The organism is Streptomyces sp. yr375 (genome assembly GCF_900110755.1).
Lineage (GTDB): Bacteria > Actinomycetota > Actinomycetes > Streptomycetales > Streptomycetaceae > Streptomyces.
Window position 1 is genome coordinate 1 of record NZ_FOFF01000030.1, and the last position, 57,671, is coordinate 57,671.

Here is a 57,671-nt window from a genome sequence, read left to right on the forward strand (position 1 = left end):
CATGGGAACTGTCCGGCGCGAAAGACGCCGTCGGTCACACCACGGTCATCGCCGACGGCGGTTACCGGGGCACCGGCCTGGTCATCCCGCACCGCCGCGAACCCGGCCAGACCGAACTCCCGGCCTGGAAAGAGGAACACAACACCTCCCACCGCAAAGTTCGCGCCCGCGTCGAGCACGCCTTCGCCCGGATGAAGACCTGGAAAATCCTCCGTGACTGCCGTCTCAAGGGCGACGGCGTCCACCACGCGATGCTCGGCATCGCCCGCCTGCACAACCTCACCCTCGCCGGCTGACGAAGAAACAGGCAGGCCAACGAACACGTCGAAGATCATTTACGGGACAACGCTTAGGCATCCCCCTCGGGCGGCCCCCGCCCCCGTCCCCCCAGGCAGCCTCCGACCACCACTCATGCCCCGCTCAAGGCCCGGCTCAGGCAACCCGTTCCTCCCACCGCCGTCCGCCGGACGCCCCGCGCTATGCCCCCGTGCCAGACGCCCCGCGTGCCAGGCCCCCGTATCGGATGCCCCGCGCCGGATGCCCCGCGCCAGGCCCCCGCACCAGAACCCCCCTCAGCCCACCCCCGTCCTCAACCGCTCCCGTGCCTCCATCAGTGCGAAGCCCAGCAAGTTCGCGCCCCGCCAGCGCTCCGGGTTCATTGCCGCCTCGTCGTCCGCCGCCAGGCCGATGCCCCAGACGCGGTCCGTCGGGCTTGCCTCCACCAGGACGCGTTGGCCCGTGGCCAGCAGGAACGCTCGTAGGGCGGGGTCCGAGGCGAATTTGTGGGTGCTGCCCTCGACCACGATCCGCAGCCGCTCCCGCTCCCAGGTCGCCTCGTCGAAGTCGCGGACGAGGCGGCCCTCCTTCTTCGCCTGGGCGGGGGTCCGGGCGGCCAGCGCCCGGCGCTCCGCCTCCGGGTCGGCGAAGAGCCGCGCCTTGGCGGCCATCATCCAGTGCTCGGCCGTCGCGTAGGCGACCCCGTCGACCACGAACGGTGACGGCCACCACTGGCTCAGACAGCTCGCGCCCACTTGGCCGTCAGCCCGCGGCCGGTGTCCCCAGAAGTGCAGATACTTGATCCGCGCCCCCGCCCGAACCTCCCTGACCAGGGCCTCCAGCCCGTCGATCTTCTCCATGCCCGCCAGCATGGCAGGCACCACCGACATTGCGTCCCGCCTTTTTCGCCCCGCCCCGCCACCCGGCCACCCCTCGCCGACAGATTCCGTCGCGTAACCAAAAGGCAACAACGGAATCACTTGTTGGAGTGCCCTTGCTCTGTCAGCATCGTCAATCACATCAGCCTGGAGCTACGTCACCCGCCCCCGCGCACAGCGGGGCGAAGGCGGAGGAGAGCGACATGCAGGACCGGTACCCCGCACAGGAACGTTTCGCCGACGGCGCGCAGTACATCGCGGGCCGCCTCGGCCACGGCACCTCGGGCGCTGCCCACACCGTCGTCGACCCGGCCACCGGCGACGAGGTCCTCACCTACGCCCTGGCCTCCGCCGCCGACGTCGCCGCGGCCGTCGCCGCCGCCCGCGCCGCCTTCCCGGGCTGGTCGGGCGCGACCCCGGGCGAGCGCTCGGACGCCCTGCACCGCCTCGCCGCCGTCCTCGCCGACCGCGCCGAGGAATTCGCCCGCGCCGAGTCCCTCCAGTGCGGCAAGCCCCTGAAGCTGACCCGCGAGTTCGACGTGCCCGGGACCATCGACAACACCGCGTTCTTCGCCGGCGCGGCCCGCCACCTCGCCGGGCAGTCCGCGGGCGAGTACTCCGGCGACCACACCTCCTACGTCCGCCGCGAACCCATCGGCGTCGTCGGCTCCGTGGCGCCCTGGAACTACCCGCTCCAGATGGCCGCCTGGAAGATCCTCCCGGCGATCGCCGCGGGCAACACCGTCGTGCTCAAGCCCGCCGAGCTCACCCCGCTCACCGCCCTCCTCTTCGCCCGCGCGGCGACCGACGCCGGCCTCCCCGACGGTGTCGTCAACATCGTCAACGGGACCGGGAAGGAAGCGGGCGAGCACCTCGTGGGGCATCCCGACGTCGCCATGGTGTCGTTCACCGGCTCCACCGCCGTCGGCCGGCGCGTCGCCGAGCTCGCCACCGCGACCGTCAAGCGGCTCCACCTGGAGCTCGGCGGCAAGGCCCCCTTCGTCGTCTTCGACGACGCCGACCTGGAGGCGGCCGCCCACGGCGCGGTCGCGGGCGCGCTCATCAACACCGGGCAGGACTGCACGGCGGCCACGCGCGCGTACGTGCAGCGGCCCCTCTACAGGGCGTTCGTCGAGCGCACGGCCGCCCTCATGGAGACCGTCCGGCTCGGCGATCCCTTCGCCCCCGGCACCGACCTCGGCCCGCTGGTCTCGCACGTCCACCGCGACCGCGTGGCCGCCTTCGTCGACCGGGCGCGTGCCCACGCGCGCGTGGTGACCGGCGGCGCGGCCCCGCAGGGCGAGCTGAAGAACGGCGCGTACTATCTCCCCACCCTGATCACGGACGCGGCCCAGGGCAGCGAGATCGTCCAGTCCGAGATCTTCGGGCCGGTGCTGGTCGTCCTGCCCTTCGACGGCGACGACGAGGGCCTCGCGCTCGCCGACGACACCCCCTACGGGCTCGCGGCCTCCGCGTGGACCCGGGACGTCTACCGCGCGAACCGGGCGACCCGCGAGATCAGGGCCGGGTGTGTATGGATCAACGACCACATCCCGATCGTCAGCGAGATGCCCCACGGCGGCTACCGGGCCTCCGGCTTCGGCAAGGACATGTCAGCGTATTCGTTCGAGGAGTACACCCAGGTAAAGCACGTTATGTTCGATAACACGGCGGTGGCTCGAAAGCCCTGGCACCGCACCATTTTCGGAGACGCGTAAGCGACGACCCAGCAGCGACGACACCATCGGCCGCCGGCCACGGCCGGACCTCCCGAAAGGGCACCACGCGCATGAAGCAGTACGAGCCCGACCGTCTGAGCCCGGCCCAAGTGGCCGCCATACGGCGCAGCTTCCGCAACGGCAGGGCGGCCCTCACCCGCCGCTCGCTGCTGCGTGCCTCCGCCGGCGGCGCGGTCACCCTGGGCGGCCTCGGCGCACTGAGCGGCTGCGGGATCCCCGCGGCCGGCAAGACCACCGGCGGCACGTCCGCCGAGGACCACTCGGCGAAGGAGAAGACCGTCAACTTCTCCAACTGGACCGAGTACATGGACGTCGACGACAGCGGCAAGCACCACCCCACCCTCGACGCCTTCACCAAACGCACCGGCATCAGCGTCAAGTACACCGAGGACATCAACGACAACAACGAGTTCTTCGGCAAGATCAAGCCGCAGCTCGCCGCCGGCCAGGACACCGGCCGCGACCTCATCGTCCTCACCGACTGGCTGGCCGGCCGCCTCATCCGCCTGGGCTGGGTCCAGCAACTGGACGCGGCCAACCTCCCGCACGCCTACGCCAACCTGTCGCAGCAGTTCCGCAGCCCCGACTGGGACCCGGGCCGCGCCTACTCGTACCCCTGGCAGGGCATCTCCACCGTCATCGCCTACAACAAGAAGGCGCTGAACGGCGTGGAGGTGAAGTCGGTCTCCGACCTGCTCGACAACCCCAAGCTCAAGGGCCGCGTCGGCTTCCTCACCGAGATGCGCGACACCATGGGCATGACCCTGCTGGACATGGGCAAGGACCCGGCGAAGTTCACCGACGACGACTACGACGCGGCCGTCGCCCGCCTCCAGAAGGCCGTCGACGGCGGCCAGATCCGCCGCTTCACCGGCAACGACTACACCTCCGACCTCACCAGCGGCGACTTCGCGGCCTGCCTCGCCTGGGCCGGTGACGTCGTCCAGCTCAAGGCGGACAGCCCCGACGTCGACTTCGTCATCCCCGACAGCGGCTATCTGACGTCCAGCGACAACATGCTGATCCCCAACAAGGCGCGCCACAAGACGAACGCGGAGCGGCTCATGGACTACTACTACGAGCCGCAGCCGGCCGCCCAGCTCGCCGCCTACATCAACTACGTCTGTCCCGTCGACGGCGTGAAGGACGCCCTTGCGAAGATCGACAAGGAGGCGGCGGACAACCCGCTGATCATCCCCGACAAGGCCATGCAGGCGAAGTCGCACTCCTTCCGCTCCCTGAGCGCCGAGGAAGAGACCGCCTACGAGGCGAAGTTCGCGAAGCTCACTGGGGCGTGACGACGATGACGACGACCGACAGCGGCAACGGCGGCGGCGACGTCCGCCTCGCCGGCATCAGCAAGACCTACGGCTCCTTCACCGCCGTCCACCCGATGGACCTGACCGTCCCGCACGGCTCCTTCTTCGCCCTCCTCGGCGCGTCCGGCTGCGGCAAGACCACCACCCTGCGCATGATCGCCGGCCTGGAGGAACTCTCCTCCGGCACCGTCCACCTCGGCGACCAGGACGTCACGGCCCTCCCGCCGTACAAGCGCCCGGTGAACACCGTCTTCCAGTCGTACGCCCTCTTCCCGCACCTCGACATCTTCGAGAACGTCGCCTTCGGCCTGCGCCGCCGCGGCATCAAGAGCGTCAAGAAGCAGGTGGACGACATGCTGGAGCTCGTCCAGCTCGGCGAGCAGGCCCGCAAGAAACCGCACCAGCTCTCCGGCGGCCAGCAACAGCGCGTCGCGGTCGCCCGCGCCCTCATCAACCAGCCCAAGGTGCTCCTCCTCGACGAGCCCCTCGGCGCCCTCGACCTCAAGCTGCGCCGCCAGATGCAACTGGAGCTCAAGCGCATCCAGACCGAGGTCGGCATCACCTTCGTGCACGTCACGCACGACCAGGAGGAGGCCATGACGATGGCCGACACGGTCGCCGTGATGAACGCGGGCCGAGTCGAACAGCTCGGCTCGCCGACCGACCTCTACGAGAACCCGCACACCACGTTCGTCGCCAACTTCCTCGGCACGTCCAACCTGATCGAGGCCGAGGTCGACGCCAAGAGCGGCGACGACATCGTCCTGAAGGCGGGCGGCGGCAAGCTCGTCCTGCCCGAGGCCCGCTGCTCGGCGCCCACCAGGACCGGCGGCACGGTGCTGGTCGGCGTCCGCCCCGAGAAGATCACCCTCACCCACGCCGACGACGCGGGCGAGATCCCCGAGGGCCGCAACCGCATCACCGGGCGGATCGCCCACTCGTCGTTCATCGGCGTCTCCACCCAGTACGTCATCGACAGCGCGGTCTGCCCCGAGTTCGAGGTCTACGCCCAGAACATCGACCGCGACGCCCGGCTGGTGCCCGGCGCCGACGTCGTCCTGCACTGGAACCCGGCCCACACCTTCGGCCTGGACGCGGCTCAGGACATCGACGCCGGCATCCAGGAAGAGGCGGCGGTCTGAGATGGCGACGCTCACCGAAGCACCTCCGCCGCTCTCCCCGACGGCCCCCGCGAAGGCCCCGCCGCGCAGACGGGGGCGCTGGACGCCGTACTGGCTGCTGCTGCCCGGGCTGCTCTGGCTGATCGTGTTCTTCGCGCTGCCGATGCTCTACCAGGCCTCCACGTCCGTGCAGACGGGCTCCCTGGAGGACGGCTACAAGGTCACCTGGCACTTCGCGACCTACTGGGACGCGCTCACCGAGTACTGGCCGCAGTTCCTGCGCTCGGTCGTCTACGCCGGCGCCGCCACCGTCCTGTGCCTGGTCCTGGGCTATCCGCTGGCCTACCTGATCGCCTTCCGCGCGGGCCGCTGGCGCAACCTGATCATGATCCTTGTGATCGCGCCGTTCTTCACCAGCTTCCTGATCCGCACCCTCGCCTGGAAGACGATCCTCGCGGACGGCGGCCCGGTCGTCGGCGCCCTCAACACGCTGCACATCCTGGACGTCACCAGTTGGCTCGGCTGGACCTCCGGCGACCGGGTCCTCGCGACGCCGCTCGCCGTGGTGTGCGGACTGACGTACAACTTCCTGCCGTTCATGGTGCTGCCGCTGTACTCCTCGCTCGAACGCATCGACGTACGGCTGCACGAGGCGGCCGGCGACCTGTACGCGCGGCCCAGCACCACCTTCCGCAAGGTCACCTTCCCGCTGTCGATGCCCGGCGTGGTCTCCGGCACGCTCCTCACCTTCATCCCGGCGGCCGGCGACTACGTCAACGCCGAACTCCTCGGCAGCACCAAGACCCGCATGATCGGCAACGTGATCCAGACGCAGTTCCTGAACGTCCTGGACTATCCGACGGCCGCCGCCCTCTCCTTCATTCTCATGGCCGCGATCCTGCTCATGGTCACCTTCTACATCCGCAGGTCCGGGACGGAGGATCTGGTCTAAATGTCCTTCGCCAACGCATTCCTCACCTGGCTCAAGCGCTATTTCGTGGTCATCGCGGGACTTCTCACGCTGGCCTATCTCCTGCTGCCGAACATCGTCGTCACGGTGTTCTCCTTCAACAAACCGAAGGGCCGCTTCAATTACCAGTGGCAGCAGTTCTCCACGGACGCCTGGAAAGACCCGTGCGGGGTCTCCGGACTGTGCGGATCGCTCTCGCTCAGCCTCCAGATCGCCATCTGGGCGACGATCGGCGCGACCCTCCTCGGCGTGATGATCGCCTTCGCGCTGGTCCGCTACCGCTTCCGCGCGCGGGGCGCCGTCAACTCGCTGATCTTCCTGCCGATGGCGATGCCCGAAGTCGTCATGGCGGCCTCCCTGCTCACCCTGTTCCTCAATCTGGGTGCACAGTTGGGATTCTGGACGATCCTCATCGCGCACATCATGTTCTGCCTCAGCTTCGTCGTGACGGCCGTCAAGGCACGCGTCATGTCGATGGACCCACGCCTGGAACAGGCCGCCCAGGACCTCTACGCCGGACCGGTGCAGACCTTCCTGCGCGTCACCCTGCCCATCGCCGCCCCCGGAATCGCCGCCGGCGCGCTGCTCGCCTTCGCGCTCTCCTTCGACGATTTCATCATCACCAATTTCAACGCCGGCTCGACCGTCACCTTCCCCATGTTCGTCTGGGGTTCGGCGCAGCGCGGCACGCCCGTCCAGATCAATGTCATCGGCACCGCCATGTTCCTGGTCGCCGTACTGCTGGTCCTGACCTCGATGCTCATCGGAAACCGCCGTCGTAAATACTAGGCGTGAGGCATAACGTGCCATGAACCAGTGGATCACTTCCCTTTCCGACGCCCAGCCGGTCCCCTACTGGCTGGAAGACCCCGACAAACCGGACCCCGAGCCCGCGCTCACCGGCGCCGAGACCTGCGACCTGCTGGTCGTCGGGGGCGGCTACAGCGGGCTGTGGACGGCGCTCGTCGCCAAGGAGCGCGAGCCGCAGCGGGACGTGGTGCTGGTGGAGGGCCGCGAGGTGGGCTGGGCCGCCTCGGGCCGCAACGGCGGCTTCTGCTCCGCCTCCCTCACCCACGGGCTGCCCAACGGACTGACCCGCTGGCCGGACGAGATCCACCGCCTCCAGGAGCTGGGCGCGCGCAACCTCGACGCGATCGAGGCGGCGATCGCCCGGCACGGCATCGCCTGCGACTTCGAGCGCACCGGCGGGATCGACGTCGCCACCGAGACCTACCAGGCGTGGGAACTGCGCGACTGGTACGAGGAGCTCGACCGCCGGGGCCTCGCCGACGGCCTGGAGTTCCTCGACGCCGACGCGGTCCGCGCGCAGGTCGCCTCACCCACCTTCGAGGCGGGACTGCACGACCGCCGGGGCGTGGCCATGCTGCACCCCGCCAAGCTGGCCTGGGGCCTGAAACAGGCGTGCGTACGGCTCGGCGTCCGCGTCCACGAGCACACGCCCGCCCTCGACCTGAAGCCGTACGGCGCGGGGATGGCCGTCCGCACCCCCTACGGGCAGGTCCGGGCCCGGCAGGTCGCGCTCGGCACGAACATCTTCCCCAGCCTGGTCCGGCGGGTGCGGCCGTACACCGTCCCGGTCTACGACTACGCGCTGATGACCGAACCGCTGACCGCCGCCCAGCTCGACTCGGTCGGCTGGCACAACCGGCAGGGCCTCGGCGACTCCGCGAACCAGTTCCACTACTTCCGGCTCTCCGCCGACCAGCGGATCCTGTGGGGCGGCTACGACGCCGTCTACCCTTACGGGGGCCGGGTGCGCGCCGAGTACGACGACCGGCCGCAGACGTACGCCAAGCTCGCCCGGCACTTCTTCGGCTGCTTCCCGCAGTTGGAGGGCCTCCGCTTCACGCACGCGTGGGGCGGCGCGATCGACACCTGCTCGCGCTTCTCGGCGTTCTTCGGCACCGCCCACCACGGGAAGGTGGCCTACGCGGCCGGGTACACCGGCCTCGGTGTCGGGGCCACCCGGTTCGGCGCCGAGGTGATGCTGGACCTGCTCGCGGGGGAGGCCACCGAGCGGACGGCGCTGGAGATGGTCCGCAAGAAGCCGCTGCCCTTCCCGCCAGAGCCGTTCGCCTGGACCGGCATCGCCCTCACCAAGTGGTCGCTGGCCCGCGCCGACGCGCACGGCGGGCGGCGCAACCTGTGGCTGAAGACGATGGACCGGCTGGGGCTTGGCTTCGACAGCTAGCGGCTTCAGCCGAGTCCTTCCGAGTCCTTCCGGGTCCTTGCGAGTCCTTCCGAGTCTTGGGCCGGGGTGTGACCTGGTTCACCCCTACGGGTCGTCGGAACCCGCGTAATGCTCGCCGTGCACGGCCCTCTCCCCCTCGTGACGCGACCGCGTCCACGAGTGAAAGGGAGGACCACACATGGCTGGGGCCAAGACGGCAGTCGAATGGCTGGCATCCGTCGCACCGGATCCCGAGGCATGCCGCTGGGAATGGGAGCGCAACCCCCTAGGGGTCGCGCTGCTGCCCGCGGGCAAGGCCTGGGACGTACTCATCCTGCCGGGCGAACTCGGCTATCCCACCCTCGATGTACTGACCCGGTTCCTCGACCGGCCTGGCCCCGTGCTCGTCGACTTCGGAGACAGCCGCATGGGTTTCTTCGTCGCGCCGGGCACCGCCGCCCGCTGGCTCGGCACCGGCATCCGCACGGCCGGGGCCGGCACCTGGATCGTCGTGCCGTATCCGGGCCGCTCGACCAGGGGCGTGCGCTGGCTGGTCCCGCCGGACGGCTCCGGAACCCTGACCGACCCGGCACTCCTCGAACTGGCGATGCACGAGGCGGCGGCGGGCCTCGCCGGGGGAGGAAACGGCTGACGGAGACCGGAACAGCCTTCTGTAGGTAGGTCCCTCAGGTAGGTCCCTTAGGCAGGTCCATTTTCACGTCGGCCGTCCGTGCGGCCGACGCGGACACCTGCGGCCCCTTCGCCCTGCCGTCGGTCAGCCCGCCGGCCCGTCAGTCCGTCGACGTAGCCTTCAACGCGAGCCACAGCTCCATGCGGACGTCCGGGTCGTCCAGTGAACGCCCGAGGATCTCCTCGACCCGCCGCATCCGGTAGCGCAGGGTGTGCCGGTGGACGCGCAGGTCGGCCGCCGCCGCGTCCCACTGCCCGTGCCGGGAGAGCCAGGCCCGCAGGGAGGCCACCAGGTCGCCGCGGCCGGTCGCGTCGTGCTCGTGCAGGGCGCGCAGCAGGCCGTCCGCGAACGCCTTCACCGCGTCGTCCGCGAGCAGCGGCAGCACCGAGCCCGCCGCGAGCCGCTCGTGCTCCACGAGGACCCGGCCCCGCCGCCGCGCCACCGACAGCGCCTGCTCGGCCTGCTTGTACGCCGTTGCCGCCGCGATCGGCCCGGCCGGCGCCGACAGACCGACGACCAGGCCGCCGTCGTCGTCCGCCGCTTCACCGTCCGCGCGCGCCGCCTCCAGCGTCGCCGCGTACCGCGTGCCCGCCGCCACCGTCGCACCCCCGTCCGTGGCCAGCACCACCAGCCGCTCGCCCTGGGGCACCACGAGCACGTCCTCCCCGGCGCGGGCAGCCGCCGACTCGACGACCTCGACGAGAGCGCCGAAGGGGTCACCGGACGCGTCGAGCGGAGCCGATGCCGACGTCGACTCGGCGACGATCACCCGGAACGGGGCGTCGAGCAGCTCGCCGTACAGGTCCCCGGCGACGGCGCGCGCGTGGTCCGGTTCGCCCGCCAGCAGCATGCGCAGCACCGCCGCGCCGATCCGCTGCTGGGCCTCCTGGAGGGGGCGGGAGCGTTCGGTGGCGAGGGTGAGCAGGGCGATCGCCGAGTGGACGGCGTACCGCTCGGCGGTGCCGAGCGCCGCCGCCGTGCCGACGGCGAGCGCGGCGCGTGGCCGCCGTCCGTTGCCCAGGGAGTGCAGTTCGACGCGGTCGCCATGGTGGCCGTCGTCGGCCCCGGAGGGCTCGCCGCCGTCGCCGTCGCCGCCCCCGACGACCGCCGAGGCCGGGGCCGGCCGCTCCCGCAGCCGCTCCACGTCCGCCGTGAGCCGCGCGGCCCGCCGGCCCGCCCACTCCGGCGCGGCTGCCACGACGGCGCCCGACGCGTCGTACAGCGCCGCCCACCCGTCGACCTGAGCGGCGAGCGCCCCGAGCAGCCCCTCGGGACCGTCCGTCAGCGCCTGCTTCGTCAGCTCGCGCTGGGCCGCGAACCCGGCCGTCACCGCCCGGTACTGGTCGGCCGCGATCGCCGCAGACACCGCCTTGCTGATCGCCAGGAACGGCGTACGGCGCGGCACCTCCAGCAGCGGCAGGCCCTCCTCCTCGGCCGCGTCCACCAACGCCGTCGGGGTCTCCTCGTAGGCGACCCCGACGGCGAAGCCCAGCCCCACCACGCCCGCCTTGACCAGCCGCTTCACATAGCGCCGCATGGCCTGCGGATCCTCCGCGTCCAGCTTCAGCGCGGTGATCAGCAGCAGCTCCCCGCCCTCCATGTACGGCACGGGGTCCGCGAGCTCGCTGACATGCGCCCAGCGCACCGGCACGTCCAGAGCGTCCCCGCCCGCCCGCACGGTCAGCTTCAGCGCGGAGTGATGGACGAGCGAGGCGAGCGTGGGAGGCATACGGCCTTCAGGTCGAAGAGAGACGATCAGCGATCGTGATCTTTTGGCCGCTTCGTATGAACGGCCTGTGTCGATTCTGCCTCACTGTAAGGGACCTCGGAGGTGCCTCTGAGGTGCCTCGGAGGGACCTCGGAGGTGCCGGACGTCCCGTCAGCCCCGCAGGTCCACCAGCAGCGGCGGCGCGTGCTCGCCCCGCACGCTCGTCAGGGACAGCACCGCGTGCCCGGGCGGCACCTCGTGCGCCAACCGGGACGCCGACCACCGCTCCCGTTCGACCTGGCGCACGGTCACCGCGTCGGTGGTCACCGCCTTGCCGGTGACCAGCTTGCGCAGGGCGTGGATGGCGCGGGTCATCGGCTGGTCGGCGAAGACGGTGTGCTTGGCGACCTCCGTGGTCTCCACCCACTCGGTGCCCCAGGTCTGCGCGAACCGGCTGCCGTCCCAGGTGGTGATGCCGGCGAAGGCCATCCGGCAGCCGACCGCCCCGTACAGCGGCCCGTGCAGCGCCTCGGGGACGTCGCCGACCGTGCGCAGGGCGAGCACCACGCCCGCGTTCTGCGAGCGCAGCCGCTGGAGCCGGCGCACCGACCCGTCGGTGACCGTGCTCGTAGCGTCGTCCAGGACCAGGCAGGCGAAGTGGCCGCGCGGCTCCCGTACGACGGTGTGGAACTGGGCGAGGACCAGCCGGGTGATCAGCCGGGCGGCCTCCTCGTGGCCCCGCTCGGGCAGGTCGATGCGGACCCGCAGCGGGTGGTGGGCGACGGCGCGCAGCGAGAACGCCCGGTGCGTGTCGCCGCCACCGCCGAAGAAGTCCGCGAACACCGGGCGGGCGAGCAGCGCCAGCCGGTCGGCGAGGGCCCGCCCCGGGTCGCCCGGCGTCCCCGTCTGCCGGACGCGCGCCTCCAGCTCGCGCCGCATCACCTCGTCACCGGCCACCGCCTCCCGCAGCGCGGCCACCGCCGTCGGCTCGCCCTCCAGCAGTTCGCGCAGCTCGGGCAGGGTGGGGAAGCGGCCGTGGACGGTCCGGTGGGGGCCGAGCAGTTGGGCGAGCGCGGTGGCCGCGCCCTGGGCGCTCACCGTGTCGAGGTCGCCGACCAGCGCCTCGGCGAGGATCGCGGCGGCCTCGTCCGGGTCGTCGGACTCGGCGTACGGGTCGAGGTCGTGCACGGACGACGGGTCGCCGATCCGGACGATCACGTCGAACGCGGAGTCCGCGCCGAGCGGCCCGCTGCCCGGCGCGGACACCGCGACGACCGCGCACGCCCCGGTGAGCGCCTGGAGCGCCAGCGCCTCGGTCAGCGGTTCGAGCAGCGTGCGCGTCTTGCCCGAGCCGGACGGCCCGACCGCCAGCAGCGAGGTGCCCAGCACGTCCGGGCCGAGCGCGGCGCCCGCGTCGTGATAGGTCACCGGCGTGCGCTCGGCGGCCACCCAGCGGCCGATGCGCACCTGCCCGGCGAGCAGGTCGTGCCGGGCGGTGCGGCGGGGCAGGTCGCGGGCGCCGGAGGGGTGGGTCCAGGCCGCCCCGCCCTGCCGCAGCACGGTGTCCCGGAAGTCGGGCAGCCCCGCCGTCCACGCCCGTCGCACCCGCGCGCAGTCCACGTCGTTCATCCGCCCGCCGGCCACCTCACCGGTGAGCAGCTCGGCCGCCTCGTACTGCCCGGCGTCCCGCAGCTCGGGCCACTGGGCGAGGGGCCGCGCGGCGGCGGGGCCGGCGACGGCCGGGTCACGCCGGGAGGCGAGTCGTTCCTTCACGTACGGCCACCAGTCGCCGACCTTCGCGAACGGCCACACCACGAGCAGCGTCATGACCACGTACAGGGCGTTCACGAACAGGGGGGAGCGGAAGAGGTCGTAGCCGCCGGAGAGCAGGGCGACGAGGGCGAAGACGGGCTGCTCGACCGGCAGCGCGTCCCAGCCGAGCCCGAGGGCCTCGGGGAAGACGAGGCTCAGGGCGGCGACCGCGCACAGCAGGGCGAGTCCGGCGCGGGCGGGCTGCGCCCGGCGGCCGACGAAGTGCCGCACGGTGTCCGGCCAACTGCCCAGCCGGCCCATGGCGCAGACGAGGAGACCGAAGAAGACGCCGTCGTAGAGGATCCGGGCCTCCTCGCCCTGCCAGCTCTTCGCGGACGCGATCGTGCCGCCCCACCACCAGTCGCCCGGCGTGAACAGCCGCAGCAGCGTGAACTGGTACGGCACCGCGCCCTGCCGCCACAGCGACCACAGCACGAGCGCCACCACCAGCGGCACCAGCATGCCCACCACGGTGACGGGCGCCAGCCGCTCCGCCGCGCGCCCGCGCTTCGGCAGCCGGTACCCGAACCGCCAGATCCCGGGCTTCGCGGCGGGCCGCTCCTCGTTCAGCCACTCGGCGGCGGCGGAGGAGAAGGGCTTCGCGGCCGGTGCATGCGCAGGCCGGGGCGGCACCTGGGCAGGCCCCGCCGGGCGCGGCACCGGATTCGCCTGCGTGCCCCGGACGTCCCGCGTCCCGTCGCTGTCCATCGCCCCTGCCCCCTTGAGCAGCCGTTCCGTCCACCATCAGCGAGTCAATCTAACGCGCCCACAAGGGGAGTTCACCGCTTACGCGGCCGGGCCCGCGAGGAGTGCCGTCCGGCCGGCACTGTCCACGGCGGACAACCGGCGTCGCCGACACCGCCCACATGGAGCATGCCCAGCTTCCGTCGCCGGTCCTAGCCTGCGACAAAAGAGGTAAGAGTCCGCACGGCCGTACACCCCCAGGAGCCCCTCATGACCGCCCTTCCGCAGGAGCGCCGCGTCGTCACCGCCATCCCCGGCCCGAAGTCGCAGGAGCTGCAGGCCCGCCGTCTCGCCGCGGTCGCCGCCGGCGTCGGCTCGGTGCTCCCCGTCTTCACCACGCGCGCGGGCGGCGGCATCATCGAGGACGTCGACGGCAACCGCCTGATCGACTTCGGCTCCGGCATCGCGGTGACCTCCGTCGGCGCGTCCGCCGAGGCCGTCGTCCGCCGGGCCACCGCCCAGCTCGCCGACTTCACCCACACCTGTTTCATGGTCACGCCGTACGAGGGCTACGTCGAGGTCGCCGAGGCGCTCGCCGAACTCACCCCGGGCGACCACGCCAAGAAGTCCGCGCTGTTCAACAGCGGCGCCGAGGCCGTCGAGAACGCCGTCAAGATCGCCCGTTCGTACACCAAGCGGCAGGCGGTCGTCGTCTTCGACCACGGCTACCACGGCCGGACGAACCTCACGATGGCCCTGACGGCGAAGAACATGCCGTACAAGCAGGGCTTCGGCCCGTTCGCCCCCGAGGTCTACCGCGTCCCGCTCGCCTACGGCTATCGCTGGCCGACCGGCCCCGACAACGCCGGCGCCGAGGCCTCCGCCCAGGCGATCGACATGATCAACAAGCAGATCGGCGCCGGCAACGTCGCCGCGATCATCGTCGAGCCCCTGCTCGGCGAGGGCGGCTTCATCGAGCCCGCCAAGGGCTTCCTGCCGGCGATCGCCAAGTTCGCGTCCGACAACGGCATCGTCTTCGTCGCGGACGAGATCCAGTCGGGCTTCTGCCGCACCGGCCAGTGGTTCGCCTGCGAGGACGAGGGCATCGTCCCGGACCTGATCACGACGGCCAAGGGCATCGCGGGCGGCCTGCCGCTCGCCGCGGTGACCGGCCGCGCCGAGATCATGGACGCCGCGCACGCGGGCGGCCTCGGCGGCACCTACGGCGGCAACCCGGTGGCCTGCGCGGGCGCGCTCGGCGCGATCGAGACGATGAAGGAGCTCGACCTCAACGCCCGCGCGAAGGCGATCGAGACGACGATGAAGTCCCGCCTCGCGGCCATGGCCGAGAAGTTCGAGGTCATCGGCGACATCCGGGGCCGCGGCGCGATGATCGCCATCGAACTGGTCAAGGACCGTACGACGAAGGAGCCGGACACCGAGACGACGGCCGCCCTCGCCAAGGCCTGCCACCAGGAAGGCCTGCTGGTCCTGACCTGCGGCACCTACGGCAACGTACTGCGCTTCCTGCCGCCGCTGGTCATCGGCGAGGACCTCCTGAACGAGGGCCTCGACATCATCGAGCAGGCCTTCACCCGCATCTGAGCCGTGACGGCGGCCGTGTGAAGAAGGTGTGCGGGGTGGATGGGGGGACGGGATTCCATCTGTCGCACCGCCTGTCACTGCCGTACGTTCTACCCAGATGAGAGATACACCCCGCCCACGGGAAACCGTGGACGGACCCAGGCCGGGGCCTCCCCAGCTTCGACCTGGTCGTGCCCTCGCGCACACAACCGGAGCTCCGGCTCCGGATCTCCACCGATCGGACGGTCGCCCGCCCCAAACCCCCCGGGGCGGCCGACGTTTTCCGGTCTGTACGGCCACCCCGGAATCACCCCCCCTGTTCCGGGGTGGCCGACTTCCTCCTCGGGCACAGCCCACGGAAACCAGACCTCGGATCCATTCCGGGGTCTTTTTTCCACCCCGCATACAATACGATACGTCTCGTCTCGCATCGCAAAACTCATCGCGCGCCCGCCTCCCGTCCCCTCCCCGCCCCCGGAGACCCCATGGAACGCTTCGTCGACGCAGCCCCCGGCATCCGCCTCTGGGCCCAGGCCGAGGGCCCCGCCACCGCACCCCCACTCCTCCTGATCATGGGCGCACAGGCCCCCGGCCTCGGCTGGCCGGACGAGTTCGTGACCCTCCTGGCCGCCCGCCACCGAGTGATCCGCTACGACCACCGCGACACCGGCCGCTCCACGTGGGCGTACGACGAGCACCCGTACCCCATCGCCGAACTGGCCGAGGACGCCGTCAAGGTCCTGGACGCCTTCGGGGCCGACCGCGCGCATGTCGTCGGCATGTCACTGGGCGGGCTGCTCACCCAACTCCTCCTGGCCGACCACCCCGACCGCCTCCGCACCGCCACCCTGATCGGCACCGGCGCCCTCAGTGACACCCCCTACCGAGCGCCGGACGGCACCGAAGTCCCCGCATCGGACCTCCCCGGCCCCACACCGGAACTACTACAACTGTGGGCCCGCCAGGAGCCACCGGACACCCCGAACCTGGAACTGGAACTGGACCGCCGGGTCGAGCACTGGCGGCTCCTGGCCGGCGACGCGATCCCCTTCGACGCCGAGTACACCCGCGCCCAGGAACGCCGGATCATCGCCCACACAGGCCACCACCGCACCAGCACCGCACACGTCCTGGCGGACACCTCGGGCCTGCTCCGCACCGAGCGCCTGGCCCGCAACGACGTCCCGACCCTGGTCGTCCACGCCCCGGCCGAGCCCGTCTACCCGCCACCGCACGCCCAGCACCTCGCCCAGGTGATCGGGAACGCCCGTACGGTCGAGATCCCCGGCATGGGCCACGCCCTGCCAAACCCGATCCACCCCCCACTGGCCGCCGCGATCCTCGACCACACGGTTCGCGAGGACAACGGCTGCTGACAAGCTGGACCCCATGCCGCCCCGCCCCACCCGCGCCTTCCTCTTCCCCCTGCTGGCCCTGCCCGCTCTCCTCTTCGTCCTGATCACCTGGCAGGTCGCGGTCGACGGCCCCCTGCTGCGCATGGACCAGCGCCTCAGCAGCGCCCTCGTCCACCCCGACCGCGCCTCCGAACTCCTGGCGGACCTGGGCGATGTGCAGGTGGCGGTGCCCGTCCTGCTACTGGTCGCGGGGTATGCGGCCTGGCGGGGGAGGGCGGCGGGCGGGACGCGGTGGTGGGTGCCGTCCGCAGCCGCGCTGGGACTCATGATCCTGGTGCCGCTGATCGTCGTACCCCTGAAGGAGTGGACGGACCGTCCAGGTACGCCCGCAGTGCCACCGGCGACCGGCTACTACCCCTCGGGACACACGGCGACGGCAGCCGTGGCCTACGGCTCGGCGGTGCTGATCCTGCTGCCATGGCTGCGCACGGCGTACGCCCGCCGGACGGCCGTAGCCACCGCCGCACTCCTGGTCCTGGCGGTCTCGTACGGACTGGTCCGGCGCGGCTACCACTGGCCGCTGGACGTAATGGCTAGCTGGTGCCTGTGCACAGTGCTGCTGGGTGCGCTACGACTCTCCCTGAACCGCCTGCGTACGGACGCGGGCCGACCGCGCCAAACCGGCGCACCCCCGCCGCCCACCCGTACGACTCGGACAAGCGACCCATCGGCCTCCCGCCCCTACCGTGGAGCACGGAAACCTCAGGACACCCCCTAAGCGGAAGGGCCGGGACTCGCACATGCCCCAGGAAAAGAACGTGGGGGGCGCCCACGCCTTCTGGCTCGCCGGCCGCCAGGTCACCGGCGAGGACAGCTTCGACGTCACGTCCCCGTGGGACGGCCGGCTCGTCGGCAAGGTGAGCGTGCCGACGGACGCGCAGGTCGAGGAGGCGGTGGCCGCCGCGTACGCCGTACGGGACGAGTTCGCCGCCACCCCCGCCCACGTCCGCGCCGCCGCCCTCGACCATGTGAGCCGTCGCCTCGTCGAGCGCACCGAGGAGATCGCGCAGCTCATCTCCGCCGAGAACGGCAAGCCGATCAAGTGGGCGCGCGGCGAGGTCGGGCGCGCGGTCTCGGTGTTCCGGTTCGCCGCCGAGGAGGCCCGGCGGTTCAACGGCGGCGAGGCGCAGCGCCTCGACACCGACCTCGGAGGTCAGGGCAGGCTCGCGCTCACCCGGCGCTTCCCCAAGGGTGTCGTGCTCGGCATCGCGCCCTTCAACTTCCCCCTGAACCTGTGCGCCCACAAGATCGCCCCGGCGATCGCGGCCGGCGCGCCGATCATCCTGAAGCCCGCCCCGGCGACCCCGCTCTCCGGCCTGGTCATCGGTGACCTGCTCGCCGAGACCGAGCTGCCCGCCGGTTCCTGGAGCATCCTGCCGGTGGCGAACGACCGCATGCCCGCCCTCGTCCAGGACGAGCGGCTGCCGGTCATCTCCTTCACGGGCTCCGAGCAGGTCGGCTACGCGATCATGGACTCGGTGCCGCGCAAGCACTGCACCCTGGAGCTGGGCGGCAACGGCGCGGCCGTCGTCCTCGGCGACTGGGCGAGCGACGCCGACCTGGACTGGGCCGCGACCCGCATCGCGACCTTCTCCAACTACCAGGGCGGCCAGTCCTGCATCTCGGTGCAGCGGGTCATCGCGGACGCCGCCGTGTACGACCGCCTGCTGCCGCGCATCGTCGCCGCAGTCGAGGCCCAGGTCACCGGCGACCCCGCCGACGGCGCGACCGACGTCGGCCCGCTGGTCAGCGAGGACGCGGCCAAGCGCGTCGAGACATGGGTGGACGAGGCCGTAACGGCCGGCGCCACCCTCCTCGCGGGCGGCAAGCGCGACGGCGCTTCGTACGCGCCGACCGTCCTCACCGACGTACCGGCGGACACCAAGGTCGCCCGCGAGGAGGTCTTCGGCCCGGTCCTCACCGTGACGAAGGTGAACGGCGAGGCCGAGGCCTTCGCGGCCGTCAACTCCTCCAAGTACGGCCTCCAGGCAGGCGTGTTCACGCACGACGTCCAGGTAGCCTTCCGTGCCCACCGCGCGCTGGAGGTCGGCGGGGTAGTCGTCGGGGACGTCCCCTCCTACCGCGCCGACCAGATGCCGTACGGCGGTGCGAAGCAGTCGGGCGTGGGCCGCGAGGGCGTGAAGTTCGCGATGGAGGACTACACGTACGAACGCGTACTGGTCCTGACAGGCCTCGCACTCTAACGGGCCGAGCCCCCTAGTAAATGGTAACCATTTTCATATAAGCTCCTCGGAAGAGGCCCGGCACCGATGCCTTCCGGTGCCGGGCCTCAACCGGAGAACCCGACCCGCGCGAGCCGCAGCGCCCCGCGCAACCTGACACGCAGGTCATGGACGCCCTCGGCGCCGAAGGCCGAGTGGACGTCGACATAGTCGTACGCTCCTCCGCCGCCCGAGGCGACGGCCAAGGTGGCCAGGACCGTCCCACCACCAAGCGACAACTCAACGCTGCCGGACCCGGCAACGGTCACAGTGACACCAGCCACCCCCGCCCCCACTCCCGTACCGAAATCGCAGGCACGATAGACGAGTTCACCCGTCCCGTCCGCCGCCCCCTGCACCGGTGTCACCGCGTCGCCGGACACCTTCGTACGGTCGACGATCTCCGTACCGCTCTGCTCGTCGAAGTCGGCGGCCTCCAGACCGCGCAGGCGGACCGGGCGCGGGAGGGACGGCTCACCCTCCAGCGTGAGGGTCCTGCGCAGCCGGACATCCGTACTGGACGCGCCGACGAGCAGGTCATAGGGGCCGGACTCCAGACGCCACCGACCGTGCGCCACGTCCCAGAACGCGAAGTCGGACAACGGGACCTCAAAAGAAATCTCCCCCCGCGCGCCGGGGGCGAGCCGCACCCGGCGATGGCCGAGCAGCTCACGGCGCGGCCGGGTGACCGACGGATCCACCGCGCGGGTGTAGAGCTGGGCGACCTCGTCGGCCGTCACGTCCCCGGTGTTGGTGACGGTGAAGGAGACGTGCACCGCGCCACCCTCGACGCGCGCCGCCAGATCGGCGTAGGAGAACGACGCGTACGACAGGCCGTGCCCGAACGGGAACAGCGGGGTGCCCTCGAAGTAGAGGTACGTCTGACGGGCGCCGATCACGTCGTAGTCGAGGAGATCGGGCAGATCGGCGTCGTCGGCGTACCAGGTCTGGGGGAGACGGCCGGCGGGCGAGACGTCACCGGCGAGTACCCGGGCGAGGGCGGTGCCCGCGGCCTGCCCGCCGTGCGCCGTCCACAGCACCGCGGACAGCCCACCCGGCTCGATCGCGTAGGGGTACGCCGACACGAGCGCCAGCACGGTGTGCGGGTTGGCCGCCCGGGCCGCGGCGAGCAGCCGCTCCTGCTGGGACGGCAGCCGCAGTGTCGTACGGTCCTCGGTCTCCCGGCCGTTGAGGTGCGGGTCGTTGCCCGCGACGACCACCACCACGTCGGCCTCGGCGGCAACCCTGGCCACGGCATCCTCACCGCGCTCGGCGACGACGACCTCAAAAACCTCGGGAACCTCTTCACCCTCCGCGGCAACCCGCACACCGTCGGCGGCGACACGGACATGACGACCGGTCCCCAAGTGCCGCAGGAGGTACCCGTGTTCACGGGGCTCGAGACGGAACGTCTCCTGGACGATCCAGCCCCCCGGCTGGTCGGCGGAGGCACGCAGAAAGCCGTCCTCGGCAACGGACACATACCGCCCGTCGGGCGCGCGCAGCGTCACCACCCCCTCCCCCCAGTCGACGAGCGCGAACTCGGTGCCGCCGACATCGTCGGTGGTGAGCGGAGGAAGATCCGTACGACCGGCGAGCAGAGCGGGATCCAGAGCCCCTTCGGCCCCACGCACCCCGCCCTCCCCCTCCTCCTCGGGCCCGGCAAGGACCTTCAGGAACGCCCCTGTGGAGGTCTTCACCACCACCCGGTCCACGCCTTCCGCGAAGGCGACGCGCTCGGCGCCGAACCGCTCGTACAGCCCTTCCAGCGGCGTGGAGCGGTGGATCAGCGTGCCGCTGTACCAGTCGAGCTTGCACTCGTCGGCGAGCAGCCCGACCACCGCGATCCGGGTGTCCGAGGCCAGCGGCAGCACACCGTCGTTGCGCAGCAGCACGATCGCCTGCTCGGCGGCCTCCCCGGCGAGGGCGCGGTGGGCAGGGGTGTCGAACTCGCCGGTGCTCGCGTGCGGGTCGTCACGCGGATCGAACTCGCCCAGCCGAAACCGCACCGAAAGCTGACGGCGCACCGCCAAGTCGACGTCGGCCTCGGTCAACAGCCCCTGCGCCAGGGCGCCCCGTATCCGGGCGACGATCTTCGAACCGTCGGTGCCGTGGTCGGTGAAGCTGTCCACACCGGCGATCAGCGAGGCGGCCGTCGCCTCCTCGTGGGTGTCGAAGTAGTGCTCGGAGTCGGCCAGATTGGAGGGCGCGCCCGCGTCGGAGCAGACGAACAGATCCTCGTCCGTCCAGGTTCGCAGATGCTCGCGCAGATACGGCGAGACATGGTTGGGACGGCCGTTGACCAGGTTGTAGGCAGGCATCACCCCGGCCACCGCGCCCCCCTCGACCGCGCCGCGGAAGGCGCGCAGGTCGTACTCGTGCAGCACGCGCGGGCGGACCGAGGACGAGGTGACGTCCCGGCCGGTCTCGTTGTTGTGGGCCAGCCAGTGCTTGAGGACCGGGGCCGTGCGCCAGTACGTCGGGTGATCACCGCGCAGCCCGTGCGTGTAGGCGGTGGCGATGGCGGAGGTCAGCCGGGGGTCCTCCGAGTAGCCCTCCTCGTTACGGCCCCACAGCGGGTGGCGCAGCAGGTTGACCGTGGGGGACCAGACGTTGAGGCCGACGCGGTCGTCGTGGGCGCGCATCGCCCGGACCTCCTTGGACACCGCCTCGCCGACCCGGCGCACCAGCTCGGTGTTCCAGGTCGCGCCCAACCCCACGGCCTGCGGGAACACCGTGGCGGGACCCATCCAGGCGACGCCGTGCAGCGCCTCCTGGCCGGTACGGAACGCGGCGATGCCGAGCCGCTCCACGCCGGGTGCGAACTGGTGCAGGAAGGAGACCTTCTCGTCCGGGGTCAGCCGCGACAGCAGATCGTCGATGCGCTTCGCGAAGGGCAGTTGCGGATCGCGGAAAGGCGGCGGGGGCGTCGTGTGTGCGGTCACTTGGAGAATCCCTTTGCGATGGAGCGGGAAGGTCCTTTCGAAGCGCTTCGATGCTCATTCGACACATGGGCGAGTGTCAAGAGGACGTCACCGCCAATCCATTCAGCACAAGCAAACGCGTAACCCCCACCTCCTCGCAGGAATCTCGTAACCGACCCTTGTGCACCCCAGGTCATTCACTTAACCTCGCAGCAACATCGAAGCGCTTCGACAGAAAAGGGGCGTGGCCTTCCGGGTCGGCAGGGCACCCCGACGCGCCCGCGGGTGCCAGTCCACGGGAGTGGGTCGTGGCGGTGTGGCGCAGTCCGTCGCTTAGTTCGTCACCGTCTCGTCGGACTGTGGCAGCGGGCAGCCGTATGCCCGACACGCGACGGACTCGCCGCACCGACACGACCCCGACCCACCCACCAACCGCAGCCGCAGCGCGCGTATCCGGCCGAGGCATCCCGTACGGAGAAACAGCCTGATGCCAAACGAGCACCAGCCCCCGACCCTGGCCGACGCCACCCGCGGCCGCATCCTCTTCGGCGGCGACTACAACCCCGAGCAGTGGCCCGAAGAGACCTGGCAAGAGGACGTCCGCCTCATGAAGGACGCCGGCGTCAACTCCGTCACCCTGGGCGTCTTCTCGTGGGCGAAGCTCGAACCCGAGCCGGGCGCAAGGGAGTTCGGCTGGCTGGACCGGCTGATGGACCTGATGCACGACCACGGCATCGGCGCGGTCCTGGCCACCCCCACCTCCGCCCCACCCCCGTGGCTGGGCCGACTGCACCCGGACACCCTGCCCCGCGACGAGAACGGCGACGTCGAGTGGTGGGGCGGCCGTCAGCACTTCTCGCACTCCAGCGCCACCTACCGCCGCTATGCCGCCGCCATCACCGAGGACCTGGCCGCCCGCTACGGCGGCCACCCCGCGCTCACGATGTGGCACATCAACAACGAGTACTGCACCGCCGATCACGGCGACGAGGCGGCCGCCGCCTTCCGTCGCTGGCTGCGCGCGAAGTACGGCACCCTCGACGCCCTCAACACCGCCTGGGGCGCGGCGTTCTGGAGCCAGGGCTACGACACCTGGGACGGCATCCTGCCCGCCCGCCGGCCCCACTACCTGAAGAATCCCACCCAGGTGCTCGACTTCCGGCGCTTCACCTCCGACGCGCTCCTGGAGTGCTACGTCGCCGAACGCGACATCGTCGCCCGGCACACCCCGCACATCCCGGTCACCACCAACTTCATGCCGCTCTTCATCGGCCAGGACGCCTGGCGCTGGGCCGAGGAAGAGGACGTGGTCTCGGTCGACCTCTACCCCGACCCGCGCGACCCCCTCGGTGCCCAACACGGCGCCCTGGTCCAGGACATGACCCGCTCCCAGGCCCGTGGCGGCCCCTGGATGCTGATGGAACAGGCGGCCGGCGCGGTCAACTGGCGCGGGGTGAACCACCCCAAGCCGCGCGGCCTCAACCGCCTCTGGTCCCTCCAGGCGGTGGCGCGCGGCGCGGACGCGGTCTGCTACTTCCAGTGGCGCCAGTCCCGGCAGGGAGCGGAGAAGTTCCACTCCGGGATGGTCGGCCACGCGGGCGAACAGGGCCGCAGCTACCAGGAGATAAAACAACTGGGAGCAGAACTGTCCCGAATCAGCAAGGAGATGACGAATCATCAGAAGTCGACAACCACCACCGCAGACATAGCGATCCTGCACGACTGGCACGCGTGGTGGGCCGGGGCCCAGGAGGCCCGCCCCTCCACCCACGTAGACCACGCGACCGTCCTGCACGCCTGGCACCGCGCGCTGTGGGAGGCCCACCACACCACCGACTTCGCCCACCCTGAGCACGACCTCACTGGCTACAAGCTGGTCGTGGTCCCCCAGTTGTACGCGATGACGGACGCGGCGATCGACAACCTCCTCGCCTACGTCCACGGCGGCGGCACCCTCGTGGCCGGCTTCCTGACCGGGGTGGCCGACGAGGACGACCGGGTCCGCCCCGGCGGCATGGACGCCCGGCTGCGCGACCTGTTCGGCATCCGCACCCTGCACGAATGGTGGCCACTGGAGGCGGGAGAGAGCATCGAGACCGACGGCTTCCGCGCGACCCTGTGGTCGGAGGAACTGGAAGCGGCCGAAGCGGACACGGTGGACACCGTCCACGTCTACAAGGGCGGCGAACTAGACGGACTGCCCGCGGTTCTGCGCAACGGCCGTGCCTGGTACGTCTCCACGCTCCCCGAGCCCGACGCCTTCCGCGCCCTGCTCGCCCGCGTCGCCGCCGACGCGGACGCCCACCCCGTCCTCGAAGGCCTCCCACCCGGCGTCGAGGCTGTCCGCAGGGGCGACCTGCTGTTCCTGCTGCACCACGGCCGGGACCCGGTCACCGTCCAACTCCCGGGCACCCACCACGACTTGCTGACCGGCACGACGATCACGGACGAAGTCACGCTAGGCCGCCACGCCGTGGTGGTGTTGTGCCCATGACCAACCCCGCACCCCCCGCCCACCCCCTGCACGGCACCTTCGAGTACGAGCCCGCCGCCCGCTGGGAGGACGCCTTCCTCAGCGGCAACGGCCACCACGGCACCCTCACGTTCGGAGACCCGTACGACGACCGGGTCATCGTCACCCACCACTCCCTGGTCCGCCCCAACGGCGCAGAACACGCTCGCCCGCCGGAACTGGCAGCCGAACTCCCCGCGCTTCAGGACAAGTTGCTGGCCGGAGAGTGGGAGGCGGCAGAGAGCTTCACCGACCACCGCCCCCTCCAGTGGGTCCAGCCCTTCCACCCGGCCTTCCAGATCAGACTGACCCAAGCCCCCTCGAACGACCCGCGCCGATACCGCTCCTACCGCCGCTCCGTCGACTTCACCACCGGCGAAACAAGGGCCGCCTGCGCGGACATCACCAGCCGCCTCTTCGTCTCCCGAGCCGACGACGTGATCGTCCATCAGATCACCGGCCTGGACCTGGACATCTCCCTGGACCACCGACTCCCGGGCGCACCCGCCGACCTGGCCGTCGGCCAGAGCTCGGCCCGCACCCCGGACGGCGCCCTGCTCACCCTGCACGCCCGCTACCCCGACAACGACAGCGACCGCGCCTACACAGGCGTGACCCTGGTCGTCACCACCGGCGGCCGCACCGAGCTGATCCAGTCGGGCGTGCGCGTCACCGGCGCGGACTCCGTACTGCTGCTCACCCGGGTACGCCGCCACACCGGCGACCTCGACATCACGGCGGAACACCGTGCCCTGGACGGCAACCTGCCGCACTCCTACGACGACCTGCTGGACCGCCACCTCCCCCTCCACCGCCCCGCCTACGAACGCGTCACGCTCGACCTGCAAGCCGACCCGGGCGAGCGCGCCCTGCCCGGCTCCGAACTACTGGAACGCCCCCGCAGCACGGCCCTCCTGGAGCGCCTGTTCGCCGCCGGCCGCTACCACCTCCTGTCCTCCTCCGGCCTGAACCCGCCCCGCCTGCCCGGCCTGTGGACCGGCGACTGGAACACCGCCTGGGCCGGGGCGTTCACCCACGACGCGAACCTCAACCTCCAGACCGCCTCGGCCGCCTGCGCGGCTCTCCCCGAAGTGACCGACGCCCTAGCTGCTCTGATCCACCGTCAGATAGACGACTGGCGGGAGAACGCTAGAGCGGTCTTCGGCGCCCGGGGCGCGGTCGCGCCCGCGCACAGTGACGGCGAGTCCGGCCTGACGTACCACTTCAGCCGCGAGTACCCGCTGCACCTGTGGACCGCCGGTGCCGACTGGCTGCTCAAACCCCTGGTCGACCACGACGAGACACAAGGCACACGCGACCCGCGCACCGCAGCAGCCCTAGCCGAAGTAGCCCATTTCTACGAGGACTTCCTCACCCGCACGGACCCCGACGACTGCGACAACCCGGACGCCAGGCTGGTCATAGTCCCCTCCTACTCGCCGGAGAACCGCCCGACAGGCGCAAGCTGGGGCGCCCTCAACGCGGCAATGGACCTCTCGGCCGCCCGGCACGCCCTACGCACCGCAGCCACCTACCACCCGAACAACCCGGACGCCCCCACCGACCCAGATGCCCCCGCCAACCGCTGGCGAGCCCTGGCCGACCGCCTCCCACCCCACCGCATCAACGCGGACGGCGCCCTGGCCGAATGGGCGTGGCCAGGCCTGGACGACACCTACGACCACCGCCACCTCAGCCACCTCTACGGCGTCTGGCCCCTGGACGAGATCAACCCCTACGACACCCCGCGCCTCGCGGCCGCCGCCCACCGCGCCCTCGAACTGCGCGGCGCGGAGAACGACTCCGCGCACGGCCACCTCCACCACGCGCTGATCGCGGCCCGGCTGCGCGACGGCCACCGGGTCGCCCACGCCCTCGGCGCGGTCCTGGACGGCGACTTCTTCCACGCCTCCCTGATGAGCGCCCACTACCCGCGCCGCGACGTCTACAACGCCGACGCCGCCCACACCCTGCCCGCCGTGCTGATCGAGGCGCTGGTCCAGTCGACCCCCGACCGGCTGGTCCTGCTCCCGGCGCTCCCGTCCGCTCTCCCCACGGGCGAACTCCGGGGCGTACGCACCCGGTTCGGTGCCGAACTCGACCTCTCCTGGGGCCCCGAAGGCGCCCGGGCCGTCCTGAAGCCGCACCGCACCCATCGCATAGAACTCCGGACTTCCTCCGACGGCGACGGCGACGGCGAAGCCCAGCCGCTCGACCTAGTCGCCGGAGAAGACCACGTCATCACCCTGGAGACGTGGTAACTCCCCCCACCCATGGAAGGGACGCCATGGCAACACACACCCCCACCCCCACCCTCGGCAGGTTCGCCAAGATCCTGCTGGCCCCCACCCTCGCCCCCGTCCTCGCCCTCGGCGCCACCGTAGGACTCGCCGCCGCCCCCGCCCAGGCAGCCGTCTGGAACACCTGCGACCAGTGGGGCAACACCAGCCTGAACGGCTACACGCTGTACAACAACATCTGGGGTTCAGGCGCAGGCAGCCAGTGCACCTGGGCCAACTCCGGTACGAACTGGGGTGTTTGGGCCAACCACCCGAACACCGGCGGCATCAAGTCGTACCCCAACGCCAAGAAGGTGATCAACAAGACGATCACCTCGCTCGGTTCGCTGTCCAGCAGCTACAACGTCACGGTCCCGTCGTCCGGCGCGTACAACACGTCGTACGACATCTGGGACACGGACTACGACTACGAGATCATGCTCTGGGTGAACTACAACGGCGCGGTCGGCCCCCTCGGCACCTCCCAGGGCAATGTCACCCTCGGCGGCCACACCTGGACCGTCTACAAGGGGAACAACGGCTCGAACGAGGTGTTCTCGTTCCTGCGCACGTCGGACTCCTCGTCCGGCACCGTCGCCATCCTGCCGATCCTCAAGTGGATCAAGGACACGAAGGGCTGGTTCGGTAACGAGACCATCGGTGACGTGCAGTTCGGCTACGAGATCACCTCGTCCTCGGGCGGGCTGGACTTCGTGACCAACAACCTCACCGTCAGCAGCAGTTGAGGTCGGGGCCGAGGCCGGCGGGGCGTTCCTATGCCCGGTCGACCTCGGCCCGCAGCGCGTTGTAGTCGGCGAACGCCGAGTCGACGTCGGCGCGGGTCAGCCCGTACCGGGCCAGGTCGTAGCTGTGCGGCCGGGTGCCCTTGGGCCGGGCGGCGATCTGCGGGAGCCGCGCCGCGTCGGCGTCGGTCCAGCGGGCGCCGATGGCGTCGTACAGCTTCGGGGCGCCGGTGGCCGGGTCGGCGCCGAGCCAGGAGTACGGGACGTCCACGAGCGCCTCGCGGGGCACGGCGGCGCGGGCCGCGAGGCCGCGCCGCACGGAGCGGCTCAGCAGGTCCAGCCAGGTGGCCCCGAGGCCGGGCAGGTCGAGGGGTCGCAGGGTGATGGCCATGCCGTGCTCGATCAGACTGCAGAACGACGCCACGACGGCGGCCGGTTCGCGGTGCGTCCACACGAGGGTGGCGTCGGGGAAGACCTTGAGCAGCGCGTCCAGGCTCTCGGTGTGCAGCGGGGACTTCAGCACCCAGCGACGGCGCGGCCGGCCGTACTGGAGCACCTGGTAGATCTGCTTGAGGTAGGCGTAGTCGGGGACGAAGTCCCGCTCGTCCAGCGCTGCCAGGTACGCGGGGATACGGGCCTGGGACAGCGGCATGATGGTGTGCGGGAGGGCGAAGGTGCACTCCTCGGGGCCCTCGGCGGTCATCGGGTGGATGTCGCGGTAGCGCGGCGAGAACAGGTTGATGCCGCCGACCATCATGCGCGCGGCGGCGACCGCCTTCTTGCGCTGCTCGGGCGTGCCGTCCAGATCCGGTGTCAGCAACTCCCACAGGCGGGGACATCGGTGCTGCTCGGAGAGGGACAGCACCCCGTGGGTGAGGGTGGTCGCGGTGCGCGGCAGCCCCACCACGAACACCGGCCGCTCGATGGGCTCCTGGGCGATCAGGGGCTGCTCGGCGATGAGCCGCCGGACCCGGGCGCGGTTGGCGAGATGCCTGCGCACATGCCCCTGTGCGGACCACCAGCCGACCGGCGTGAGGTTCTCGTCCCGGGCCCAGCCGCGCAGCAGCATCCGGAAGTCGTCGACGAACTGCCCGTCCCCGTCCGGTCGTTCGGCGTCGGCGAGGAGCCGGTCGAAGGCGAGGTCGGGGGTGTGCCGGGAGCGGTGGCCGGGCCGGAGCAGCAGATTGGCCAGGGTGAGGGCGAGCGGGGGCGAGGACATGGGCGGAACACCCTTCACGAGGGGCGGGCAGTGGACGGGTGGTCCTTACCCACCCAACTGCCTTTCCGCCCACGGGAGTTCACACGAAACGCAGCCGTTACACCCGACGCGTCGGGCGAGCCGGGCGAGCGAGTCAGACGGGCGTTTCAGACGGGCGTTTCAGGCGGGGCGCGGTTTCAGTCGGAGGGCACAGAGCCGGCGGCAGCGGAGACAGGCGCGGCCGGCGCCGGCCCCGTGCTGGCCCGGACCGTCAACTCGGGCGCGATCAGCACGACTTCGTCGCTGCCGCGCCCCTCCAGCTTGGCGACGAGGCGGTCCACCGCGTGCCGGCCCATCTCCTGGGCGGGGATGGCGACCGACGTCAGCCGTACCGAGGCCTGGACGGCGACCTGGTCGGGGCAGATCGCGACCACCGACACGTCCTCGGGCACGGCCCGGCCCTGCTGCCGCAGCAGCGCGAGCAGCGGCTCCACCGCCGCCTCGTTCTGCACGACGAACCCGGTGGTGCCCGGCCGTTCGTCGAGGATCCGGGCCAGTGTCACGGCCATCGCGTCGTACCCGCCCTCGCACGGCCGGTGCAGCAGCCGCAGGCCCAACTCCCCGGCCCGGCCGCGGAGTCCGTCGAGGGTGCGCTCGGCGAAGCCGGTGTGCCGTTCGTAGACCGCGGGCGCTTCGCCGATGACCGCGATGTCACGGTGGCCCAGCGTCGCGAGGTGCTCCACGCACAGCGCGCCGGTCGCCGCGAAGTCCAGGTCGACACAGGTCAGCCCGGAGGTGTCGGCGGGCAGTCCGATCAGCACCGACGGCTGGTGGGTGGAGCGCAGCAACGGCAGCCGCTCGTCGTCGAGTTCGACGTCCATCACGATCATCGCGTCGGCGAGCCCGCTGCCGGTGACGCGCCGGACGGCGTCGGAGCCCTCCTCGCCGGTGAGCAGCAGGACGTCGTACCCGTGCGTGCGCGCCGTGGTGGCCACCGCGATGGCGATCTCCATCATCACCGGCACATACATGTCGGTGCGCAGGGGGATCATCAGCGCGATGATGTTCGACTTGCTGCTGGCCAGGGCGCGGGCGCCCGCGTTCGGGTGGTAGCCGAGGTCCCGGATGCTCTGCTCGACCCGCTGCCGGGTGGACGTGGAGATGGACCGCTTGCCACTGAGGACATAGCTCACCGTGCTCGCCGAGACTCCGGCGTGCTGGGCGACCTCGGCGAGGGTGACCATCCAGCTCTCCAAGTGGTGTGAAGCGCTTCGACAGTGCGCGGGACGAACAGGGGCGGGTGGGGTGGTTCGACAGTAGTCCCAGTGGAGATGGGTGTCCATAGGTTGTCGAAGCGCTTCGACAACGGTCCGGCAGCCAATTGTGAGGGATTGGTGGAGAAGGCTACGGCAACTTGCCCGGCCCGGCGGCCGCGAGCCGGGGTGGCGAGCCGGGCGCCGGGCAAGCGGACGACGTCACCCGGGCACTCGTTCGGCGCAAACCGCTGGGCGACGACACGGACGTCTCCCGCACCGAGTCCGCCACCGAGTCCGGCACCGAAGTCGCCAAGGGAACCGGCCGCCCGCCCACCATGTCGTACGCCGTCACCGTCGGCTGAGCCGCCCGAACCGGCCCGCGAGGGGTGGCGGGGGCACCCGGGATCGGGTACCAACGATCGGGTAGCACCCATCGGTAACGAGTAGCACCCATCGGTAACCAAATGTGGCCCGAGATCCCGATTCGCGGCGAGGTGAGCCTCATGTCCGCACCACCCCTCAAGAAACCCACCGTCACCGAACGCGAGGCCCGCCAGGTGGCGGAGGCCGCGCGGGAGCAGGACTGGCGCAAGCCGAGCTTCGCCAAGGAACTGTTCCTTGGCCGCTTCCGGCTCGACCTCATCCACCCCCACCCGCTCCCCTCCGACGAGGCCGTCCGGCGCGGCGAGCAGTTCCTCGCCAAACTCCGCGACTTCTGCGAGACGAAGGTGGACGGGGCCCGCATCGAGCGCGAGGCCCGCATCCCCGACGAGGTGATCAACGGGCTCAAGGAGCTCGGCGCCCTCGGCATGAAGATCGACCCCAAGTACGGCGGTCTCGGCCTCACCCAGGTGTACTACAACAAGGCGCTGGCGTTGGTCGGCTCGGCCAGCCCGGCGATCGGCGTGCTGCTGTCGGCGCACCAGTCGATCGGCGTACCGCAGCCGCTGAAGATGTTCGGCACCGACGAGCAGAAGCGGGAGTTCCTGCCGCGCTGCGCCACCACCGCCATCAGCGCCTTCCTCCTCACCGAGCCGGACGTCGGCTCCGACCCGGCCCGCCTCGCGACGAGCGCGGTGCCCGACGGGGACGACTACGTCCTCGACGGGGTCAAGCTGTGGACGACCAACGGCGTGGTCGCCGACCTGCTGGTGGTCATGGCCCGGGTGCCCAGGAGCGAGGGCCACAAGGGCGGCATCACCGCGTTCGTCGTGGAGACGGACTCGCCCGGCATCACCGTCGAGAACCGCAACGCCTTCATGGGCCTGCGCGGCATCGAGAACGGCGTGACCCGCCTCCACCAGGTCCGGGTGCCGGCCGCGCACCGCATCGGCCCCGAGGGCGCGGGCCTGAAGATCGCCCTCACCACCCTCAACACCGGCCGGCTCTCGCTGCCCGCGTCCTGCGTGGCCGCCGGCAAGTGGAGCCTGAAGATCGCCCGCGAGTGGTCGGCGGCCCGTGAGCAGTGGGGCAAGCCGATCGCCCACCACGAGGCGGTCGGCGCGAAGATCAGCTTCATCGCGGCGACGACCTTCGCCCTGGAAGCGGTCCTCGACCTCTCCTCGCAGATGGCCGACGAGGACCGCAACGACATCCGCATCGAGGGCGCGCTGGCCAAGCTCATCGCCTCCGAGATGGGCTGGCGCATGGCCGACGAACTCGTCCAGATCCGCGGCGGCCGGGGCTTCGAGACGGCCGATTCGCTGGCCGCCCGGGGCGAGAAGGCGGTCCCCGCCGAACAGCTCCTGCGCGACCTGCGCATCAACCGCATCTTCGAGGGCTCGACGGAGATCATGCACCTCCTGATCGCCCGCGAGGCCGTCGACGCCCACCTCACGGTCGCCGGCGACCTCATCGACCCCGACAAGTCCCTCCAGGACAAGGCGAAGGCGGGCGCCAACGCGGGCGTCTTCTACGCCAAGTGGCTCCCGAAGCTGGTCGCGGGACCAGGCCAACTGCCCACGTCGTACGGCGATTTCAAGCAGGGCGGGGTCGACCTCTCGCCGCACCTGCGCTACGTCGAACGGCACGCACGCAAGCTCGCCCGCTCCACCTTCTACGCCATGTCCCGCTGGCAGGGCCGGATGGAGACCAAGCAGGGTTTCCTCGGCCGGATCGTCGACATCGGCGCGGAACTGTTCGCGATGAGCGCCGCCTGCGTCCGCGCGGAACTGCTGCGCTCGCGCGGCGAGCACGGCCGCGAGGCCTACCAGCTCGCCGACGCCTTCTGCCACCAGTCCCGCATCCGCGTCGAGGAGCTGTTCAACCGCCTCTGGAGCAACACCGACGACCTGGACCGCAAGGTCGTCAAGGGCGTCATGGCCGGCTCCTACGAGTGGCTGGAGCAGGGCATCGTCGACCCGTCCGGAGACGGCCCCTGGATCGCCGACGCCTCGCCGGGTCCGAGCGAGAGGGAGAACCTGCACCGCCCGATCAGGTGAGCCACCGCACGCACGCCCTAAGGGTGCCCCGTACTCCGAGCCCCTCGTGAGGGGGGGCGAGGAGGGGGCACCCTGTCCGGCCGCCCGGCCGGTGCGGCAACAATGGGGGGATGAGCGACAGTCCAGCCTCCCGAGGATTCCGGGCCCGTGCCCTCGCCGACCCCCACCTCGTCTACGACCCCGTCGTGGGCGACGGCCCCAAGGACGTGGTGATCCTCGGCTCCACCGGGTCCATCGGCACCCAGGCCATCGACCTCGTGCTGCGCAACCCGGACCGGTTCCGGGTGACCGGCCTGTCCGCCAACGGCGGCCGGGTCGCCCTCCTCGCCGAGCAGGCGCACCGCCTGCGGGTACGGACCGTGGCGGTCGCCCGCGCGGACGTCGTACCGGCCCTGCGCGAGGCACTCGCCGCCGAGTACGGCGCGGGCGAGCCGCTCCCCGAGGTCCTCGCCGGCCCGGAGGCCGCCGCCCAGCTCGCCGCCTCCGACTGCCACACCGTGCTCAACGGCATCACCGGCTCCATCGGCCTCGCGCCGACCCTCGCCGCCCTGGCGGCGGGCCGCACCCTCGCGCTCGCCAACAAGGAGTCGCTCATCGTCGGCGGCCCGCTGGTCAAGGCGCTGGCGAAGCCCGGGCAGATCATCCCGGTCGACTCCGAGCACGCGGCCCTCTTCCAGGCCCTGGCCGCGGGCACCCGCGCGGACGTCCGCAAGCTCGTCGTCACCGCCTCCGGCGGCCCCTTCCGCGGCCGTACGAAGCGGGAGCTGGCGGATGTGACGGTCGAGGAGGCCCTCGCCCACCCCACCTGGTCCATGGGCCCGGTGATCACGATCAACTCCGCGACCCTGGTCAACAAGGGCCTGGAGGTCATCGAGGCGCACCTGCTCTACGACATTCCCTTCGACCGCATTGAGGTCGTCGTACACCCCCAGTCGTATGTCCACTCGATGGTTGAGTTCACGGACGGATCGACACTGGCGCAGGCGACGCCCCCCGACATGCGCGGGCCCATCGCCATCGGCCTCGGCTGGCCCGGCCGGGTGCCCGACGCGGCGCCCGCCTTCGACTGGAGCACGGCGTCGACGTGGGAGTTCTTCCCGCTCGACAACGAGGCCTTCCCCTCGGTGAACCTCGCCCGGCACGTGGGCGAGCTCGCGGGCACGGCCCCGGCGGTGTTCAATGCGGCCAACGAGGAGTGCGTGGAGGCGTTCCGCAAGGGCGCGCTGCCGTTCAACGGGATCATGGAGACCGTCACCCAGGTCGTGGAGGAACACGACACGCCGGTGACGGGAACTTCACTCACCGTGTCGGACGTCCTTGAAGCGGAGACCTGGGCACGGGCCCGGGTCCAGGAACTGACGGTTACCGCGGAGGCGCGTGCATGACAGCCCTGATGATGATCCTCGGCATAGTCGTCTTCGCGGTCGGCCTGCTCTTCTCGATCGCCTGGCACGAGCTGGGGCACCTGTCCACGGCCAAGCTCTTCGGCATCCGCGTGCCGCAGTACATGGTCGGCTTCGGGCCGACGATCTTCTCCCGCCGCAAGGGCGAGACCGAGTACGGCATCAAGGCCATCCCCTTCGGCGGCTACATCCGCATGATCGGCATGTTCCCGCCGGGCGAGGACGGCCGGATCACGGCCCGCTCCACCTCCCCCTGGCGCGGCATGATCGAGGACGCCCGCTCGGCCGCGTACGAGGAACTCCAGCCGGGCGACGAGACCCGCATGTTCTACACGCGCAAGCCGTGGAAGCGCGTCATCGTGATGTTCGCGGGCCCCTTCATGAACCTGGTGCTCGCGGCCGTGCTGTTCCTCACGGTCCTGATGGGCTTCGGCATCTCGCAGCAGACCACCACGGTCAGCTCGGTCTCCCCCTGCGTCATCGCGCAGAGCCAGAACCGCGACGCGTGCAAGCCGACCGACCCGGCCTCCCCGGCCGCGGCCGCCGGCATGAAGCCCGGCGACAAGATCGTCTCCTTCGCGGGCCAGCGGACGGACGACTGGAACAGGCTCTCCGACCTGATCCGGGTCAGCGCGGGCAAGCAGGTGGCCATCGTCGTCGACCGCAAGGGCCAGGAGCTGACCCTGCACACGACCATCGCCACCAACCTGGTCGCCCAGAAGGACTCCGGCGGGGCGTACGTCCAGGGCAAGTACGTCAAGGCGGGCTTCCTCGGCTTCAGCGCGGCCACCGGCGTCGTCAAGCAGGACTTCGGCGACTCCGTGTCCTGGATGGGCGACCGGGTCGGCGAGGCCGTCGACTCCATCGCCGCCCTCCCCGGCAAGATCCCGGCCCTGTGGAACGCGGCCTTCGACGGCGCGCCCCGCGCGCCCGACTCCCCGATGGGCGTGGTCGGCGCGGCCCGCGTCGGCGGTGAGATCTTCACCCTGGACATCCCGGCCTCACAGCAGTTGGCGATGGCCGTGATGCTCGTCGCGGGCTTCAACCTCTCCCTGTTCCTGTTCAACATGCTCCCGCTGCTGCCCCTGGACGGCGGGCATGTCGCGGGCGCCCTGTGGGAGTCGCTGCGCCGCAACCTTGCGAAGCTCCTGAAGCGACCGGACCCGGGCCCGTTCGACGTGGCGAAGCTGATGCCGGTGGCCTATGTGGTGGCGGGCATCTTCATCTGCTTCACGGTGCTGGTCCTGATCGCGGACGTGGTGAACCCGGTGAAAATCTCGTAGCCACCCGACGGCCACCCACAAGCCAAGGCGGCCCGGGACGATACATCCCCGGGCCGCCGTGGACCGAGCTTCGACCAAGGTTCGATCCAGCTTCGGTCGAGTGGGTTTTCAAGGTCGCCGGGAGTGCCCGCGTCCGGACCGGTACCGTAATCTCGAAGCCTGGAGCCCGCCTCCGACGGGACCTGGACCTTGATCCACGACTTGGGGTTGCACAGCAGATGACTGCGATTTCTCTCGGCATGCCGTCCGTTCCGACCAGGCTCGCCGAGCGCCGCAAGAGCCGGCAGATCCAGGTCGGCTCAGTGGCGGTGGGCGGAGACGCACCGGTTTCGGTGCAGTCGATGACGACGACGCGTACGTCGGACATCGGCGCGACGCTGCAGCAGATCGCCGAACTGACGGCGTCCGGCTGCCAGATCGTCCGGGTCGCCTGCCCCACGCAGGACGACGCGGACGCGTTGTCGACGATCGCCCGCAAGTCGCAGATCCCGGTGATCGCGGACATCCACTTCCAGCCGAAGTACGTGTTCGCGGCGATCGAGGCGGGCTGCGCGGCGGTCCGGGTGAACCCGGGCAACATCAAGCAGTTCGACGACAAGGTCAAGGAGATCGCGCGAGCCGCGAAGGACCACGGCACCCCGATCCGCATCGGCGTCAACGCCGGTTCGCTGGACCGCCGCCTGCTCCAGAAGTACGGCAAGGCGACCCCCGAGGCCCTGGCCGAGTCGGCGCTCTGGGAGGCGTCGCTCTTCGAGGAGCACGACTTCCGCGACATCAAGATCTCGGTCAAGCACAACGACCCGGTGATCATGGTCGAGGCGTACCGCCAGCTCGCCGCCCAGTGCGACTACCCCCTCCACCTCGGCGTCACCGAGGCCGGCCCCGCCTTCCAGGGCACCATCAAGTCGGCGGTGGCCTTCGGCGCCCTCCTCTCCCAGGGCATCGGCGACACGATCCGGGTCTCCCTGTCGGCCCCCCCGGTCGAGGAGGTCAAGGTCGGCAACCAGATCCTGGAGTCCCTGAACCTCCGCCAGCGCGGCCTGGAAATCGTCTCCTGCCCGTCCTGCGGCCGCGCCCAGGTCGACGTCTACAAACTCGCCGAGGAAGTCACGGCGGGCCTGGAGGGCATGGAGGTCCCGCTGCGCGTAGCCGTCATGGGATGCGTGGTGAACGGCCCCGGCGAGGCCCGCGAAGCCGACCTCGGCGTAGCCTCCGGCAACGGCAAGGGCCAGATCTTCGTCAAGGGCGAGGTCATCAAGACCGTCCCCGAGTCCAAGATCGTAGAAACCCTGATCGAAGAGGCCCTGAAACTGGCCGAACAAATGGAAGCGGCCGGCACCCCCTCCGGCGAGCCGTCGGTATCGGTCGCAGGCTGAAACCCCACCGGACGAGGGTCCCGTGTCTGTGGTGACCCTGGCCGGCATCTGAGCCAGAGGAACAACCGCAGGCGCGGCCTTCTCGACGCCGGTCGGTGCATATCAGCCCGCCCGGCGTCCGAGGCCGAGAAGCGACGGTCCCGACCGCCCGCCCACCCGCTGGGGTCGCCCTTCCGACGCCGGTCCGCGCGCTTCAGCCGGTCCGGCGCTGAGGCTGAGGAGTGACGGTCGCGACCCCCGCCCACCCGCTGGGGGTGCCCTCCCGACGCGGGTCCGCGCGCTTCAGCCGGTCCGGCGCTGAGGCTGAGGAGTGACGGTCGCGACCCCCGCCCACCCGCTGGGGGTGCCTTCCCGACGCGGGTCCGCGCATTCCAGCCCGTCGGGCGTCTGAGGCTGAGGAGTGACGGTCGCGACCCCCGCCCACCCGCTGGGGGTGTCCTCCCGACGCGGGTCCGCGCGCTTCAGCCGGTCCGGCGCTGAGGCCGAGGAGTGACGGTCCCGACCCCCGCCCACCCCCTGAGGGCGCCCTTCCGACGCCGGGCGGGTGTCTGCATTTCAGCCCGTCCGGCGTTTGAGGACGAGGCCCCTTCAGGGCCGACGGCGGGGGTCTGGGGGCGGCAGCCCCCGGGCGGACGGCACGACAAGCCGACGGTCACGGCGAACGAACGGCGACTACCGCAGGGGGGCACGGCAAAGCTTCCGCAGGTACAGTGCGGGGATCAGAGCCCCGAACCGTGAGGCCCCGCGCGTGTTGACCCAGACCACCTCCCGGGTCCTCGAACCGAGCGACCTGGACGCCGCGCTCGCCGTCCTCGACCGCGAGCCGGTCGCCAACGCCTTCGTCACCTCCCGCGTACAGGTCGCGGGCCTCGACCCCTGGCGGCTCGGCGGCGAGATGTGGGGCTGGTACGAGGACGGCATGCTGACGTCCCTCTGCTACGCGGGCGCCAACCTCGTACCGATCTGCGCCACCCCCCGCGCCGTACGCGCCTTCGCCGACCGCGCCCGCCGCGCGGGCCGCCGCTGCTCCTCGATCGTCGGCCCCACCGAGCCGACGACCCAGCTCTGGCGCCTCCTCGAACCCCACTGGGGCCCGGCCCGCGAGGTCCGCACCCGCCAGCCCCTCATGGTCACCGACCGCATGCCCGCCGACATCGCCCCCGACCCCTACGTCCGCCGCATCCGCAAGGACGAGATGGAAACGATCATGCCGGCGTGCGTGGCGATGTTCACCGAGGAGGTCGGCGTCTCCCCGATGGCCGGCGACGGCGGCCTGATCTACCAGGCCCGCGTCGCCGAACTCGTCGGCTCCGGCCGCTCGTTCGCCCGCCTCGACGACCGCGGCCAGGTCGCGTTCAAGGCGGAGATCGGCGCGGCGACCCCCCACGCCTGCCAGATCCAGGGCGTGTGGGTGGCCCCCGAATACCGGGGCCAGGGCGTCGCCGCCCCCGGCATGGCGGCGGTCCTGCGCTACGCCCTGAAGGACGTGGCCCCGGTCGTCAGCCTCTACGTGAACGACTTCAACACCGCGGCCCGGCGCACCTACCGAAGAGTCGGCTTCCAAGAGGTCGGGGCCTTCACGAGCGTCCTCTTTTGACGCCCCTGTAGGCTCCCGCCATGGACCTCGTGATCGGCCCCTTGGACCTTCCTGCCCACGTGGACGAGGCCTTGGAAGTGCAGGCCGTAGCCTTCGGACTGGGCCCCGACGAGGTGGCCGTCCGCCGCCAGATCGTCCTGCGCCACATGATGAACCCCGGTGCGAGAGCGTACGGCGCGACCGCCGCAGGCAGACTCGTCGGCTTCGTCTACGGCATGCCCAACGACCGTACCCACTGGTGGTCCACCGTCGTACAGCCCTACCTCCGCGCCGAGGGCAACGAACACTGGCTCGACGACTCCTTCGTGATCACGGAGCTGCACGTCCACCCCGCCCACCAGAACCGCGGCGCGGGCCGGGCCCTCATCACCACGATCACCGACACCGCGGCCGAACCCCGCTCGATCCTCTCCGCGATCGACACGGAGAGCCCCGCCCGCGCCCTCTACCGCGCCCTCGGCTACCAGGACCTGGCCCGCCGCGTCCTCTTCCCCAGCGCTCCGCGCCCGTACGCGGTGATGGGCGCCCCGCTCCCGCTGCTGCGCCGCGCCTAAACGGATTTCCGGCCGCACCCGGCTCCCGGCTAACCTCCTAGCCACACCCTTTCCCGGCAGGAGTACGAGAACATGGCGAACGCACCGGTCCAGCGCATGTCCCAGTTGATGGCGAAGACGCTGCGCGACGACCCCGCGGACGCCGAGGTGCTCAGCCACAAGCTCCTCGTCCGCGCCGGATACGTCCGCCGCACCGCCGCCGGCATCTGGTCCTGGCTGCCCCTCGGCAAGAAGGTCCTCGCCAACGTGGAGCGGATCGTCCGCGAGGAGATGGACGCGATCGGCGCCCAGGAGGTCAGCCTCCCCGCCCTGCTGCCCCGCGAGCCCTACGAGGCGACCGGCCGCTGGGAGGAGTACGGCCCCGAGCTGTTCCGCCTCCAGGACCGCAAGGGCGGCGACTACCTCCTCGGCCCCACCCACGAGGAGATCTTCACGCTGATCGTGAAGGACCAGGCGTCCTCCTACAAGGACCTGCCGGTCATCCTCTACCAGATCCAGACGAAGTTCCGCGACGAGGCCCGCCCCCGGGCCGGCATCCTGCGCGGCCGCGAGTTCCTCATGAAGGACTCGTACTCCTTCGACACGGAGGACGAGGGCCTCGCCCACTCCTACGCCCTGCACCGCCAGGCCTACCAGAAGGTGTTCGACCGCCTGGGTCTGGACTACCGCATCTGCGCGGCGACCGCGGGCGCGATGGGCGGCTCGAAGTCGGAGGAGTTCCTTGCCCCGGCCGGTGCCGGCGAGGACACCTTCGCGGACTGCCCGAACTGCGACTTCGCGGCCAACACCGAGGCGATCGCGTACGAGTTGAAGCCGGTGGACGCCGAGGGCGTGGCCGCTCTGGAAGAGATCCCGACCCCCGACACCCCCACCATCGAGACCCTCGCCGCCTCCCTCGGCGTGCCGGCCTCCGCGACCCTGAAGAACCTGCTGGTGAAGGTGGCCGGCGAGATCGTCGCCGTCGGCGTGCCCGGCGACCGCGAGGTCGACCTCGGCAAGGTCGAGGCGCACTTCGCGCCCGCCGCCGTAGAGCTGGTCACCGCCGAGGACTTCACCGACCGCCCCGACCTGGTGCGCGGCTACGTCGGCCCGCAGGGCCTGGGCGAGAAGGTCACCTACATCGCCGACCCGCGCGTGGCCCCCGGCACCGCCTGGATCACGGGCGCCAACAAGGAGGGCCTGCACGCGAAGAACGTCGTGGCGGGCCGCGACTTCGAGGTCGGCGAGTACGTCGACGTCGTCGTCGTCCAGGAAGGCGACCCCTGCCCCAACTGCGGCACCGGCCTCAAGCTGGACCGCGCCATCGAGATCGGCCACATCTTCCAGTTGGGCCGCAAGTACGCCGACGCCCTCAAGCTCGACGTCCTCGGCCAGCACGGCAAGCCGGTCCGCGTCACCATGGGCTCGTACGGCATCGGCGTCTCCCGCGCGGTCGCCGCTCTCGCCGAGCAGACCGCCGACGACAAGGGCCTGTGCTGGCCCGCCGAGGTCGCCCCGGCCGACGTCCACGTCGTCGCCGCGGGCAAGGCCCTGCAGACCGAACTGGCCCTCGACGTCTCCGAGAAGCTGCGCGCCGCCGGTCTGCGCGTCCTGGTCGACGACCGGCCCGGCGTCTCCCCTGGCGTGAAGTTCACCGACTCCGAGCTGATGGGCGTACCGAAGATCCTGGTGGCGGGCCGCCGCTCCGCCGAAGGCGTCCTGGAGCTGAAGGACCGCAGGACGGGCGAGCGCGAGGAGCTCACGGTCGACGAGGCGATCGCCCGCCTCACGACCACGACCGCCACCGCTTAAGAAACCTCTCAGAGAGTTCTGTGGAGGCGTATGGCCGCCCCACAGACTTCTCTCAGGCCGTTCCCCGACCGTAGGACGTGACAGAGCGTCACTACGGAGGGGAACGGCCATGGCGACAAGAGAAACGGAACGGGGGGCCGCGTCAGCGGTCCGCAGAGGCGCACGGCGTACGGCGGCCCTCGCCGCGGCCGTCACACTCGCCGCGGCGGCCGGGGTGTTCGCCCTGGTCGGCACGATGCAGACGGACGCCACAGAGGCGGCGGCCACCACGAGCACGAGCAGCAGCGACTCCAACTCCGGCTCGACGAACACCACCACCACAGACACAAGCACCAGCACCAGCACCACGGACAGCGGCACCACCGACACGAGCACCGGCACCACGGACACCAACTCCTCCTCGGACACCGGTCTCACCGCCGCCTCTTCCTCCTCTTCCTCCTCCGGTGGCTCCACCGACGCCACGTCGGGAGCGTCGTGATGAGTACGTCTCTCACGTCCCGGTCCCGCACCACGGCCGCAGCGGAGTGGCGGGCGCTCGGCACCACGGTCCGCGTGGTCGTCACCGAGCCGGCCCTGCTGGAGTCCTGCAACCTGCTCCTCGCCCGCTACCTCGCCGAGGTCGACGCGGCTTGCAGCCGCTTCCGCGCCGACTCCGAACTGGCCGCCCTCGACGCCACCGCGGGCCGCCCGGTCCGGGTCAGCCCGCTGCTCGCCGAGGCCCTCGACACCGCCCTGCGCGCGGCCGAGGCCACCGACGGAGCCGTGGACCCCACCGTCGGCTCCGCGATGGAGGCGATCGGCTACGACCGCGACTTCACCCTCGTCCGCGAGGACGACCGTCCGGTCCGGCTCACGGTCCGGCGCACCCCCGGCTGGCGCACGGTGCTCCTCGACCGGGCGACCGGCACGGTCACCGTCCCCGAGGGCGTCCGGCTCGACCTGGGCGCGACCGCCAAGGCCTGGGCCGCCGACCGCGCCGCGCAGACGCTCGCCGAGGCGGCCGGCTGCGGGGTCCTGGTGAGTCTGGGCGGCGACACGGCCGTCGCGGGGGAGCCCCCGGCGGGCGGCTGGCAGATCCGCGTCCAGGACGTCACCGGCCCCGTGGACGAGACGCCCACCGAAGGGCCGTACGCCACCGTCGGGCTGCGCAGCGGCGGCCTGGCCACCTCCGGCACCTCGGCCCGCCGCTGGCGGCGCGGCGGCCACGACCTGCACCACATCGTCGACCCGCGCACCGGCCTGCCGGTCCGTTCCCCGTGGCGCACGGTCTCCGTCGCCGCCACGACCTGCGCCGACGCCAACGCGGCCAGCACGGCGGCCCTGGTGAAGGGCACGGACGCGCACCGCTGGCTGACCCTTCAAGGCCTCCCCGCCCGCCTGGTCGCGCAGAACGGCGCCGTCCTCACCACACCGGGCTGGCCCACCACGACGGTGGAGGCCGCCGCGTGACCTCCGAGACGCTCTGGTACGCCAACCGGGCCACCGGCGCGGTCTGCCTCGTCCTCTTCACGGTCGTCGTCCTGCTCGGCATCGCGGTGCGACTGCGCGCCCGTGTCCCCGGACTGCCCCGGTTCGGCACGATGAGCCTGCACCGCACGCTGTCCCTCTCCGCGACCGCCTTCCTGGCGCTGCACATCACGACGGCGCTCGTGGACAGCTACGTGAACATCACGGTCGTGGACGTCGTCGTCCCCTTCGTCGGCGACTACCAGCCGCTCTGGCTCGGCCTCGGCACGGTCTCGCTCGATCTGATGCTCGCCGTGCTGGTCACCAGCCTGCTGCGGGAACGCCTCGGGCACCGCACCTGGCGCACCGTGCACTGGCTGGCGTACGCCGCCTGGCCGGTCGCCCTCGTGCACGGCATCGGCATCGGCACGGACACCGGCGCCGACTGGATGACCTGGCTGACCGTCGCCTGCGTGGCCATGGTGGTCGCCGCCTTCACCGCCCGCCTCGCACACGCCGCCCGCGCCGCCCGCCACACCCCCGCAGCCCTCCTGCACACCGCCGACCTGCGCACCGCCGAAGGAGCCCGACCGTGACCGCGACCTTCCCGGACCTCTACATGCCCCCGCGCCTCCTCGCCCCGGGCACCACCCCCGCCGACCTCACCACCCACCACCAGCGCTACGGCCCCCTCGCCCACGGCGACCCCGAGGACCTGCTCCGCACGGTCGCCGAGTCCGGCCTCACCGGGCGCGGCGGCGCGGGCTTCCCGACGTACCGCAAGCTCGTGTCCGTCGCCGAGGCCGGCCGGCGCACCGGCCGCGCGCCCGTGGTCGTGGCCAACGGCGCCGAGGGCGAACCGGCCAGCCGCAAGGACAAGACCCTGCTGCGCCTGTCGCCCCACCTCGTCCTGGACGGACTCCAGTCGGCGGCCCGCATGGTCGGCGCGGGCGAGGCCTACCTCGCCGTGGAGGACGGCGCGACCTGGCTGGAGTCCGCCCTCGCCCAGCGCACCGACGACCCGCTGCCCGTCAAGGTCGTCCGCCTGCCCAAGTCGTTCCTCTCCGGCCAGGCCTCGGCCCTCGCCCAGTACCTCTCCGGCGGCGCGGCCCTGCCCACCGACCCGAGCCCGCCGGTCCGCGAACGCGGAGTGCACCGGGCCCCGACCCTCGTACAGAACGTCGAGACCCTGGCCCACCTCGCGCTGATCGCCCGCTACGACGCCGACTGGTTCCGCACGGCCGGCACCCCGACCCAGCCCGGCAGCGTCCTGTGCACGGTCCACGTGCCGGGCCGCGAACCCCGGGTCGTGGAGGCCCCCTACGGCATGCCCCTAGGCCGGCTGCTGCCCCTGGAGGGCACCCGCGCGGTCCTCGTCGGCGGCTACCACGGCACCTGGATCCCGACCCCGGAGGCTGCCCAACTCGCCCTGGACACCAGCTACTTGGGCGCGGGAGTCCTGGCCGCACTCCCGGCGGACCGCTGCGGCGTCACGGAGACGTCCCGCATCCTCCGCTACCTCGCCCTCCAGTCGGCCGGCCAGTGCGGCCCCTGCCTCAACGGCCTGCCCCGCATCGCCACCGCCTTCCGCACCCTCGCCACCCCCGGCCCCCAGGGGACCACCCGCACGGACCTCGCCCGCTGGTCGGGCCTGGTCGAGGGCCGAGGCGCCTGCCACCACCCCGACGGCACGATCCGCCTGGTCCGCAGCGCCCTGACCACCTTCGCCACCGAAATAGACACCCACGCCCACGGCCACTGCACGGCGACCGACCCCACACCCCTACTGCCGATCCCCCAGGAGGCCTGAAATGAACCAGCCCACGAAAATAACCATCAACTGGACGTCCTGCCAGTCCCACGGCCTCTGCGCAGAGCTCCTCCCCGACCACATCACCCTGGACGAGTGGGGCTACCCCCTACTGGACAACACCCCCATCCCACCCAGCACGACTAAACGAGCCCGCAGAGCAGCGTCCAATTGCCCAACCCTGGCCTTGAAACTAACGCCAAGTGCAGCCCCTTAGGGGCGCGGGGAACGGCGCGACCAGCCCCGACGCACCCGCAGAAAAAACACAACCCTTAAAGCCACCCAGCAAATTCCAGCAACAACTCAGCATCCCGAGCCCGCCCCACGCGCAGTGCCCGCACCCCAGACTCCACAGCCCGAAACAACGACCACCCCCGCACCCGCTCCGCATCCAACTCCAACGACTCAGCCAACTTCCGCACCCGCCGCCGAGTAATAGCCGCCCCCGAGGGCGAGGCAATCAAATCCTCCACCCGATCCCGCACCAACCGAGCCAGATCGAACGCACACTCACCCACCACCGGATCCGGCCCCACCGCCAGCCACGGCGCCCGCTCACCCGCCAACACCTTGCTCTGCCGAAACGTCCCATGCAGCAACCGCACCTCGGACACCGCACCCACCAACTCCTCCCGGGCACCCAGAGCAGCGTCCACCAGCGCGGACACCCCGGAGACGGCCGAGCCGACGGCAGTCGACCGCATCGCCTCCGCCTGCCGCCCCGTCCGCTCCGCCACCGTCTCGAAGACCTGCCCGGCCGGCGGCTCCACCCACAGCCGCCGCAACGTCCCCGCCGCCTCCAGCAGCGCCTTCGCCTCCGCCAGCGACCGCACCGACACATCGGGATGCAGCCGCTCCAGCAGCAGCACCCCGGCCGTCTCCGGCCCCTCCAGAAGCTGTACGGCGCCCAGGCCGCCCCAATGCGCCAGCGCCGCCCGCTCGGCCTCGGGCCGGGACCGGGGCGGGGCCAGCTTCAGCACGGCCGGTGTCCCGTCCGCGCGCCGCACCAGCACGACCATGCTGCTGCGCCCGCCCGGCACCTGCACCCGGTCGACGGTCAACTCGCGTAGATCCACGGCCTGTCGGGCCGCCTCCGGCAGCTTCTCCAACCAGCCGTCACCATCCGGTGCCGTCTCACCGAGAGCCCTGACCAGACGCTGCGGCGGTTCGAAAGCCATACGCGAGCCGTTCCCTTCCTTCTCCCGGTCAAGCGGTCGGTGTACCCGAAACTTCGGCCCCTGCTGCCGCCCCGGCCGAGGCCGGATCCTCACCGGTCCGCTCCGCGAGACCAGGGAAGGGTACGCTGCCGCCGCGCCAGCGCACCGCGCGGACCGCCGCCTCCCGCAGCGCCGCCGCGGCATCCTTGCGGCGGGTGTGCGCCGAGGCCCGCACCAGGTCGGAGTAGACGCCGGCCACCCGCTCCTCCAGCTCGGCGGCGAGCCGGACCGCCGCCGCGGCGTCCGGCACCGCGAACGGCAGCGCGTACCCGGCGCTCGCGGCGACCGGCTCCGCGCCCAGCCCCCGCACCTCACGCGCCAGCGCGTCCCGGCGCGCACGGTGCGCGGTGTACGCGGCCAGTGCCTCGGTGCGCCGGTCCGCGGAGAGCCGCCCGCCGACGACGCCGTACCCGTACACCGCGGCATGTTCGGCGGCCAGCGCCGCCTGGAGCGCCGTCAGCTCCGCGCTCGTCGCCTCACTCATCGGGCACCCTCCGTCAGCAGATAGGCGTGCGCCGCGCCGGCCGCCGCCACCGAGGCCAGCAACCGGGCCAACTCACCGGGGACGTCCAGCAGTTGAGCGGCCCGGCGATCGGCGAGCGCCCGCTCGGCGGCGGCCAGCCCGGAGAGGGCCTCCTGCTCGGTCACGGGCGCGACGGGCACCACAGCCGCCGGCGCCGAACCGGACGCGGTGGGGGAGGCGGGGGAGGTGCTGGGGGAAGGGGCGGGCGTCGCGGGCGCTCTGCGTACGCCGCCGAACGCCTCCACGTGCCCTGCGACCTCCGCCCGCAGCGGTGCCAGCCGCACCGCCAGCGCGGGATGGCCGGCGAGGACGGCGTCGTACCGCGCCACCAGCCCGTTGCTCTCCTGGGCCGCACGCGCGCGTGCCCGCTCGGCGACCGACGGGTCGCCGCTCGTGCCGCCGCCGTCCTCCTCGCGCCGCGCGGCGCCGGACGAGCAGCCCACGAGCAGCGCGGCCCCCGCGGCCGACGCGAGCAGGGATCTTCTGCGCGGTCCGGACGGGGTGCGCGAGGGGAGGGGCAACGGCACGGCGGACGTCCTCGGGGAACTCGTACGAAAGAAACACCAAGAAGGGCGGCAGGCCCGTGATCACCGTACCCGCGCACCCGGCCGCGATCACTCAGCGGCACCGTTTCGCCGTGCGCCCGGCCACCCTCCGTGCACAGGTGGACGGCAACACACCCTGCGACCGGATACCCTTTGACCAGAGACGCGATCCACACCACAACAGCACACGCGGCCGAGGAGTCACCCGGATGAGCACCACCCAGAGCGAGAGGCTGCGAGAGCTCCTGGAACCGCTCGTCGCCTCCGAGGGACTGGACCTCGAAGAAATCACCGTGGACTCCGTCGGACGCAAGCGGGTGCTGAGCGTCGTCGTCGACTCCGACACCGGAGCGGATCTGGACCAGATCGCCGATGTGAGCCGCGCGCTCTCGGCGAAGCTCGACGAGACGGACGCGATGGGCGAGGGCGAGTACACCCTCGAGGTCGGCACCCCCGGCGCGGAGCGCGCCCTCACCGAACACCGGCACTACGTGCGCGCCGTCGACCGCCTGGTCAGGTTCCAGCTCACCGACGGCGGCGACGAACTGGTCGCCCGCATCCTCGAAGTCGACGACGAGGGCCTCGATCTGGAGGTACCCGGCGTGAAGGGCCGCAAGGCCACCGCCCGCCGACTCGCCTTCGGCGACATCGACAAGGCGCGCGTACAGGTCGAGTTCAACCGCAAAGACAAGAACGACAAGAACGACAAGCACGACGAGAACGACGAGAAGGAAGAGGAGGCGTAGCCGTGGACATCGACATGAGTGCCCTGCGGGGCTTGGTGCGGGAGAAGGAGATCTCCTTCGACCTGCTGGTCGAGGCGATCGAGTCGGCCCTCCTCATCGCCTACCACCGCACCGAGGGAAGCCGCCGTCACGCGCGCGTGGAGCTCAACCGGGAGACCGGTCATGTGACCGTGTGGGCGAAGGAGGACCCCGACGACATCGAGGAGGGGCAGGAGCCCCGCACGTTCGACGACACCCCGTCCGACTTCGGCCGGATCGCCGCCACCACCGCCAAGCAGGTCATCCTGCAGCGCCTGCGCGACGCCGAGGACGACGCGACGCTCGGCGAGTACGCCGGCCGTGAGGGCGACATCGTCACCGGCGTGGTCCAGCAGGGCCGCGACCCGAAGAACGTGCTCGTGGACATCGGCAAGCTGGAGGCCATCCTGCCGGTGCAGGAGCAGGTCCCCGGCGAGACGTACTCGCACGGCCTGCGCCTGCGGTCGTACGTCGTCCGGGTGGCGAAGGGTGTGCGCGGCCCGTCCGTGACGCTCTCGCGCACCCACCCCAACCTGGTGAAGAAGCTCTTCGCCCTGGAGGTGCCGGAGATCGCCGACGGTTCCGTCGAGATCTCCGCCATCGCCCGCGAGGCCGGCCACCGCACGAAGATCGCCGTCAGGTCCACCCGTTCGGGTCTGAACGCCAAGGGCGCCTGCATCGGCCCCATGGGCGGCCGGGTGCGCAACGTGATGGGTGAGCTGAACGGCGAGAAGATCGACATCGTCGACTGGTCGGACGACCCGGCCGAGATGGTGGCCAACGCGCTGTCCCCGGCCCGGGTCTCCAAGGTCGAGGTGGTGGACTTCCAGGCCCGCTCCGCGCGCGTGACGGTGCCGGACTACCAACTCTCCCTGGCGATCGGCAAGGAAGGCCAGAACGCCCGGCTCGCCGCCCGCCTGACCGGCTGGCGGATCGACATCCGTCCCGACACCGAGCAGCCCGCCGAACAGCCTGCCGAATAACGGGGGACGGACAGCGGGGAACGGATCTCGGCCTGCGGAGGCCCAGATCACGACAGATGTAACGCGGCACCTGTACGAATCCTGGCCCAAAGGGGTGAGGACGCCGCGGGGAGGTAGACTTAACAGTGTCTGGCCGGACGCACGCCGGAGCATGCCCTGAACGCACCTGTGTGGGGTGCCGGGAGCGAGCGGCCAAGACGGAGCTGCTGCGCATCGTGGCGATCAAGGACGCATGCGTCCCCGATCCTCGCGGTACGCTGCCCGGCCGGGGTGCGTATCTGCATCCCGCCCCGGTCTGTCTCGACCAGGCGGTCCGCCGCCGGGCGTTCACGAGGGCGCTGCGTGCCCCAGGAGCGCTCGACACAAAGGCGTTGCGCCAATACGTCGAGCAGACGAACGTTGCCGAGCAGGCAACACAGTAAGAAGGCGTCGTACGGAACCTCCGTGCGGCTCTGGTACCCCGCGAGTTGGAAGTAGGTCGAGATTGCGATGAGCACTCGATGAGCACGCGATGAGTACGCCCATGAAGTAGCGACGGTCCGGACGCACCCGGACCTAAAAGGAGCGAAGTGGCTAAGGTCCGGGTATACGAACTCGCCAAGGAGTTCGGGGTTGAGAGCAAGGTCGTCATGGCCAAGCTCCAGGAACTCGGTGAATTCGTCCGTTCGGCGTCTTCGACCATCGAAGCGCCCGTTGTACGCAAACTGACTGACGCCTTCCAGGGCGGCGGCAAGCCCGCCCCCCGCAAGGCTGCTCCCAGGCCCGGCGCGCCTTCCCCGGCGCAGGCGGCCCGTCCGGGTCCGGCCGCACCGCGGCCGGCCGCCCCCAAGCCCGCCGCGGCCACGCCGCCCGCGGCCCCGGCCGCCCCGGTGACGCCGGCCGCCTCGTCGGCCCCCGCGCCGGCCGCCTCCGGCCCGCGTCCGGGCCCCAAGCCCGCGCCGCGTCCGGCCCCGGCCGCCCCGGAGTTCACCGCTCCGCCGGCTGCCCCGGCCGCCCCCGCGCCGTCCGCCGCCCCGGCCCAGTCCGGTCCGCGTCCGGCCGCCGCGCAGGGCCCGCGCCCCGGCGCGCCCCGCCCCGCCGGCCGTCCCGCGCCCGGCCAGGGTCAGCAGGACCGCGGTGACCGTGGCGACCGCGGTGACCGCGGTCAGCGTCCCGCCGCAGCGCAGGGTCCGCGCCCCGGTGGCGCCGGCGCCCCGCGTCCGGGCGGTGCCCGTCCCTCGGGTCCGCGTCCGGGCAACAACCCCTTCACCTCCGGCGGCAACGCCGGAATGGCGCGCCCGCAGGCGCCCCGTCCGCAGGGCGCACCGCGTCCCGGCGGCCCCGGCGGTCCCGGCGGCGCTCCCAGCGCCGGTCCGCGTCCGCAGGGCGCCGGCGGTCAGGGCGGCGGTCCCCGTCCGCAGACTCCGGGCGGCGCTCGTCCGAGCCCCGGCGGTATGCCTCGCCCGCAGGGCGCAGGTCCCGGCGGTCCCCGTCCCGGCGGCGGCCCGCGTCCCAACCCCGGCATGATGCCGCAGCGTCCCGCTGCCGGCCCGCGTCCCGGCGGCGGCCCCGGCGGCCGCGGTCCGGGTGGCGGCGCCGGTGCCGGTCGTCCCGGCGGCGGTCGTCCCGGCGGCGGCGGCTTCGCCGGCCGTCCGGCCGGTCCCGGCGGCGGCGCTCGTCCCGGTGGCGGCGGCGGCTTCGCCGGTCGTCCCGGCGGTCCCGGCGGCGGTGGCGGTGGCGGCGGCTTCGGTGGCGGCGGTGGCCGTCCCGGCTTCGGCGGCCGTCCCGGCGGTCCCGGTGGCCGTGGTGGCACGCAGGGCGCCTTCGGTCGCCCCGGCGGTCCCGCGCGTCGCGGTCGCAAGTCGAAGCGGCAGAGGCGCCAGGAGTACGAGGCCATGCAGGCCCCGTCGGTCGGCGGCGTGATGCTGCCTCGCGGCAACGGCGAGACCATTCGCCTGTCGCGCGGTGCGTCCCTCACCGACTTCGCCGAGAAGATCAACGCCAACCCGGCGTCGCTCGTCGCGGTCATGATGAACCTCGGCGAGATGGTCACGGCCACGCAGTCCGTCTCCGACGAGACGCTGCAGCTCCTCGCCGGCGAGATGAACTACCAGGTTCAGATCGTCAGCCCCGAGGAGGAGGACCGCGAGCTGCTCGAGTCCTTCGACATCGAGTTCGGCGAGGACGAGGGCGACGAGGACGACCTGATGGTCCGTCCCCCCGTCGTCACCGTCATGGGTCACGTCGACCACGGTAAGACCCGACTGCTCGACGCCATCCGCAAGACGAACGTCATCGCGGGCGAGGCCGGCGGCATCACCCAGCACATCGGTGCCTACCAGGTCTCGACCGAGGTCAACGGCGAGGACCGCGCGATCACCTTCATCGACACCCCGGGTCACGAGGCGTTCACCGCCATGCGTGCCCGTGGTGCCCGGTCGACGGACATCGCGATCCTGGTCGTCGCGGCCAACGACGGCGTCATGCCGCAGACGGTCGAGGCGCTCAACCACGCCAAGGCGGCCGACGTCCCGATCGTCGTCGCGGTCAACAAGATCGACGTCGAGGGCGCCGACCCGACCAAGGTGCGCGGTCAGCTCACCGAGTTCGGGCTGGTGGCCGAGGAGTACGGCGGCGACACCATGTTCGTCGACATCTCCGCCAAGCAGGGGCTGAACATCGACTCCCTGCTGGAGGCCGTGGTCCTCACCGCGGACGCCTCGCTCGACCTGCGTGCCAACCCGCACCAGGACGCGCAGGGCATCTCGATCGAGTCCCGCCTCGACCGCGGCCGCGGTGCCGTGGCGACGGTCCTCGTCCAGCGCGGCACCCTGCGGGTCGGCGACACGATGGTCGTGGGCGACGCCTACGGCCGCGTGCGCGCCATGCTCGACGACAACGGCAACAACGTCGCCGAGGCCGGCCCGTCGACGCCGGTCCAGGTCCTGGGCCTGACCAACGTCCCGGGTGCGGGCGACAACTTCCTCGTCGTCGACGAGGACCGCACCGCCCGCCAGATCGCCGAGAAGCGCGCCGCACGTGAGCGCAACGCGGCCTTCGCCAAGCGCACGCGCAGGTTCTCCCTGGAGAACCTGGACGCCGCCCTGAAGGCCGGCGAGGTCCAGCAGCTCAACCTCATCATCAAGGGTGACGCTTCCGGTTCGGTGGAGGCCCTCGAGTCCTCCCTGCTCCAGTTGGACGTCGGCGAAGAGGTCGACATCCGCGTCCTGCACCGCGGCGTCGGTGCGGTCACGGAGTCCGACATCGACCTGGCCATGGGCTCCGAGGCCATCGTCATCGGCTTCAACGTCCGTGCGGCGGGCCGCGCGGCGCAGATGGCCGAGCGCGAAGGCGTGGACGTCCGGTACTACTCGGTCATCTACCAGGCGATCGAGGAGATCGAGGCGGCCCTGAAGGGCATGCTGAAGCCGGAGTACGAAGAGGTCGAGCTCGGCACGGCGGAGATCCGCGAGATCTTCAAGTCGTCCAAGCTGGGCAACATCGCCGGTGTCCTCGTCCGCTCGGGCGAGGTCAAGCGCAACACCAAGGCCCGACTCATCCGCGACGGCAAGGTCATCGCGGAGAGCCTCAACATCGAGGGCCTGCGTCGCTTCAAGGACGACGTCACCGAGATCCGCGAAGGCTACGAGGGCGGTATCAACCTCGGAAACTTCAACGACATCAAGATCGACGACGTCATCGCGACGTACGAGATGCGGGAGAAGCCCCGCTCGTAAGGCCGCTGGCCGGCGCCGGCCGACGGGACATGTTCCCGTCGGCCGGCGCGCCGGTGTCGGTCGGCCCGGCCGGGCGAAAACCCCGTCGAGCCGCCGCCCGGATCGATGTACCGTTCTTGATGTCCCTGCCCCATGGCGGCAGGGCCATCGATCCCGTACCGGCGGGTGAACCGGTTACACATGTACGTGGGGACTCTGTCCTTCGACCTCCTCCTCGGCGACATACATTCGCTGAAGGAGAAGCGCTCCGTCGTCCGTCCGATCATCGCCGAGCTCCAGCGCAAGTACGCGGTGAGCGCGGCCGAGGTGGACAACCAGGACCTCCATCGCAGGGCCGTGATCGGCCTCGCCGTGGTCTCCGGGGACGCGGAGCACCTGACCGATGTGCTGGACCGGTGTGAACGGCTGGTCGCCGCCCGCCCCGAGGTGGAGCTGCTGTCGGTCAGACGCCGCTTCCACGGCGAAGACGACTGACCGACCAGAGAACGCAAGAAAAAGAAAGAACGGGAGACGGACCAGTGGCCGACAACGCGCGCGCCAAGAGGCTGGCGGACCTCATCCAACAGGTGGTGGCCCAGAAGCTGCAGCGCGGGATCAAGGACCCGCGGCTCGGCTCCCACGTCACCATCACGGACACCCGCGTCACGGGTGACCTCAGGGAAGCGACCGTCTTCTACACCGTGTACGGGGACGACGAGGAGCGGGCGGCCGCGGCCGCCGGCCTGGAGAGCGCCAAGGGCATCCTGCGCTCCGAGGTCGGCCGCGCGGCGGGCGTGAAGTTCACGCCCACCCTCGCCTTCGTCGCCGACGCCCTGCCGGACAACGCCCGTACCATCGACGACCTCCTCGACAAGGCGCGCGCCGCCGACGAGAAGGTCCGCGAGGCGTCCGCGGGCGCCGGGTACGCGGCCGGCGCCGACCCGTACAAGAAGCCCGGTGACGAGGACGAGACGGACGACTCCGCCTGATGAACGGCAAGCACACCCCGCCCGACGGCCTTGTCATCGTCGACAAGCCGTCGGGCTTCACCTCGCACGACGTCGTGGCCAAGATGCGGGGCATCGCCAAGACCCGCCGCGTCGGCCACGCCGGCACCCTCGACCCGATGGCGACGGGCGTCCTCGTCCTCGGCATCGAGAAGGCGACGAAACTCCTCGGGCACCTCGCGCTCACCGAGAAGGAGTACCTGGGCACGATCCGGCTCGGCCAGACGACCCTGACGGACGACGCGGAGGGCGAGATCACGGAGCGTACGGACGCTTCGAAGGTCACCCGGGACGCGATCGACGCGGGCATCGCCAAGCTCAGCGGCCACATCATGCAGGTACCGTCCAAGGTCAGCGCCATCAAGATCGACGGCGTCCGCTCCTACAAGCGGGCCCGGGACGGCGAGGACTTCGAGATCCCGGCCCGCCCGGTCACCATCTCCGCCTTCTCGGTGTACGACGTCCGCGACGCCGTCGCCGAGGACGGCACCCCGGTGCTCGACCTGGTCGTGTCCGTCGTCTGCTCCTCCGGCACCTACATCCGCGCCCTCGCCCGCGACCTGGGCGCCGACCTCGGCGTCGGCGGCCACCTCACCGCCCTGCGCCGCACCCGCGTCGGCCCCTACAAGCTGGACTCGGCGAAGACGCTCGACCAGCTCCAGCAGGAGCTGACCGTGATGCCGATCGCCGACGCCGCAGCCGCCGCCTTCCCCCGCTGGAACGTGGACGCCAAACGGGCCCGGCTGCTCCTCAACGGCGTACGCCTGGAGATGCCCGACGAATACGCGGGCGTGGGCACCGTGGCCGTCTTCGACCCCGAGGGCCGCTTCCTGGCCCTGGTGGAGGAACAGAAGGGCAAGGCGAAGAGCCTGGCCGTGCTGGCCTGAGCCTTTTCGCCAGGCTCGCTCGGCTCGCTCCGCCCGTGGAGCGGCGAACACGGGGTTGTGCTGCGCCGCCGCTCCACGGTCCCCCCTCGGTTCCCCCACCCCTAAGGTGTGTCCAACCGCCCCCGTTCATTCACCCGTCCGGGCAGGCGCTCGGAGTGAACCGAGGGAGTGCAGGGGGGCGCGTTCGCTCTGCGATCTGTCCCGCTGATCATCCCGCCCCTACCGTCGGACAGAGGGCACGCGGGCGCGGCGGGGAGGTACGACGATGGCGGGAGCCTTGCTCGTCCGTGTCCGGGACCTCGCCGGGCGGCCCCGAGGCATCGGCTTCGTCGCCGACCACCACGGCACGGTGATCACCAGTCACGAGGCCGTCGACGGCCTGTCCCGGCTCGTCCTGTACGCCGCCGACGACGACCGCCACGAGCGCGGTTGCGTGGTGAGCGCCGACGCCGTGACCCCTCTCCCGGAGCTGGACCTCGCCCTCGTCCGCACCGAGGGCCTCGGCGTGGATCCGCTGCCGGTGACCGTGCGGGAGGGCGTCGAGCCCGGCAGATACGTCCGGCTGGCCGCCGACTGCTGGCGCGAGGCGCGGGTGCTGGCCGAGACGCCGGTGACGTACCCGGCCGGCGACCGCCGCCATCTCCTCGACGGCGCGCTGGAGTTGGCGATCGGCACGGCGGGGCGCGACGCGCTGCGGCCGGGCGGCGGCGCGGCCGGCGGGCCCGTCCTCGATGCCGAGACGGGCGCGGTCGTCGCCGTCCTCGGCACCGCGCTCCGGTCCGACCACCGCGACACCGGCTTCGCGGTGCTGCTGCGTCCGCGCACCCGGGGTGCGGACGAGACCGCGGGGGCCAGTGGGGCGTCTGGGGCTGGGGTGGAGGCGGGGGCTTCGGCATCGGCGTCTGCTCGGGGCGGCGGCGACCCCCTCGCCGAGTTGCTCGCCCGCAACGCGGCGACCGTGCCCGCGTACGGGGTCGACCTCAATCTGGCGGGCGTCCTGGAGCTGACGGCCACATCGGTCGGCTCGGACGGTCCGCCCGGCGCACTCTCCGGCACGCTCTCCGAGGACCTCGGCCGCACCGGTGCCGACGCCCGGGCCGTCGCCCCGGAGCCGGTCGAACGGGCGCTGCCCGCAAGGGAGTTCGCCGCGTTCGCGACGAGCCCGGCGGCCGTCCTCGGCCTCGTCGGCGCACCGGGCAGCGGCCGTACGACGGAACTCGCGGCCCTCGCCGCCCGCCGCGACCGGGGCGCGCGGCCCGCCCCCACCCTGTGGCTGCGCGGCGCGGACCTGCGGGACGAGGACGACTCACTCGCCGACGCGGCCCGCCGCACCCTGACCCGGGCGGCCCGCATCGTGGCGGCCTCGGGGCGGGCGGAGGGCGCTGCCCGCCCCGAGGCCGCCGCCCTGGGGGACGTCACCCCGGAGCGGCTCGCCCGGTTCGCGCGGGCCGTCGGGCGGCCCCTGCTGCTGGTGCTCGACGGCCCCGAGGAGATGCCGCCGGTCCTCGCGCACCGGCTCGCCGAGTGGACCGAGGGCACGGCGGACTGGCTGCGGGAGACGGGGGCGCGGCTGGTCGTGGCGTGCCGGGGGGAGTACTGGGAGCGGGCGGGCGCGGAGTTCCCGCCGGAGCTGCTGTACGGCGTCGCGGCGGCCGACGACCCGCTCCCGCCCTGCGTCCGCCTCGGCGACCTCACCCCCGACGAGGCGCGCGAGGCCCGCGCCCGCTACGGCCTTCCCGAGGACGCGCTCGCCGCCCCCGAGGCCCGGCACCCCCTCACCCTCCGCCTCCTCGCGGAGATCCGCGCCGCGCTCCCCGGCCCGCAGGGCCAGGACCCCGTCGACCGGGACGACGTCCTCGCCGCGCACCTCGACCTGATGTGCCTGCGCATCGCGGTCCGCCTCGCCGCCGAGAACGGGCTGCGCGGCACGGCCGTACGACGCCTCGCGGCGAAGGTCTCCGGGCAGGTGCACGAAGCGGCCCGCCGCAGTCTCGGGCCGGGACAGGGCGAGCTGGACCGGGCGTCGTTCGAGGCGGTGTTCCCCTGGGGGCCCGCGCCCGCCCGGCTCGGCGCCGGCACCGGCTGGGCGTCCGCCGTCCTCACCGAGGGCCTCCTCGTGCCCGCCGGCACCGGCTACCGCTTCGCCCACGAGGAACTCGCCGACTGGATCCAGGGCGTCCACCTCGACCTGGACGAGGCCCTGCGCGTCCTGGTCCACCGCCGCCGCACCCCGGAGGAGGGCGCCCACCGGCCGCACCGGCTGCACCGACTGCCCGTCCCGCACCACCGCATCGGCCCCGTCGTCCAGGCCCTGCTGCTCGTCGCCCGGCAGCAGGGGGCGCATCAACTCGCCGCCCGGCTGCGGGAGTTGGCAGACGCCCTGGAGGCCGACCCGGACTCGTGGTGGGCCGCCCGACTGCTCACCGAGACCCTGCTGCGGGTCCCCGACGCGACGCCGTACACAGGCGTCCTGCGCCTCCTGGCGGATCGCATCGCCGCGGGGCAGGGGGTGGGGGAGGGCGGGGCCGAGGGCGGCGGCGGGGGTGCGGATCTCGGGCCGTCCTTCTGGACGGGGCTCGCGCTGCCGCCCGACGCCCGCCTGGACCTCCTGCGCCGCCTGGTCCTCGCCGACGGCGCCCCGCACGACGCGGACGCGCCCCGCTACCTCGACGCGGTCGCCCGGCTCCTCGCCGTCGACCCCGTCGCCGTACAGCCGTACCTCACGCACTGGTTCGACGACGAGCGGCCGTTGCCGGCGACGCCGCACGCCACCGTGGCGACGGCCGCGCAGGCGCTGCTGCACACCCACCGGCACCGGGCGCCGGACGACCTCGTGGAGGTCCTCGCCGACTGCGCGCACCACCGCGCCGACGAGCTGCTCGGCGTGCTGGCGGAGGAGGAGCCGTCCGCGCTGTGCCGGGCCGTCGACCGGTGGGCGCACGACGGGCGGCCGGCCCGGCGGGCTGCGGCGGTCGCGTACGCACTGCGCGCCGCCCCGCACGCCACGACCGAGGCCGACCGCCGGCTGCTGCGCGACGCCGCCCTCGCCCTGCTCGGCCGCCCCGCCGACCACACCCTGCACAGCGGCGCGCTCGCCCTCCTCGTCCGGGACCCCGAGACTCGGTCCCGGCATCTCCCGCAGGCGCTGCGACGGTTCGAGGCGGGCGATCCGCAGGTGCCGCCGAGCGCGCTGCTCGCCGCCCTGGACACCCACCCCGAGCCGGTCCTGGACGCCTTCCGGACGCGTCTGCACGGCCCCGACCGCGCCGACGCGGGCAGGATCCTGCGCGCGCTCGCCGACGTCACCACGCCCGCACTGGCCCACCGGGTCGCCGTCCTCGTACGGGAGGCGCTGGAGCGGCGGCCGGAGACCGCCGGGCACGTGGCCGCGTACGTCGACCGGCGCCTGGAGCAGGGCCAGTCCGCCCGTCCCATCCTTCTCCCGCTGGTCATGGGCCTGCTGGAGGCCGGTGGCCCGGAGCAGGTACGGGCCGCGCTGGCCGGCGTACTGGCCGCGCCCGGCACCCCCGACTCGCGTCCGCTGCGTCGCGAACTGCTGGAGCACCTCCTCGCGCACGAACACGCCCCCACCGTCCTGGACGCCGTCCTGTACGGGGCCGCCGGGCGCACCGGCGACGACCTGCGCGACCTCGTCCACCGCACCGGCCTGCTCCTCGTCCGCACCCCGGACGGCGCGACCCGCTTCGACCGCGGGCTCGCCGACCTGGGGCGGCACGTGCCGGGCTTCGCCGCGCAGGTGGTGCACTGGCTCACGGACGCGCCGGGGGAGTGGGCCGGGCTGGTCGGCCCCAGCACCCGCCGCATGATCGAGAACCTGGCGGGGGCACGGGTACCGGCCTGAGCCGACTCGGGCGGGGTGCGTGCGGGGGGTGCGTGCGGGGTGCGTGCGAGGCGAGCGCGGGGTGAGTTACGCGGGTCGACTCACAGCCTTGATGCCGATGCGGGCCAGGGGCACCCGGCATGGCACTCTTAGACCTGCGTAAGAGGCAATGAAAGATACGGACACGGGTTCGAGGAGCGGTCACAGTGCAGCGCTGGCGTGGCTTGGAGGACATCCCCGAGGACTGGGGACGCAGCGTCGTCACCATCGGTTCTTACGACGGGGTCCACCGCGGGCACCAGCTCATCATCCGGCACGCCGTGGAGCGCGCCCGTGAACTGGGTGTGCCCTCCGTCGTCGTCACCTTCGACCCGCACCCCAGCGAGGTCGTCCGCCCCGGCAGCCACCCGCCGCTGCTCGCCCCGCACCACCGCCGCGCCGAGCTGATGGCCGAACTGGGCGTGGACGCGCTGCTGATCCTTCCCTTCACGACCGAGTTCTCGAAGCTGTCCCCGGCGGACTTCGTGGTCAAGGTCCTGGTCGACAAGCTGCACGCCAAGGCGGTCGTCGAGGGCCCGAACTTCCGCTTCGGCCACAAGGCGGCGGGCAACGTCGAGGTCCTCACCGAGCAGGGCAAGGTCTACGACTTCGAGGTCGACGTCGTCGACCTGGTGCTGTGCGGCGAGGCGGGCGGCGGCCGGCCGTTCTCCTCGACCCTGACCCGGGGGCTGGTCGCCGAGGGCGACGTCGAGGGCGCGGCGGAGATCCTCGGCCGCCCGCACCGCGTGGAGGGCATCGTGGTGCGCGGGGCGCAGCGGGGGCGTGAACTCGGCTTCCCGACCGCCAACGTCGAGACCCTGCCGCACACCGCGATCCCGGCGGACGGCGTCTACGCGGGCTGGCTGAACGTGAACGGCGAGGCGATGCCGGCCGCGATCTCCGTCGGCACGAACCCGCAGTTCGACGGCACCGAGCGCACGGTG

The 57,671-nt window shown here is 71.9% G+C and carries 46 protein-coding genes (1 of these 46 running past the window's edge); 37 read left to right on the forward strand and 9 right to left on the reverse strand.

What is annotated here, in order from left to right:
- Nucleotides 1–296 (forward strand): transposase (locus BMZ82_RS25625; protein ID WP_143098913.1); only part of this gene is annotated, 296 nt, incomplete at its 5' end.
- A gap of 276 nt (nt 297–572) precedes the next feature.
- Here the strand turns inward: BMZ82_RS25625 and BMZ82_RS25630 are convergent.
- Nucleotides 573–1,166, reverse strand: a complete 594-nt coding sequence (locus BMZ82_RS25630; protein WP_093779750.1) for an NADAR family protein — start codon at nt 1,164–1,166, stop codon at nt 573–575.
- A gap of 191 nt (nt 1,167–1,357) precedes the next feature.
- Here BMZ82_RS25630 and BMZ82_RS25635 point away from each other — a divergent pair, with 191 nt between their 5' ends.
- The 7 genes from BMZ82_RS25635 to BMZ82_RS25665 all read left to right on the forward strand — a co-directional run bounded on the left by BMZ82_RS25635 (nt 1,358) and on the right by BMZ82_RS25665 (nt 9,146).
- Entirely contained in the window at nt 1,358–2,872 is a 1,515-nt protein-coding gene (locus BMZ82_RS25635; RefSeq protein ID WP_093779752.1) for a gamma-aminobutyraldehyde dehydrogenase, read from the forward strand.
- A 71-nt stretch (nt 2,873–2,943) separates the two neighbouring features.
- Nucleotides 2,944–4,191: a polyamine ABC transporter substrate-binding protein gene (locus tag BMZ82_RS25640; protein WP_093779754.1), complete on the forward strand. Its 1,248-nt coding sequence runs from the start codon at nt 2,944–2,946 to the stop codon at nt 4,189–4,191.
- A 5-nt stretch (nt 4,192–4,196) separates the two neighbouring features.
- Nucleotides 4,197–5,354 carry an ABC transporter ATP-binding protein gene (locus BMZ82_RS25645; RefSeq protein WP_177244666.1) on the forward strand — a complete coding sequence of 386 codons (1,158 nt, stop codon included), beginning with the start codon at nt 4,197–4,199 and terminating at the stop codon, nt 5,352–5,354.
- 1 nt (nt 5,355) lies between these two features.
- Nucleotides 5,356–6,285, forward strand: coding sequence for an ABC transporter permease (locus BMZ82_RS25650; protein WP_093779758.1), 930 nt, complete (start codon nt 5,356–5,358; stop codon nt 6,283–6,285).
- Nucleotides 6,286–7,092, forward strand: a complete 807-nt coding sequence (locus tag BMZ82_RS25655; protein WP_093779760.1) for an ABC transporter permease — start codon at nt 6,286–6,288, stop codon at nt 7,090–7,092. It abuts the gene before it with no gap.
- A gap of 19 nt (nt 7,093–7,111) precedes the next feature.
- Nucleotides 7,112–8,515, forward strand: coding sequence for an NAD(P)/FAD-dependent oxidoreductase (locus BMZ82_RS25660; protein WP_093779761.1), 1,404 nt, complete (start codon nt 7,112–7,114; stop codon nt 8,513–8,515).
- Nucleotides 8,516–8,693: 178 nt separating this feature from the next.
- Nucleotides 8,694–9,146, forward strand: coding sequence for a bifunctional DNA primase/polymerase (locus tag BMZ82_RS25665; protein ID WP_093779762.1), 453 nt, complete (start codon nt 8,694–8,696; stop codon nt 9,144–9,146).
- A gap of 139 nt (nt 9,147–9,285) precedes the next feature.
- Here BMZ82_RS25665 and BMZ82_RS25670 read toward each other — a convergent pair whose 3' ends face one another.
- On the reverse strand, nt 9,286–10,914 hold the full coding sequence (locus BMZ82_RS25670) for a PucR family transcriptional regulator (protein WP_093779763.1): 1,629 nt from the start codon (nt 10,912–10,914) through the stop codon (nt 9,286–9,288).
- Between the two features lie 150 nt (nt 10,915–11,064).
- On the reverse strand, nt 11,065–13,413 hold the full coding sequence (locus BMZ82_RS25675; protein ID WP_093779764.1) for an ATP/GTP-binding protein: 2,349 nt from the start codon (nt 13,411–13,413) through the stop codon (nt 11,065–11,067).
- 246 nt (nt 13,414–13,659) lie between these two features.
- On the opposite strand from BMZ82_RS25675, the gene gabT reads away from it, so the two are divergent.
- The 4 genes from gabT (at nt 13,660) to BMZ82_RS25695 (ending at nt 18,592) form a co-directional block, all read left to right on the forward strand.
- Nucleotides 13,660–14,994: a 4-aminobutyrate--2-oxoglutarate transaminase gene (gene gabT / locus BMZ82_RS25680; RefSeq protein WP_093779765.1), complete on the forward strand. Its 1,335-nt coding sequence runs from the start codon at nt 13,660–13,662 to the stop codon at nt 14,992–14,994.
- Between the two features lie 464 nt (nt 14,995–15,458).
- Nucleotides 15,459–16,349, forward strand: coding sequence for an alpha/beta fold hydrolase (locus BMZ82_RS25685; RefSeq protein ID WP_093779766.1), 891 nt, complete (start codon nt 15,459–15,461; stop codon nt 16,347–16,349).
- 13 nt (nt 16,350–16,362) lie between these two features.
- The gene (locus tag BMZ82_RS25690; RefSeq protein ID WP_093779767.1) at nt 16,363–17,106 is read left to right on the forward strand and encodes a phosphatase PAP2 family protein; all 744 of its coding nucleotides are present in this window, start codon (nt 16,363–16,365) and stop codon (nt 17,104–17,106) included.
- A gap of 22 nt (nt 17,107–17,128) precedes the next feature.
- Nucleotides 17,129–18,592 carry an aldehyde dehydrogenase family protein gene (locus BMZ82_RS25695; RefSeq protein ID WP_093779768.1) on the forward strand — a complete coding sequence of 488 codons (1,464 nt, stop codon included), beginning with the start codon at nt 17,129–17,131 and terminating at the stop codon, nt 18,590–18,592.
- An 86-nt stretch (nt 18,593–18,678) separates the two neighbouring features.
- Here BMZ82_RS25695 and BMZ82_RS25700 read toward each other — a convergent pair whose 3' ends face one another.
- Nucleotides 18,679–21,555 (reverse strand): glycoside hydrolase family 3 C-terminal domain-containing protein, encoded by a 2,877-nt coding sequence (locus tag BMZ82_RS25700; protein WP_093779769.1) that lies wholly within the window; start codon nt 21,553–21,555, stop codon nt 18,679–18,681.
- A gap of 466 nt (nt 21,556–22,021) precedes the next feature.
- On the opposite strand from BMZ82_RS25700, the gene BMZ82_RS25705 reads away from it, so the two are divergent.
- Genes BMZ82_RS25705 through BMZ82_RS25715 form a run of 3 tightly spaced genes read left to right on the forward strand, consistent with a single transcriptional unit; the run spans nt 22,022 to nt 27,071 of the window.
- Nucleotides 22,022–24,028 carry a beta-galactosidase gene (locus tag BMZ82_RS25705; RefSeq protein ID WP_093779770.1) on the forward strand — a complete coding sequence of 669 codons (2,007 nt, stop codon included), beginning with the start codon at nt 22,022–22,024 and terminating at the stop codon, nt 24,026–24,028.
- The gene (locus BMZ82_RS25710) at nt 24,025–26,307 is read left to right on the forward strand and encodes a glycosyl hydrolase family 95 catalytic domain-containing protein (protein ID WP_093779824.1); all 2,283 of its coding nucleotides are present in this window, start codon (nt 24,025–24,027) and stop codon (nt 26,305–26,307) included. Before BMZ82_RS25705 ends, BMZ82_RS25710 begins: the two co-directional genes overlap by 4 nt.
- Nucleotides 26,308–26,333: 26 nt before the next feature.
- Nucleotides 26,334–27,071, forward strand: a complete 738-nt coding sequence (locus BMZ82_RS25715; protein WP_256252108.1) for a glycoside hydrolase family 12 protein — start codon at nt 26,334–26,336, stop codon at nt 27,069–27,071.
- A gap of 28 nt (nt 27,072–27,099) precedes the next feature.
- Here the strand turns inward: BMZ82_RS25715 and BMZ82_RS25720 are convergent, their stop codons facing one another.
- Nucleotides 27,100–28,287: a sulfotransferase family protein gene (locus BMZ82_RS25720; RefSeq protein WP_093779771.1), complete on the reverse strand. Its 1,188-nt coding sequence runs from the start codon at nt 28,285–28,287 to the stop codon at nt 27,100–27,102.
- Between the two features lie 176 nt (nt 28,288–28,463).
- Nucleotides 28,464–29,510 carry a LacI family DNA-binding transcriptional regulator gene (locus tag BMZ82_RS25725; RefSeq protein WP_093779772.1) on the reverse strand — a complete coding sequence of 349 codons (1,047 nt, stop codon included), beginning with the start codon at nt 29,508–29,510 and terminating at the stop codon, nt 28,464–28,466.
- Nucleotides 29,511–29,680: 170 nt separating this feature from the next.
- On the opposite strand from BMZ82_RS25725, the gene BMZ82_RS25730 reads away from it, so the two are divergent.
- The 13 genes from BMZ82_RS25730 (at nt 29,681) to BMZ82_RS25790 (ending at nt 43,443) form a co-directional block, all read left to right on the forward strand.
- A complete protein-coding gene (locus BMZ82_RS25730) occupies nt 29,681–29,884 on the forward strand; it encodes a hypothetical protein (RefSeq protein ID WP_093779773.1) in 204 nt (67 codons plus the stop codon).
- 141 nt (nt 29,885–30,025) lie between these two features.
- A complete protein-coding gene (locus tag BMZ82_RS25735; protein ID WP_093779826.1) occupies nt 30,026–31,963 on the forward strand; it encodes an acyl-CoA dehydrogenase family protein in 1,938 nt (645 codons plus the stop codon).
- 110 nt (nt 31,964–32,073) lie between these two features.
- The gene (dxr, locus tag BMZ82_RS25740; RefSeq protein WP_093779774.1) at nt 32,074–33,348 is read left to right on the forward strand and encodes a 1-deoxy-D-xylulose-5-phosphate reductoisomerase; all 1,275 of its coding nucleotides are present in this window, start codon (nt 32,074–32,076) and stop codon (nt 33,346–33,348) included.
- Nucleotides 33,345–34,649, forward strand: a complete 1,305-nt coding sequence (locus BMZ82_RS25745; protein WP_093779775.1) for a M50 family metallopeptidase — start codon at nt 33,345–33,347, stop codon at nt 34,647–34,649. The genes dxr and BMZ82_RS25745 overlap by 4 nt, the downstream gene beginning before the upstream one ends.
- Before the next feature lie 218 nt (nt 34,650–34,867).
- Nucleotides 34,868–36,025 (forward strand): flavodoxin-dependent (E)-4-hydroxy-3-methylbut-2-enyl-diphosphate synthase, encoded by a 1,158-nt coding sequence (gene ispG, locus BMZ82_RS25750; RefSeq protein ID WP_093779776.1) that lies wholly within the window; start codon nt 34,868–34,870, stop codon nt 36,023–36,025.
- Between the two features lie 748 nt (nt 36,026–36,773).
- The gene (locus BMZ82_RS25755; RefSeq protein WP_093779777.1) at nt 36,774–37,622 is read left to right on the forward strand and encodes a GNAT family N-acetyltransferase; all 849 of its coding nucleotides are present in this window, start codon (nt 36,774–36,776) and stop codon (nt 37,620–37,622) included.
- 20 nt (nt 37,623–37,642) lie between these two features.
- Nucleotides 37,643–38,176 carry a GNAT family N-acetyltransferase gene (locus BMZ82_RS25760; RefSeq protein ID WP_093779778.1) on the forward strand — a complete coding sequence of 178 codons (534 nt, stop codon included), beginning with the start codon at nt 37,643–37,645 and terminating at the stop codon, nt 38,174–38,176.
- A 72-nt stretch (nt 38,177–38,248) separates the two neighbouring features.
- On the forward strand, nt 38,249–39,967 hold the full coding sequence (locus tag BMZ82_RS25765; protein WP_093779779.1) for a proline--tRNA ligase: 1,719 nt from the start codon (nt 38,249–38,251) through the stop codon (nt 39,965–39,967).
- A gap of 109 nt (nt 39,968–40,076) precedes the next feature.
- A complete protein-coding gene (locus tag BMZ82_RS40865; protein ID WP_177244667.1) occupies nt 40,077–40,448 on the forward strand; it encodes a hypothetical protein in 372 nt (123 codons plus the stop codon).
- A complete protein-coding gene (locus tag BMZ82_RS25775; protein WP_093779780.1) occupies nt 40,448–41,419 on the forward strand; it encodes an FAD:protein FMN transferase in 972 nt (323 codons plus the stop codon). Before BMZ82_RS40865 ends, BMZ82_RS25775 begins: the two co-directional genes overlap by 1 nt.
- Entirely contained in the window at nt 41,416–42,012 is a 597-nt protein-coding gene (locus BMZ82_RS25780; protein ID WP_093779781.1) for a ferric reductase-like transmembrane domain-containing protein, read from the forward strand. Before BMZ82_RS25775 ends, BMZ82_RS25780 begins: the two co-directional genes overlap by 4 nt.
- On the forward strand, nt 42,009–43,226 hold the full coding sequence (locus BMZ82_RS25785) for an NADH-ubiquinone oxidoreductase-F iron-sulfur binding region domain-containing protein (RefSeq protein WP_093779782.1): 1,218 nt from the start codon (nt 42,009–42,011) through the stop codon (nt 43,224–43,226). Before BMZ82_RS25780 ends, BMZ82_RS25785 begins: the two co-directional genes overlap by 4 nt.
- Before the next feature lies 1 nt (nt 43,227).
- Nucleotides 43,228–43,443: a ferredoxin gene (locus tag BMZ82_RS25790; RefSeq protein ID WP_093779783.1), complete on the forward strand. Its 216-nt coding sequence runs from the start codon at nt 43,228–43,230 to the stop codon at nt 43,441–43,443.
- Nucleotides 43,444–43,498: 55 nt separating this feature from the next.
- Here BMZ82_RS25790 and BMZ82_RS25795 read toward each other — a convergent pair whose 3' ends face one another.
- The 3 genes from BMZ82_RS25795 to BMZ82_RS25805 are packed head-to-tail and all read right to left on the reverse strand — an operon-like array spanning nt 43,499 to nt 45,493.
- A complete protein-coding gene (locus BMZ82_RS25795) occupies nt 43,499–44,404 on the reverse strand; it encodes an aminoglycoside phosphotransferase family protein (RefSeq protein ID WP_093779784.1) in 906 nt (301 codons plus the stop codon).
- A 28-nt stretch (nt 44,405–44,432) separates the two neighbouring features.
- A complete protein-coding gene (locus tag BMZ82_RS25800; RefSeq protein ID WP_093779785.1) occupies nt 44,433–44,927 on the reverse strand; it encodes a ferritin-like domain-containing protein in 495 nt (164 codons plus the stop codon).
- Entirely contained in the window at nt 44,924–45,493 is a 570-nt protein-coding gene (locus BMZ82_RS25805; protein WP_093779786.1) for a hypothetical protein, read from the reverse strand. The genes BMZ82_RS25800 and BMZ82_RS25805 overlap by 4 nt, the downstream gene beginning before the upstream one ends.
- 227 nt (nt 45,494–45,720) lie before the next feature.
- Between BMZ82_RS25805 and rimP the strand changes: the two genes are divergently transcribed.
- The 9 genes from rimP to BMZ82_RS25850 form a co-directional block, all read left to right on the forward strand.
- Nucleotides 45,721–46,257, forward strand: coding sequence for a ribosome maturation factor RimP (rimP, locus tag BMZ82_RS25810; protein WP_093779787.1), 537 nt, complete (start codon nt 45,721–45,723; stop codon nt 46,255–46,257).
- A 2-nt stretch (nt 46,258–46,259) separates the two neighbouring features.
- A complete protein-coding gene (gene nusA, locus BMZ82_RS25815) occupies nt 46,260–47,258 on the forward strand; it encodes a transcription termination factor NusA (protein WP_093779788.1) in 999 nt (332 codons plus the stop codon).
- 125 nt (nt 47,259–47,383) lie between these two features.
- Nucleotides 47,384–47,680 carry a YlxR family protein gene (locus BMZ82_RS25820; RefSeq protein ID WP_093779789.1) on the forward strand — a complete coding sequence of 99 codons (297 nt, stop codon included), beginning with the start codon at nt 47,384–47,386 and terminating at the stop codon, nt 47,678–47,680.
- A gap of 147 nt (nt 47,681–47,827) precedes the next feature.
- On the forward strand, nt 47,828–50,974 hold the full coding sequence (infB, locus tag BMZ82_RS25825) for a translation initiation factor IF-2 (RefSeq protein WP_093779790.1): 3,147 nt from the start codon (nt 47,828–47,830) through the stop codon (nt 50,972–50,974).
- Nucleotides 50,975–51,154: 180 nt separating this feature from the next.
- The gene (locus BMZ82_RS25830; RefSeq protein WP_093779791.1) at nt 51,155–51,448 is read left to right on the forward strand and encodes a DUF503 domain-containing protein; all 294 of its coding nucleotides are present in this window, start codon (nt 51,155–51,157) and stop codon (nt 51,446–51,448) included.
- Between the two features lie 44 nt (nt 51,449–51,492).
- On the forward strand, nt 51,493–51,942 hold the full coding sequence (gene rbfA, locus BMZ82_RS25835; RefSeq protein WP_093779792.1) for a 30S ribosome-binding factor RbfA: 450 nt from the start codon (nt 51,493–51,495) through the stop codon (nt 51,940–51,942).
- Entirely contained in the window at nt 51,942–52,847 is a 906-nt protein-coding gene (gene truB / locus BMZ82_RS25840; RefSeq protein ID WP_093779793.1) for a tRNA pseudouridine(55) synthase TruB, read from the forward strand. Before rbfA ends, truB begins: the two co-directional genes overlap by 1 nt.
- A gap of 265 nt (nt 52,848–53,112) precedes the next feature.
- On the forward strand, nt 53,113–56,709 hold the full coding sequence (locus tag BMZ82_RS25845; protein ID WP_093779794.1) for a trypsin-like peptidase domain-containing protein: 3,597 nt from the start codon (nt 53,113–53,115) through the stop codon (nt 56,707–56,709).
- A gap of 185 nt (nt 56,710–56,894) precedes the next feature.
- Nucleotides 56,895–57,671, forward strand: the 5' portion of a protein-coding gene (locus BMZ82_RS25850; RefSeq protein ID WP_093779795.1) for a bifunctional riboflavin kinase/FAD synthetase. It continues 171 nt past the right edge of the window; the window shows 777 of its 948 coding nt (coding positions 1–777); its start codon is at nt 56,895–56,897; its stop codon lies off the right edge, out of view.

Bases quoted from the DNA above. Each gene is read 5' to 3' on its own strand.
- BMZ82_RS25630 (WP_093779750.1), bottom strand. From the start codon at position 1,166: ATGTCGGTGGTGCCTGCCATGCTGGCGGGCATGGAGAAGATCGACGGG.
- BMZ82_RS25635 (WP_093779752.1), top strand. From the start codon at position 1,358: ATGCAGGACCGGTACCCCGCACAGGAACGTTTCGCCGACGGCGCGCAG.
- BMZ82_RS25640 (WP_093779754.1), top strand. From the start codon at position 2,944: ATGAAGCAGTACGAGCCCGACCGTCTGAGCCCGGCCCAAGTGGCCGCC.
- BMZ82_RS25645 (WP_177244666.1), top strand. From the start codon at position 4,197: ATGACGACGACCGACAGCGGCAACGGCGGCGGCGACGTCCGCCTCGCC.
- BMZ82_RS25650 (WP_093779758.1), top strand. From the start codon at position 5,356: ATGGCGACGCTCACCGAAGCACCTCCGCCGCTCTCCCCGACGGCCCCC.
- BMZ82_RS25655 (WP_093779760.1), top strand. From the start codon at position 6,286: ATGTCCTTCGCCAACGCATTCCTCACCTGGCTCAAGCGCTATTTCGTG.
- BMZ82_RS25660 (WP_093779761.1), top strand. From the start codon at position 7,112: ATGAACCAGTGGATCACTTCCCTTTCCGACGCCCAGCCGGTCCCCTAC.
- BMZ82_RS25665 (WP_093779762.1), top strand. From the start codon at position 8,694: ATGGCTGGGGCCAAGACGGCAGTCGAATGGCTGGCATCCGTCGCACCG.
- BMZ82_RS25670 (WP_093779763.1), bottom strand. From the start codon at position 10,914: ATGCCTCCCACGCTCGCCTCGCTCGTCCATCACTCCGCGCTGAAGCTG.
- BMZ82_RS25675 (WP_093779764.1), bottom strand. From the start codon at position 13,413: ATGGACAGCGACGGGACGCGGGACGTCCGGGGCACGCAGGCGAATCCG.
- gabT (WP_093779765.1), top strand. From the start codon at position 13,660: ATGACCGCCCTTCCGCAGGAGCGCCGCGTCGTCACCGCCATCCCCGGC.
- BMZ82_RS25685 (WP_093779766.1), top strand. From the start codon at position 15,459: ATGGAACGCTTCGTCGACGCAGCCCCCGGCATCCGCCTCTGGGCCCAG.
- BMZ82_RS25690 (WP_093779767.1), top strand. From the start codon at position 16,363: ATGCCGCCCCGCCCCACCCGCGCCTTCCTCTTCCCCCTGCTGGCCCTG.
- BMZ82_RS25695 (WP_093779768.1), top strand. From the start codon at position 17,129: ATGCCCCAGGAAAAGAACGTGGGGGGCGCCCACGCCTTCTGGCTCGCC.
- BMZ82_RS25705 (WP_093779770.1), top strand. From the start codon at position 22,022: ATGCCAAACGAGCACCAGCCCCCGACCCTGGCCGACGCCACCCGCGGC.
- BMZ82_RS25710 (WP_093779824.1), top strand. From the start codon at position 24,025: ATGACCAACCCCGCACCCCCCGCCCACCCCCTGCACGGCACCTTCGAG.
- BMZ82_RS25715 (WP_256252108.1), top strand. From the start codon at position 26,334: ATGGCAACACACACCCCCACCCCCACCCTCGGCAGGTTCGCCAAGATC.
- BMZ82_RS25720 (WP_093779771.1), bottom strand. From the start codon at position 28,287: ATGTCCTCGCCCCCGCTCGCCCTCACCCTGGCCAATCTGCTGCTCCGG.
- BMZ82_RS25725 (WP_093779772.1), bottom strand. From the start codon at position 29,510: ATGGTCACCCTCGCCGAGGTCGCCCAGCACGCCGGAGTCTCGGCGAGC.
- BMZ82_RS25735 (WP_093779826.1), top strand. From the start codon at position 30,026: ATGTCCGCACCACCCCTCAAGAAACCCACCGTCACCGAACGCGAGGCC.
- dxr (WP_093779774.1), top strand. From the start codon at position 32,074: ATGAGCGACAGTCCAGCCTCCCGAGGATTCCGGGCCCGTGCCCTCGCC.
- BMZ82_RS25745 (WP_093779775.1), top strand. From the start codon at position 33,345: ATGACAGCCCTGATGATGATCCTCGGCATAGTCGTCTTCGCGGTCGGC.
- ispG (WP_093779776.1), top strand. From the start codon at position 34,868: ATGACTGCGATTTCTCTCGGCATGCCGTCCGTTCCGACCAGGCTCGCC.
- BMZ82_RS25760 (WP_093779778.1), top strand. From the start codon at position 37,643: ATGGACCTCGTGATCGGCCCCTTGGACCTTCCTGCCCACGTGGACGAG.
- BMZ82_RS25765 (WP_093779779.1), top strand. From the start codon at position 38,249: ATGGCGAACGCACCGGTCCAGCGCATGTCCCAGTTGATGGCGAAGACG.
- BMZ82_RS40865 (WP_177244667.1), top strand. From the start codon at position 40,077: ATGGCGACAAGAGAAACGGAACGGGGGGCCGCGTCAGCGGTCCGCAGA.
- BMZ82_RS25775 (WP_093779780.1), top strand. From the start codon at position 40,448: ATGAGTACGTCTCTCACGTCCCGGTCCCGCACCACGGCCGCAGCGGAG.
- BMZ82_RS25790 (WP_093779783.1), top strand. From the start codon at position 43,228: ATGAACCAGCCCACGAAAATAACCATCAACTGGACGTCCTGCCAGTCC.
- BMZ82_RS25795 (WP_093779784.1), bottom strand. From the start codon at position 44,404: ATGGCTTTCGAACCGCCGCAGCGTCTGGTCAGGGCTCTCGGTGAGACG.
- BMZ82_RS25800 (WP_093779785.1), bottom strand. From the start codon at position 44,927: ATGAGTGAGGCGACGAGCGCGGAGCTGACGGCGCTCCAGGCGGCGCTG.
- rimP (WP_093779787.1), top strand. From the start codon at position 45,721: ATGAGCACCACCCAGAGCGAGAGGCTGCGAGAGCTCCTGGAACCGCTC.
- BMZ82_RS25830 (WP_093779791.1), top strand. From the start codon at position 51,155: ATGTACGTGGGGACTCTGTCCTTCGACCTCCTCCTCGGCGACATACAT.
- truB (WP_093779793.1), top strand. From the start codon at position 51,942: ATGAACGGCAAGCACACCCCGCCCGACGGCCTTGTCATCGTCGACAAG.
- BMZ82_RS25845 (WP_093779794.1), top strand. From the start codon at position 53,113: ATGGCGGGAGCCTTGCTCGTCCGTGTCCGGGACCTCGCCGGGCGGCCC.